This window comes from Ornithinibacillus californiensis (genome assembly GCF_001038485.1).
In the GTDB taxonomy this organism is placed as follows: Bacteria; Bacillota; Bacilli; order Bacillales; family Amphibacillaceae; genus Ornithinibacillus; species Ornithinibacillus californiensis.
Genome location: NZ_LDUE01000058.1, coordinates 57,672 through 114,439, shown reverse-complemented (window position 1 = coordinate 114,439; position 56,768 = coordinate 57,672). Strand labels below are relative to the sequence as shown.

The 56,768-nt window shown below is 37.5% G+C and carries 67 protein-coding genes, 1 pseudogene and 1 riboswitch (2 of these 69 cut by a window edge); of the genes and pseudogenes, 52 read left to right on the top strand and 16 right to left on the bottom strand.

Features of this window, described 5'->3' with window-relative positions:
• The 4 genes in view from TE34_RS14660 to TE34_RS14645 are tightly spaced (at most 38 nt apart) and all read left to right on the top strand, a layout consistent with a single transcriptional unit that may run on beyond the window.
• Positions 1–482 carry the 3' portion of an aminoglycoside phosphotransferase family protein gene (locus TE34_RS14660; RefSeq protein WP_047985556.1) on the top strand. The gene continues 352 nt to the left of window position 1, outside the view, so the window shows 482 of its 834 coding nt (coding positions 353–834); its start codon lies beyond the left edge, outside the window; the stop codon is at positions 480–482.
• Between the two features lie 20 nt (positions 483–502).
• Complete coding sequence (locus tag TE34_RS14655) at positions 503–1,285, top strand: class I SAM-dependent methyltransferase (RefSeq protein WP_047985555.1); 783 nt, start codon at positions 503–505, stop codon at positions 1,283–1,285.
• 38 nt (positions 1,286–1,323) lie between these two features.
• Positions 1,324–1,509, top strand: a complete 186-nt coding sequence (locus TE34_RS14650; protein WP_047985554.1) for a hypothetical protein — start codon at positions 1,324–1,326, stop codon at positions 1,507–1,509.
• A gap of 32 nt (positions 1,510–1,541) precedes the next feature.
• Positions 1,542–2,189, top strand: coding sequence for a uridine kinase family protein (locus TE34_RS14645; protein WP_047985553.1), 648 nt, complete (start codon positions 1,542–1,544; stop codon positions 2,187–2,189).
• A 35-nt stretch (positions 2,190–2,224) separates the two neighbouring features.
• On the opposite strand, the gene TE34_RS14640 is transcribed toward TE34_RS14645, so the two are convergent.
• Positions 2,225–2,707 carry a CBO0543 family protein gene (locus tag TE34_RS14640; RefSeq protein WP_047985552.1) on the bottom strand — a complete coding sequence of 161 codons (483 nt, stop codon included), beginning with the start codon at positions 2,705–2,707 and terminating at the stop codon, positions 2,225–2,227.
• Positions 2,708–2,866: 159 nt separating this feature from the next.
• On the opposite strand from TE34_RS14640, the gene TE34_RS14635 reads away from it, so the two are divergent.
• The 11 genes from TE34_RS14635 to TE34_RS14585 all read left to right on the top strand — a co-directional run bounded on the left by TE34_RS14635 (position 2,867) and on the right by TE34_RS14585 (position 8,665).
• Entirely contained in the window at positions 2,867–3,397 is a 531-nt protein-coding gene (locus TE34_RS14635) for an HAD-IIIA family hydrolase (RefSeq protein ID WP_047985551.1), read from the top strand.
• 133 nt (positions 3,398–3,530) lie between these two features.
• The gene (locus TE34_RS14630; RefSeq protein ID WP_053075096.1) at positions 3,531–3,971 is read left to right on the top strand and encodes a hypothetical protein; all 441 of its coding nucleotides are present in this window, start codon (positions 3,531–3,533) and stop codon (positions 3,969–3,971) included.
• A gap of 14 nt (positions 3,972–3,985) precedes the next feature.
• Positions 3,986–4,399: a hypothetical protein gene (locus tag TE34_RS14625; protein ID WP_047985550.1), complete on the top strand. Its 414-nt coding sequence runs from the start codon at positions 3,986–3,988 to the stop codon at positions 4,397–4,399.
• Positions 4,400–4,467: 68 nt separating this feature from the next.
• Positions 4,468–4,785 carry a hypothetical protein gene (locus TE34_RS14620; RefSeq protein WP_047985549.1) on the top strand — a complete coding sequence of 106 codons (318 nt, stop codon included), beginning with the start codon at positions 4,468–4,470 and terminating at the stop codon, positions 4,783–4,785.
• A 91-nt stretch (positions 4,786–4,876) separates the two neighbouring features.
• Entirely contained in the window at positions 4,877–5,428 is a 552-nt protein-coding gene (locus TE34_RS14615) for a dihydrofolate reductase family protein (RefSeq protein WP_047985548.1), read from the top strand.
• A 70-nt stretch (positions 5,429–5,498) separates the two neighbouring features.
• Positions 5,499–5,867, top strand: a complete 369-nt coding sequence (locus TE34_RS14610; protein WP_236687166.1) for a hypothetical protein — start codon at positions 5,499–5,501, stop codon at positions 5,865–5,867.
• A gap of 152 nt (positions 5,868–6,019) precedes the next feature.
• Positions 6,020–6,718, top strand: coding sequence for a hypothetical protein (locus tag TE34_RS14605; protein WP_047985547.1), 699 nt, complete (start codon positions 6,020–6,022; stop codon positions 6,716–6,718).
• 37 nt (positions 6,719–6,755) lie between these two features.
• Positions 6,756–7,121, top strand: coding sequence for a hypothetical protein (locus tag TE34_RS14600; protein ID WP_047985546.1), 366 nt, complete (start codon positions 6,756–6,758; stop codon positions 7,119–7,121).
• An 82-nt stretch (positions 7,122–7,203) separates the two neighbouring features.
• Entirely contained in the window at positions 7,204–7,605 is a 402-nt protein-coding gene (locus TE34_RS14595) for a hypothetical protein (protein ID WP_047985545.1), read from the top strand.
• 167 nt (positions 7,606–7,772) lie between these two features.
• Positions 7,773–8,390 (top strand): hypothetical protein, encoded by a 618-nt coding sequence (locus TE34_RS14590; RefSeq protein WP_047985544.1) that lies wholly within the window; start codon positions 7,773–7,775, stop codon positions 8,388–8,390.
• A 41-nt stretch (positions 8,391–8,431) separates the two neighbouring features.
• A complete protein-coding gene (locus tag TE34_RS14585; protein ID WP_047985543.1) occupies positions 8,432–8,665 on the top strand; it encodes a DUF3953 domain-containing protein in 234 nt (77 codons plus the stop codon).
• A gap of 43 nt (positions 8,666–8,708) precedes the next feature.
• Here the strand turns inward: TE34_RS14585 and TE34_RS14580 are convergent, their stop codons facing one another.
• Together TE34_RS14580 and TE34_RS14575 are read right to left on the bottom strand one after the other, a co-directional pair.
• Positions 8,709–9,626, bottom strand: a complete 918-nt coding sequence (locus tag TE34_RS14580; RefSeq protein WP_047985542.1) for a DsbA family protein — start codon at positions 9,624–9,626, stop codon at positions 8,709–8,711.
• Positions 9,623–10,198, bottom strand: coding sequence for an NADPH-dependent FMN reductase (locus tag TE34_RS14575; protein ID WP_047985541.1), 576 nt, complete (start codon positions 10,196–10,198; stop codon positions 9,623–9,625). The genes TE34_RS14580 and TE34_RS14575 overlap by 4 nt, the downstream gene beginning before the upstream one ends.
• A gap of 158 nt (positions 10,199–10,356) precedes the next feature.
• Here TE34_RS14575 and TE34_RS14570 point away from each other — a divergent pair, with 158 nt between their 5' ends.
• The 5 genes from TE34_RS14570 (at position 10,357) to TE34_RS14550 (ending at position 15,121) form a co-directional block, all read left to right on the top strand.
• Entirely contained in the window at positions 10,357–10,932 is a 576-nt protein-coding gene (locus TE34_RS14570) for a TetR/AcrR family transcriptional regulator (RefSeq protein ID WP_047985540.1), read from the top strand.
• A 180-nt stretch (positions 10,933–11,112) separates the two neighbouring features.
• Positions 11,113–11,222, top strand: a riboswitch (SAM riboswitch).
• Between the two features lie 103 nt (positions 11,223–11,325).
• Entirely contained in the window at positions 11,326–12,351 is a 1,026-nt protein-coding gene (locus TE34_RS14565; RefSeq protein ID WP_047985539.1) for a methionine ABC transporter ATP-binding protein, read from the top strand.
• The gene (locus tag TE34_RS14560; protein ID WP_047985538.1) at positions 12,341–13,003 is read left to right on the top strand and encodes a methionine ABC transporter permease; all 663 of its coding nucleotides are present in this window, start codon (positions 12,341–12,343) and stop codon (positions 13,001–13,003) included. The genes TE34_RS14565 and TE34_RS14560 overlap by 11 nt, the downstream gene beginning before the upstream one ends.
• 50 nt (positions 13,004–13,053) lie before the next feature.
• Positions 13,054–13,908: a MetQ/NlpA family ABC transporter substrate-binding protein gene (locus TE34_RS14555; RefSeq protein ID WP_047985537.1), complete on the top strand. Its 855-nt coding sequence runs from the start codon at positions 13,054–13,056 to the stop codon at positions 13,906–13,908.
• A gap of 13 nt (positions 13,909–13,921) precedes the next feature.
• Entirely contained in the window at positions 13,922–15,121 is a 1,200-nt protein-coding gene (locus TE34_RS14550; protein ID WP_157037643.1) for a M20 family metallopeptidase, read from the top strand.
• Between the two features lie 106 nt (positions 15,122–15,227).
• Here the strand turns inward: TE34_RS14550 and TE34_RS14545 are convergent, their stop codons facing one another.
• Together TE34_RS14545 and TE34_RS14540 are read right to left on the bottom strand one after the other, a co-directional pair.
• Positions 15,228–16,355: a serine hydrolase domain-containing protein gene (locus tag TE34_RS14545; protein WP_047985536.1), complete on the bottom strand. Its 1,128-nt coding sequence runs from the start codon at positions 16,353–16,355 to the stop codon at positions 15,228–15,230.
• Positions 16,356–16,376: 21 nt separating this feature from the next.
• Positions 16,377–17,642, bottom strand: coding sequence for a S41 family peptidase (locus TE34_RS14540; RefSeq protein WP_047985535.1), 1,266 nt, complete (start codon positions 17,640–17,642; stop codon positions 16,377–16,379).
• A 263-nt stretch (positions 17,643–17,905) separates the two neighbouring features.
• On the opposite strand from TE34_RS14540, the gene TE34_RS14535 reads away from it, so the two are divergent.
• Together TE34_RS14535 and TE34_RS14530 are read left to right on the top strand one after the other, a co-directional pair.
• Positions 17,906–18,109, top strand: a complete 204-nt coding sequence (locus tag TE34_RS14535; protein ID WP_047985534.1) for a hypothetical protein — start codon at positions 17,906–17,908, stop codon at positions 18,107–18,109.
• A gap of 31 nt (positions 18,110–18,140) precedes the next feature.
• Entirely contained in the window at positions 18,141–19,409 is a 1,269-nt protein-coding gene (locus tag TE34_RS14530) for a mechanosensitive ion channel family protein (protein ID WP_047985533.1), read from the top strand.
• A gap of 24 nt (positions 19,410–19,433) precedes the next feature.
• Here TE34_RS14530 and TE34_RS14525 read toward each other — a convergent pair whose 3' ends face one another.
• From TE34_RS14525 to TE34_RS14495, 7 genes are read right to left on the bottom strand one after another with little or no spacing between them, the layout of a single operon-like run.
• Positions 19,434–19,796, bottom strand: coding sequence for a Na+/H+ antiporter subunit G (locus TE34_RS14525; RefSeq protein ID WP_047985532.1), 363 nt, complete (start codon positions 19,794–19,796; stop codon positions 19,434–19,436).
• The gene (locus TE34_RS14520; RefSeq protein ID WP_047985531.1) at positions 19,780–20,058 is read right to left on the bottom strand and encodes a Na(+)/H(+) antiporter subunit F1; all 279 of its coding nucleotides are present in this window, start codon (positions 20,056–20,058) and stop codon (positions 19,780–19,782) included. Before TE34_RS14520 ends, TE34_RS14525 begins: the two co-directional genes overlap by 17 nt.
• Entirely contained in the window at positions 20,051–20,536 is a 486-nt protein-coding gene (locus TE34_RS14515; RefSeq protein WP_047985530.1) for a Na+/H+ antiporter subunit E, read from the bottom strand. Before TE34_RS14515 ends, TE34_RS14520 begins: the two co-directional genes overlap by 8 nt.
• 18 nt (positions 20,537–20,554) lie before the next feature.
• Positions 20,555–22,045 (bottom strand): Na+/H+ antiporter subunit D, encoded by a 1,491-nt coding sequence (locus TE34_RS14510; protein ID WP_047985529.1) that lies wholly within the window; start codon positions 22,043–22,045, stop codon positions 20,555–20,557.
• Entirely contained in the window at positions 22,038–22,376 is a 339-nt protein-coding gene (locus TE34_RS14505; RefSeq protein ID WP_047985528.1) for a Na(+)/H(+) antiporter subunit C, read from the bottom strand. Before TE34_RS14505 ends, TE34_RS14510 begins: the two co-directional genes overlap by 8 nt.
• On the bottom strand, positions 22,376–22,807 hold the full coding sequence (locus tag TE34_RS14500) for a Na(+)/H(+) antiporter subunit B (protein WP_047985527.1): 432 nt from the start codon (positions 22,805–22,807) through the stop codon (positions 22,376–22,378). The genes TE34_RS14505 and TE34_RS14500 overlap by 1 nt, the downstream gene beginning before the upstream one ends.
• Complete coding sequence (locus TE34_RS14495; RefSeq protein ID WP_047985526.1) at positions 22,788–25,208, bottom strand: Na+/H+ antiporter subunit A; 2,421 nt, start codon at positions 25,206–25,208, stop codon at positions 22,788–22,790. The genes TE34_RS14500 and TE34_RS14495 overlap by 20 nt, the downstream gene beginning before the upstream one ends.
• A gap of 232 nt (positions 25,209–25,440) precedes the next feature.
• On the opposite strand from TE34_RS14495, the gene TE34_RS14490 reads away from it, so the two are divergent.
• A complete protein-coding gene (locus tag TE34_RS14490; RefSeq protein WP_047985525.1) occupies positions 25,441–26,130 on the top strand; it encodes a universal stress protein in 690 nt (229 codons plus the stop codon).
• Positions 26,131–26,166: 36 nt separating this feature from the next.
• Here TE34_RS14490 and TE34_RS14485 read toward each other — a convergent pair whose 3' ends face one another.
• Entirely contained in the window at positions 26,167–26,730 is a 564-nt protein-coding gene (locus TE34_RS14485) for a tyrosine-type recombinase/integrase (protein WP_047985524.1), read from the bottom strand.
• A gap of 421 nt (positions 26,731–27,151) precedes the next feature.
• Here TE34_RS14485 and TE34_RS14480 point away from each other — a divergent pair, with 421 nt between their 5' ends.
• Positions 27,152–27,793, top strand: coding sequence for a YczE/YyaS/YitT family protein (locus TE34_RS14480; RefSeq protein ID WP_236687165.1), 642 nt, complete (start codon positions 27,152–27,154; stop codon positions 27,791–27,793).
• Between the two features lie 71 nt (positions 27,794–27,864).
• Here TE34_RS14480 and TE34_RS14475 read toward each other — a convergent pair whose 3' ends face one another.
• Positions 27,865–28,470: a TetR/AcrR family transcriptional regulator gene (locus TE34_RS14475; RefSeq protein WP_047985522.1), complete on the bottom strand. Its 606-nt coding sequence runs from the start codon at positions 28,468–28,470 to the stop codon at positions 27,865–27,867.
• A 171-nt stretch (positions 28,471–28,641) separates the two neighbouring features.
• On the opposite strand from TE34_RS14475, the gene TE34_RS14470 reads away from it, so the two are divergent.
• Complete coding sequence (locus tag TE34_RS14470) at positions 28,642–29,592, top strand: zinc-binding dehydrogenase (protein WP_047985521.1); 951 nt, start codon at positions 28,642–28,644, stop codon at positions 29,590–29,592.
• Between the two features lie 71 nt (positions 29,593–29,663).
• Here TE34_RS14470 and TE34_RS20335 read toward each other — a convergent pair whose 3' ends face one another.
• Positions 29,664–32,414, bottom strand: coding sequence for a bifunctional diguanylate cyclase/phosphodiesterase (locus TE34_RS20335; RefSeq protein WP_053075095.1), 2,751 nt, complete (start codon positions 32,412–32,414; stop codon positions 29,664–29,666).
• 139 nt (positions 32,415–32,553) lie between these two features.
• Here TE34_RS20335 and TE34_RS14460 point away from each other — a divergent pair, with 139 nt between their 5' ends.
• Positions 32,554–33,756 carry an SEC-C metal-binding domain-containing protein gene (locus tag TE34_RS14460; RefSeq protein ID WP_053075094.1) on the top strand — a complete coding sequence of 401 codons (1,203 nt, stop codon included), beginning with the start codon at positions 32,554–32,556 and terminating at the stop codon, positions 33,754–33,756.
• A 43-nt stretch (positions 33,757–33,799) separates the two neighbouring features.
• Here TE34_RS14460 and TE34_RS14455 read toward each other — a convergent pair whose 3' ends face one another.
• Complete coding sequence (locus tag TE34_RS14455; RefSeq protein ID WP_047985520.1) at positions 33,800–35,080, bottom strand: acetyl-CoA hydrolase/transferase family protein; 1,281 nt, start codon at positions 35,078–35,080, stop codon at positions 33,800–33,802.
• 276 nt (positions 35,081–35,356) lie between these two features.
• Here TE34_RS14455 and TE34_RS14450 point away from each other — a divergent pair, with 276 nt between their 5' ends.
• The 26 genes and pseudogenes from TE34_RS14450 to TE34_RS14340 form a co-directional block, all read left to right on the top strand.
• Entirely contained in the window at positions 35,357–35,734 is a 378-nt protein-coding gene (locus TE34_RS14450) for a hypothetical protein (protein WP_047985519.1), read from the top strand.
• Positions 35,735–35,777: 43 nt separating this feature from the next.
• Positions 35,778–36,656 carry a hypothetical protein gene (locus TE34_RS14445; RefSeq protein WP_047985518.1) on the top strand — a complete coding sequence of 293 codons (879 nt, stop codon included), beginning with the start codon at positions 35,778–35,780 and terminating at the stop codon, positions 36,654–36,656.
• Between the two features lie 24 nt (positions 36,657–36,680).
• Positions 36,681–36,803, top strand: a complete 123-nt coding sequence (locus TE34_RS21635; RefSeq protein WP_269083189.1) for a hypothetical protein — start codon at positions 36,681–36,683, stop codon at positions 36,801–36,803.
• 18 nt (positions 36,804–36,821) lie between these two features.
• Positions 36,822–37,199, top strand: coding sequence for a VOC family protein (locus tag TE34_RS14440; protein WP_047985517.1), 378 nt, complete (start codon positions 36,822–36,824; stop codon positions 37,197–37,199).
• Positions 37,200–37,300: 101 nt separating this feature from the next.
• On the top strand, positions 37,301–37,684 hold the full coding sequence (locus TE34_RS14435) for a gamma-glutamylcyclotransferase family protein (protein WP_047985516.1): 384 nt from the start codon (positions 37,301–37,303) through the stop codon (positions 37,682–37,684).
• Between the two features lie 196 nt (positions 37,685–37,880).
• Positions 37,881–38,156 carry a DUF485 domain-containing protein gene (locus tag TE34_RS14430; RefSeq protein WP_047985515.1) on the top strand — a complete coding sequence of 92 codons (276 nt, stop codon included), beginning with the start codon at positions 37,881–37,883 and terminating at the stop codon, positions 38,154–38,156.
• Positions 38,153–39,697, top strand: a complete 1,545-nt coding sequence (locus TE34_RS14425; RefSeq protein WP_047985514.1) for a solute symporter family protein — start codon at positions 38,153–38,155, stop codon at positions 39,695–39,697. Before TE34_RS14430 ends, TE34_RS14425 begins: the two co-directional genes overlap by 4 nt.
• The gene (locus tag TE34_RS14420; RefSeq protein WP_047985513.1) at positions 39,694–41,463 is read left to right on the top strand and encodes a LytS/YhcK type 5TM receptor domain-containing protein; all 1,770 of its coding nucleotides are present in this window, start codon (positions 39,694–39,696) and stop codon (positions 41,461–41,463) included. The genes TE34_RS14425 and TE34_RS14420 overlap by 4 nt, the downstream gene beginning before the upstream one ends.
• Positions 41,460–42,200, top strand: coding sequence for a LytR/AlgR family response regulator transcription factor (locus TE34_RS14415; RefSeq protein WP_047985512.1), 741 nt, complete (start codon positions 41,460–41,462; stop codon positions 42,198–42,200). The genes TE34_RS14420 and TE34_RS14415 overlap by 4 nt, the downstream gene beginning before the upstream one ends.
• 167 nt (positions 42,201–42,367) lie before the next feature.
• On the top strand, positions 42,368–42,715 hold the full coding sequence (locus TE34_RS14410; RefSeq protein WP_047985511.1) for a DUF485 domain-containing protein: 348 nt from the start codon (positions 42,368–42,370) through the stop codon (positions 42,713–42,715).
• A complete protein-coding gene (locus tag TE34_RS14405) occupies positions 42,715–44,247 on the top strand; it encodes a solute symporter family protein (protein ID WP_047985510.1) in 1,533 nt (510 codons plus the stop codon). Before TE34_RS14410 ends, TE34_RS14405 begins: the two co-directional genes overlap by 1 nt.
• 115 nt (positions 44,248–44,362) lie before the next feature.
• Positions 44,363–46,087 carry a sulfate adenylyltransferase gene (locus tag TE34_RS14400; RefSeq protein ID WP_047985509.1) on the top strand — a complete coding sequence of 575 codons (1,725 nt, stop codon included), beginning with the start codon at positions 44,363–44,365 and terminating at the stop codon, positions 46,085–46,087.
• A gap of 19 nt (positions 46,088–46,106) precedes the next feature.
• Entirely contained in the window at positions 46,107–46,379 is a 273-nt protein-coding gene (locus tag TE34_RS21515; RefSeq protein WP_047985508.1) for a hypothetical protein, read from the top strand.
• Positions 46,380–46,400: 21 nt separating this feature from the next.
• Positions 46,401–47,306, top strand: a pseudogene (locus tag TE34_RS14390) (ABC transporter ATP-binding protein).
• A 34-nt stretch (positions 47,307–47,340) separates the two neighbouring features.
• Positions 47,341–48,087 carry an ABC transporter permease gene (locus tag TE34_RS14385; RefSeq protein WP_047985507.1) on the top strand — a complete coding sequence of 249 codons (747 nt, stop codon included), beginning with the start codon at positions 47,341–47,343 and terminating at the stop codon, positions 48,085–48,087.
• A gap of 18 nt (positions 48,088–48,105) precedes the next feature.
• Positions 48,106–48,567 (top strand): LytTR family DNA-binding domain-containing protein, encoded by a 462-nt coding sequence (locus TE34_RS14380; protein ID WP_047985506.1) that lies wholly within the window; start codon positions 48,106–48,108, stop codon positions 48,565–48,567.
• Positions 48,557–48,967 carry a DUF3021 domain-containing protein gene (locus TE34_RS14375; protein ID WP_047985505.1) on the top strand — a complete coding sequence of 137 codons (411 nt, stop codon included), beginning with the start codon at positions 48,557–48,559 and terminating at the stop codon, positions 48,965–48,967. Before TE34_RS14380 ends, TE34_RS14375 begins: the two co-directional genes overlap by 11 nt.
• A gap of 259 nt (positions 48,968–49,226) precedes the next feature.
• The gene (gene sspO / locus TE34_RS14370) at positions 49,227–49,376 is read left to right on the top strand and encodes a small acid-soluble spore protein O (RefSeq protein WP_042149740.1); all 150 of its coding nucleotides are present in this window, start codon (positions 49,227–49,229) and stop codon (positions 49,374–49,376) included.
• 11 nt (positions 49,377–49,387) lie between these two features.
• Positions 49,388–49,606: a hypothetical protein gene (locus TE34_RS14365; RefSeq protein ID WP_047985504.1), complete on the top strand. Its 219-nt coding sequence runs from the start codon at positions 49,388–49,390 to the stop codon at positions 49,604–49,606.
• A 135-nt stretch (positions 49,607–49,741) separates the two neighbouring features.
• Positions 49,742–50,590, top strand: coding sequence for a BglG family transcription antiterminator LicT (licT, locus tag TE34_RS14360; protein WP_047985503.1), 849 nt, complete (start codon positions 49,742–49,744; stop codon positions 50,588–50,590).
• A 247-nt stretch (positions 50,591–50,837) separates the two neighbouring features.
• Positions 50,838–52,763, top strand: a complete 1,926-nt coding sequence (locus TE34_RS14355) for a beta-glucoside-specific PTS transporter subunit IIABC (RefSeq protein WP_047985502.1) — start codon at positions 50,838–50,840, stop codon at positions 52,761–52,763.
• 72 nt (positions 52,764–52,835) lie between these two features.
• Positions 52,836–54,275: a glycoside hydrolase family 1 protein gene (locus tag TE34_RS14350; protein WP_169749103.1), complete on the top strand. Its 1,440-nt coding sequence runs from the start codon at positions 52,836–52,838 to the stop codon at positions 54,273–54,275.
• A 186-nt stretch (positions 54,276–54,461) separates the two neighbouring features.
• Positions 54,462–54,533 carry an HAD hydrolase family protein gene (locus tag TE34_RS21750; RefSeq protein ID WP_157037648.1) on the top strand — a complete coding sequence of 24 codons (72 nt, stop codon included), beginning with the start codon at positions 54,462–54,464 and terminating at the stop codon, positions 54,531–54,533.
• Positions 54,514–54,636, top strand: coding sequence for an HAD hydrolase family protein (locus TE34_RS21070; protein WP_157037642.1), 123 nt, complete (start codon positions 54,514–54,516; stop codon positions 54,634–54,636). The genes TE34_RS21750 and TE34_RS21070 overlap by 20 nt, the downstream gene beginning before the upstream one ends.
• Positions 54,637–54,665: 29 nt before the next feature.
• Positions 54,666–56,102 (top strand): 6-phospho-beta-glucosidase, encoded by a 1,437-nt coding sequence (locus tag TE34_RS14345; protein WP_047985501.1) that lies wholly within the window; start codon positions 54,666–54,668, stop codon positions 56,100–56,102.
• 85 nt (positions 56,103–56,187) lie between these two features.
• A protein-coding gene (locus TE34_RS14340; RefSeq protein WP_047985500.1) for a Cof-type HAD-IIB family hydrolase crosses the window boundary here: on the top strand, positions 56,188–56,768 show its 5' portion. Its footprint extends 286 nt past the window's final position; the window shows 581 of its 867 coding nt (coding positions 1–581); the start codon lies at positions 56,188–56,190; the stop codon falls past the right edge of the window.

Below are 56,768 nucleotides of genomic sequence, written 5' to 3'. Positions count from 1 at the left end.
AAGCATTACGACCTCAAAGAGACTATTTAAAGCGACAAATAGTAAGTGTAGATTATCTAAGTGAAGAGGAAAAAGAGGAAGCTATCCGGATGTTAGATAGTTTACCTATTGAATCGAAAATTTGCCATGGAGATCCGAATCCTAACAATATATTAATTAGCAATGGGAAAGCAGTATTGATAGATTGGAATGATGCGACGAGCGGTAATCCAGAAACTGATATTGCAGAATACATCTTAATGATTCGATTTGCTGTTTTACCTCCAAGTACACCACAACACATCGTTTCCTTCTTTGATGCTACCAGAGAGAGGATAATAGAAATTTTTATGGGCGAATATACACATCTCACTGGCACGACATATGAGGACATTGAACCTTGGATTGTTCCAATAGCAGCCCGCAAGCTATCAGCAGATGCGATTAGTGAGGAAGAAAAACAATTACTAGTTAATGAGATACGATTAAGACTGAAGAGATAAATGAGCTAGGGGGATTCAACATGGATACAACCAAACAAAATAGCGACGCATGGGATAAGAAAGTGGAAGAGGGCTCTAGATATACTCAAGCAGTTAGCAGCGATACGATTGCTAAAAGTAAATCAGGTGATTGGAAAATCACAGTTACTACGGAAAAATCAGTCCCAAGGAATTGGTTTCCAAAATCAATAGAAGGATTAAAAGTTCTTTGTTTAGCTTCTGGGGGAGGACAGCAAGCACCCGTAATAGCTGCGGCTGGTGCAGATGTCACCGTTACGGATATTTCTAAGAAGCAATTAGAGCAAGATGAAATGGTTGCAAGACGTGATGGATTAACACTTAAAACGGTACTTGGTGATATGACAGACTTACGTTATTTTGAAGACGAGCAATTCGATCTGGTTATAAATCCTGTTTCCAATCTATTTGTAAAGGATGTTCAACCTGTATGGAATGAGGTATCAAGAGTACTAAAGACGAATGGTATCTTAATTGCCGGATTTACTAATCCTCTCTTATGGATTTTTGATGATAATCAGGAAAGAAAAGGAATTTTGGATGTAAAATACTCCATTCCATCATCCACATTAGATTATTTGCCAGAGGATGAAGTGAAAAAATATATCACATCTGGGCAGACAATTGAATATGCCCATACGCTAGAGGATCAAATTCAAGGACAAATAGATGAGGGGTTTGTTATTACAGGTTTCTATGAAGATGATTTTGGTGGAACTAGAATTATAGACAACTATATTAAAACGTTTATTGCAACGAGAGCTATAAAGCTAAAGATAGATTGAATTATCTTGTTAGATCGGAAGCTTAGGGGGAAGATATGATGATTTGGGGTATTGTATTCTTTATATTAAATGTAGCGCTAATCTTTTATGTTATTTATAGTTTATCCGCTATTAAATATCAGTTGAAGTTAATCTCTAAATACTTAGACATTAAAGATGACGAAGAAGTAGAGAAAATTAGTAACGAGGAAATTGAGAAGGAATTAGAGCATAATTTTAAATAAAGATTCTCAACAAATGAAAGAAGAGGAAAATGATGGATGAATTAATTCAGAAACTAGCAAATAAGATTAGCAAACATAATAACAAAATGATCATTGGAATCTCAGGGCATGGTGCTTCGGGGAAAACAACCATAGCTGAAAAGTTGAGAAAAGCTCTAGCACCGGATGAAGTTAATTATATCAACACAGACCCGTATATTATTGGTTCCTCGCTTAGGAAATACGCGAAAATAGGCTACCAGTATCATAATGAAGAGCATTTTTACAAAATGACCGCTTGCCACCCAGCTGCTCATAATATAGCAGGACTTGAGAGGGACATACAGATGATTAGGGATGGCTTTGGTTTTAAAACGATCGACACATCGTATATGCCAAGTAAGTTAATCTCCTCCCAGAACAGAGTAAGTATAGTGGAAGGGATGAGTGTTGCATTCACAAAGCCGGATTTATATGATCTAACCATTTATCTATATACCGATGGAGATACTGAGTTTTCTAGAAGATCTGTTCGAGACATTTCTGAAAGAGGTATGGATATTAATTATTTAAAGCAGTCACATGAGGAACGTCGAATTCAATATGAATTGTTCATGCATCCGTATCATCAGAAGTTTGATATCGTTATTAAAAACGATGATGAAGGTCTCATCTTGGAAAAAGAAGAAATTGAAAGGTGAAGTTACGACTTAGCATGTTAAAATAAATAATTCCATCATTCACTAGACTGATCTTTAAAAAACCACCTAAAGTAAATATGGGATAAATAGTTAGTTAACCCCATTGTTAGTAGACTCCAATACCATGTCCATTTTTTGTAACGAATTAGTTTGGTGTACTTAAGAGCAAGTGACTCGAAAACAGTTATTATTGCTGAGTGGAATAAAATATAAAGCAGTTTTATAAAATTATTCTTCTTTTCGGGATAATACAAGTTAAAGATCGTACATAATGCAGGATAAACAAAGTATTCAAAAGTAAAACTGGACTTAATGGTCTTTTTGAAAAAAAGACGCTTTGGATAGGAAATAAGCTTATTTTCTACTACAAGTAATCCAAATAGCCCCGTAATTAATTGTTTAAATGAAAAAGCTACTTGTGCTTCTCGGATTCTATTTTTAGGAACGTATTTAATCAATAGTAAAGCAGTAACGATCCATGCCGATACTTCTACTGTTTTTTCTAACTTATTACCCATGTAATTCACCTCTATAAATAGAGTGTCTTATGCTGTGGGTTTTTATGTGCGCTGACTTGTATGAAAATTAATGCCTTACAGAACAAATATACAAAGCAGCATAAATTGGTTATCCAAATCGTTTCAGGGCTTATCATACGGGATTAGAAGGGGGAGTAATTGATGAATCTACAAGCAATCTTTATAGACCGTGATGGAACAATAGGTGGTACTGGACATTTTATTCATCCTAAAGATTTCACCCCATACCCATTCAGTAAATCTGCATTACAACTATTAAAAGATCATAACATCAAAATATTTGCCTGTACCAACCAACACAGAATTAGTAGAGGCGAAGCGACAATAGATGATTTTTACAATGAATTTATGACATATGGATTTGATGATGCATTTATATGTCCGCATAGCCCAGATGATAATTGTAATTGTCATAAACCAAAACCAGGATTACTGCTAGAGGCTTCGGATAAATATAATTTGGATCTATCGAAAACAGCTTTTATTGGTGATGTTGGTTCAACGGATATGTTAGCAGCTCATGCAGTAAGTGCAATCAAAGTATTAGTACTAACTGGATGGGGACATAATTCTCTACATCAATATAGAGAAAAATGGAGAAATACAGAACCAGATTACATAGCAGTAAACTTGTTGGATGCTGTTAAATGGATATTAAAATATGCATAAAGAAGAGTTATTAAGGTGAGGTAACCTTTTTAGTTAAACTCTCAATTAAGTTTTTGGAATATTGTGTTATTATTAAAGTGAAGGTAGATATGTACGGAAAAAGGGTGACTAAATTTAACTAAGGAGTTTAATTATGAAAAGGAATATTTATATGCTTAGTCTAACAGCGGGTATAGCAATTGCTATATTAACAATCATGTTTTACTCTCAAGCTGGCAAAACGAGTAATGTTCAAGTTAGTATCGGAGATTCCAGTAAGTTTACAGAAAAGGAAATAAACGAAGCTGTAGATGCTGTAAAAAAGAAATTTAGAAGTTTTGAAGGATGTGAACTTACGGATTTATGGTATTCAGAGGCCGAATCTGATAGGTATTCCAGAGATTATTTAACATACGGTAAGGGTTCAGACGACATGAAGGATGAAAATGTAATTGTTTTATTATCTAATTTTATTGTGGATGCTTCAGGTGGCGATGGGAGTTTCAACCCAAACTCAACATATGTCGATTGGCAGTGGATATTAGTTAGAGACAGTAAATCGGACAAATGGCGTGTGGATGATTGGGGATATTGACGGGGGGAACTGAAATGAAGAGGTTCTTATATTATTTTGGTTGCACATTGGTTGTCGGTATAGTTCTGTATATTGGTGTGAAATATCAGACGCACCTACAGATAGAAGGGCAAAAAACATTTGAGCCACAGTCTTATATCGCTTTTAAGAGCGTTTTTCCAATTATTATTGGAGTAATATTAGGATTACCGAAGCTGATTTTAGTGGCTAAAGAGAAGACTGAATGGACTTTTGATTGGATAAAAGCAATGGTAATTGGGTTGCCAACATTATATGTCACCATCTTACCAATCATAGCTTTTGACACACCTTTTGGGGCGAACTTACCATTTGTATCTGAAGTGTTGACTTTGGGCCATACCATGATCGTTACTACAACTGGGATTATCTTTGGATATGTATTAATCGATAGCTTGAAGCGGCGGTGAATTGTTTATTTGTTAGTGGATGTCTATAGTTGAATCTCTTTTTACACTGCATTTTAAGGGGGAGGATAATGAATATATTAACATTTTTAATCGTAACGTCGATAACAGTTTTACTTGTTAGTACTATAATGTCTAGGATCTTTAAGGATGAAGATAAAAAGGACAAAGGTTTTGAGTTAATATATTTTAAGTTAACTTATAGAAGGAAATTAATACGTGTTTTGTGGGGGATTCCCATTGTATCTCTTCTATATCTTGTAATTTACTTACAAGGTGGTTTAAATTCAACTGAACTTAAATACATTGGTATTGCGTTTTTTCTGATTTTTGCCATAGAAATTGCCTACAATTATGTGAAATGGAAAAAGATCGAGAAAAAAGCTTAACCTTGGGAAGGTTATTGGTTAAGTAATAAATGAAATGTGCTTTACAGAAGATGAACTCTTTTTAAGAACACTAACAAAGGATTGATAATTTATGTCCAGTAATAGAAGAATTCTTTTAGATTTAGCAGTTACGTTGGATGGTTTTGTTGAAGGAAAAAATGGGGAAGTAGATTGGTGTATCATGGATTCCGATATGGGATTTACTAATTTCCTAAATCAAATCGATACCATTATTTATGGAAGAAAAAGCTATGATTTATGGGGGGAGTATACACCGGTAGGAGAGTCTGATGAAGAAAAGGATATGTGGGAATTAATTCATAGTAAAGATAAGTATGTGTTTTCTAGAACACAAAAAGGAACTAATACTAATGCTGTTTATATAAACGATAATATTCAAGAAGAAATAAATAGATTGAAGAGCAAGACTGGTAAAGACATTTGGTTATATGGAGGAGCGGATCTAATAACAACTTTTGTAAATCTGGGGCTGGTTGATGAATTTAGGTTATCAGTTCATCCAGTTGTCTTGGGAGAAGGAAGACCTTTGTTTGTTGACATTAAAAAGAGATTCGACCTTAAACTAGTTAATTCAAGAACTTTTTCTTCTGGAGTTGTTCAATTGATTTATCATAAAGATTGAGGAGAGTCGGGTTGATAATATACCTCTAAGTTACATCTTCTGTTGATCTGTGCGAAAGGATAGATTTAATTTGAGCGGTATCAGTAATAGTACCCTGAAAACACATAAATTTAGTGCCTTATTAATCTTGATTATATTATTTGTTGGAGGTTGTTCACCTGGTCATGGTGAAGGAGGGGCATTAAGCAAGAAACAAGTCTTAAAACTTTACCCGGATGCAGATCTATTCGAATTTGATGGTTATGTTTATAAGACTGGTGTCGATTGGATTGAGGATGAGGAGTTAACAAAAGACGAACAAATAGGTGTCATATCCGAGGGCATGGCAAATAAATTGCCAGTTGGTTCAAAAATTTTCTCGGTTAAGGAGAAGAAGCCTATCCTAATTGTTGAGTATAATGGTTTGGAGAAAAGATACTTAATCCAACTAGGAGAGTAATTAATTCTAGAATATAAGAGGACATGAATTAAACAAAGTGATGAATGTATCACTTTTTTTCTTTTTTGGAAATAAGTAGTTGGAATATTATGTTAGTATAAATGTATAGAGATATTGTTTATTGATGGGTTTGCTCAAAGGGGGAAGTATTTTTGTCCTTATCAAATAATAGAATTAGAAGCATAGTGTTCATATTAATCATATTACTATTAATCGCTCTCAATGTTTATCAATATCAAGATAAGCAAAAGTACATCGATTACATGTCGGATAACTTAACTTACGACTTTGGCAATATGAATAGTATTATTTTACGAACGAATTTTGTATTAAATAGGATATTATCTACTGAAGAATTAACGAAAGAAGATGCAAGCTACTTAAAAGATGCAGCTGCTCTTATTACTAGACAATTAATGGATTATCGTCAAATTGCAGTTTATGATTTAGAAAGAATAGCTTTTGACGAATTACCCAATGCTTCCGAAATTGCAGCTGCGGATATGGCAATTTTCTATGGAGATTTATATGCAGAATATCCTTCTACTAAGGAATCCGTAGCGTTAAATGAGGAGCAACTTAAGAAATTTCGAACGATTAAACAAATAGTTGAGATTTGGCATGAGGAAGTTGAAGTACACAGTGCGATTGTGAATCCAAGTAAGACTGTAGAAGAAACGGCCGAATTGTTTCTCGATGGGGAATATCCAGATATCTATGAAGAAGGAAATATAACAGAAGAGCACTGGGTCGACCATTTGGTTAATCTTTCTAACAGAACTGAAGCGCATCTTAAAGAATATTTCATAGATACAGACCATGGTTTAAGGAAATATTTGTCTGAAAGTTGATTGTCAAAGGAACTAAATAAGTACAGGAGGAATTTCAATGAAAAGGGTAGGTAAATATCTAGGCCTTACTTCTGGTGTTGTTAGTGTACTGTTATGGGTTGGTCTGTGTGTTGTGGTTCTAACCTCAACTTCTCCATCGTCTGATCTAGAGCCTATTATTAATACGTTTATATCACTGTGCCTCCCAGGGTGTATAGCAATATTAGCTTCCTTAACGTCAATGAATTTCTTAATGTTAATAGCTTTTGTGTGGTCATTGCCAATCAGTTACTATATGGCGGGAACTCCCGGTATATTTGCATTGTTTGGTGCTACCTGTGCAATGTATCTTATTAGTTTTCTTATAATGTTCTTTATGAAGCTAAGGGGTATAGCGGTTAGTAGATTTAATGGGGCACGTTAATGCGATTGAATTTGGGGAAAAGTTACTGCTTACGATTTAGGTTTTCTCTGTTAAAACTGGGACTGTATGAAGGAGGAAAATCATGAAGAAAGCGTTATTCGTTTTATTTACAATAATAGTGGTTATCCTCGCTGTTGGTTGGTTAATACCAGATAAGTACTCAGACATACGTAAAGCAGAGTATACAAAGTACGACCATTTAAAAGAAGAATTTGGAGATAAAATATTAATAAAAGACAAAGACAAGATTAACAGGTTAACCAAAGTATTAAATAAAACAAAACGAGAAAATGCCCAATACGAAAAAGCCTTTCATGAGGATATCATACTTACGCTTTACTATGAAAATGGTGAGAAAGAGGATATTTATATTTGGATTGAATTCGGTCAACGTCCTGGATTTGATCTGCTAGAAAGTGAGAAAGGTACGCTTAAGCTTACAAAGGAAAAGTATAGGAAAGAATTAGTAGAGATATTAAAGTGATAGAATGAAGAACGCTCAAATAGATTGGTGTAAATGTTAAACGAGACGATCATTATTATAGTGATCGTCTTTTCCATTTAATATTACCACCTGGAAATATGTTACTATTGGTTTAAAGATTTCTAACTACATAATGATTTAAGCTGAAGAAAGGTTGTTTTTAATGTATGAAAAAGTTAACTAAGATTCTCTATTTTTCTGTAGCTTTATTGTTTTTAGTAGGGTGTGTAGGTAATACGAATGAAGAAAATCAACACGACATCACAGAAAATCAAACAGGAAAACCGGAAGAAAGCACATCAAATAGTTCTTTAGTGGAATCGGAATCTGATGATGTGAATGACAACTCATTAGAAGAAAATAGCAATGAGGACACCAAAGCTAAAGAAACACTTTCCAATTATTCTAGTGAACAAATCGAATATGCACGGATATGGTTACAGCTTGGACCTAATCAAAAGATTGATAATCTGTATGTGACTCATATTCCAGTTGGTGAACCTGTTAATCCAAATGATGACACTAGTGCTAGCTATCCAGAGGATGTTATTCAGTTAGCAGGGTCCCGTTTAGTAGATGGATCGGTCACTTATAGTGGGAACGGAGATGGCACAATTAACGTATACAATGTACCTTTACGATGGGAGAGCAATGTCCCTCCTGATTTAGATGAGAACTACATGCGAGAGTATACAGAAGAGATTATTAATAATACGGAGCTAGTCTATGTTGACGCAGGTGATGACAAAGCAGTTATTGAATTAATCAAATTGTTAAAGCAGTAACTTGAAAGAATAATTTAATAGATTTACCGGGAGTGATTTTTTTGTTAACAGTTATTCGATTGATATTATCAGGAATAACACTTTTATTAGCGGGATACGGACTAATTACGCAAGATTTTAGTTATATCGATTTTATGATACTATTCTTGGGGCTTTCGATGTTAGCTTCTGGATTAGTAGAATTTAAAAAAGGGCAAAAGGGAAATGGTTGGTTATTTGTAGTAGTTTTCCTATTTTGTACATTTGTTTCAATCAAAGGTTTCTTCTTCCAATGAATAAATCCATACAACCCCGTAATAGGGCTGTATGGATTTAGTGTTATTTTATAAAGTATTTTTCTCCAAGCAGTTCCTTCTCTTCAAAAGTAGATGCATCTAATTCTTTCTCCACAAAAGCCTGTAGTTCATTAGGATTCACATCATACATTACTTCAATTTCCTTCGCGAAAAGAAGCTTTTCTTCTTCCAGTAATGCGGCAAGTGCCGGCTGTTGCTTCGGAGTCGGCTCTTCTCCTAATACTTGCGTCAATCCCGCAACAAAGTATTCAAATGGGCGACCACCAACAATTTTAACGCCTTTATTTTCTTCATTAACCATGATGATTGTAGGGAATCCTCTTGCACCAAGGCTTCTAGTTAATGCGAAGTCCTCATTTAACAAATCATGACCAATTTGTTCGTCAGCTTCTTTGACAATTGCTTCACCATCTAGGCCAATCCCATTCACAATCTCAACTAAGATAGATGCCTCACCAATATTCTTATTAAAAGCAAATAGGTCCTCTCTTGCACGACGAAGGTATTCAAAAGCTTTTTCCTCACCATGATGTTTTTGAATGATTTTATAGACTCTAGATGGCGGGAAAGAAGACTGAACCGGATTGTCAATCATCAATGAACCATCAATCGGCATGCGGTAATGTTCGCCAACTTCTCTCCAGTGACCAGCAACATCAGCAGGTCCATGAATACCATTAGCGGGATCTACCGGACCGCCACCCCACTTCTCTAATAAACCACCCATAACAGTTTTGAAGTTAAAGTAATGGCCATATTGCTTTGTGAAGCGGCGAAGAGTTGGTTCTAATGCCCAGCAATGGGAACAAATTGGGTCCGTCACATAATATAAGTCTATTTTTTTCGTTGGTTGGTTCAAATCAATCATCTCCATTTCTTCGTCACCTGCAACACCACATACCCCAGTTTCCATATCACAAATCAAGTTGTTGTTTGTCATACGAGCACCTCACTTGTACGGATTGTTTTTAAGGCAGTAGACCAAGAAACCACTTCATCTAGTAATTTATCAACTGTTTCTTGGTGAAACGGGGCAGGGGTGAATTTGCTCATGTTTTCAAAATCGGTGAACAAGCTCATTCCTACTTGTGTTCCAACCGTTGCTACCTTTGGTACAGATAAGATTAATCGTAAGTCATTTGCTGCTGAAACTCCTAGTGTGGAACCGTAGCTAACAATACCAGCTGCTTTGTTATTCCATTCTTGGTATAGATAATCGATTGCATTTTTAAGTCCCGATGTAATTCCTTTATTGTACTCCGCTAGAATGAAAACAAATCCGTCTAGTGAGTCGATTTTTTCTGACCAAGGTTTTGCCTCGGGTGTTTGATAATCCTTCGTAAATACAGCTGGAACAGATTCATTATAACTTGGTAATTGATAATCCTTAATATCTACTAATTCAAATTCTGCATCTGTTCTTAGGTCAGCGAGGGATTTTACCCATTCGGCTACCTGTGTGTTTACTCTTGAATCTCTTGTACTCCCTGTGATAATACCAATTCTAACCATTTAAAATTCCTCCTTGAAAAGTTTAATTTAAGCTATTTGTTTGCTTCTTAATGCTAGTGTAGTGGATAATAAAATCAATAAACACCAATAGAACGTTGGATTTGTCGTATATCCAACACATTTGAAAATCTGTTGGAAAAGTAGGAGGGAGTATGGCGATGACAGAAACAAAAACTGATCCCCGAATTCTACGCACACGAAAACTAATCATGGATTCTTTTATAGAACTTTCTAGTAAGAAAGAATTCAAAGATATTACTATCAAGGATATAACAACAGAAGCAATGATTAATCGGGCGACTTTTTATTATCATTTTGAGGATATTTATGACTTGTTAGATAAGGCGTTATCCGAGGTTTTATTCGTGAATCTGAGCTGTCAGGATTTTGCAAATAGCAAAATGAATGAAGACACATTGGTCACCATCTTTAAAGCGATCACGGATTTTCAGATGTCTTTATCCAATCGTTGCCACAGAGGATATGAGGATACAATTGCTCGAATTATTCGGGAGCAGCTAGAAGTTATTTTTTACAAAATGTTAGGTAATCAGCAACCGAATTTGGATAAAGAAGCACTTAAACTACCTGCTGCAATGCTAAGCTGGGGACTGTATGGTGCTTCAGTTGAGTGGCGGAATAATCCAACTACTTCCCCTGAGGAATTTATTAAAGTTGCCATTCCATATATCCAGGGTGGAGTTAATGAAAACAACATTAAAAATATAAATTAGTAATAATACTGGCCTTGGCAAAATAAGATGGAATTAGGTAGCGAATTAAAGGCATTCCTAAAAAGTCTATTTAGTACGATCTAACAAACATATTAAAATTTTCATAAAAAAGGATTGACACCAAGTTCAATAGGTAATATAGTATTTATCATATCTTAAAACTAAATAATTTAAATTTTCTTCTTATCCAGAGAGACCGAGGGACAGGCCCTATGAAGTCTCGGCAGCGGGTTAATTTTGATTAACACTGTGCCAATTCCTGCAAATGTTTTACATTTGAAAGATGAGAAGGAAGTCGTTTCATATATTTTGAGACCTTCCTTTTTTCTATTTGGATAAGAAAAAAGGAAGGTCTTTTTTCGTTCATTTTTTTATTAGGAGTGGAGTAACTATATGATTGAATTTCGGAATATATCCAAAACGTTTAAAATTGGCAATCGTGAAGTAAATGCGGTTAATAATGTTTCCCTATCGATCGAGCAAGGGGAGATATTTGGAATTATTGGATTCAGCGGTGCAGGAAAAAGTACTTTATTACGGCTAGTAAATTTATTGGAAAACCCGACTAGTGGAGAGATTCACGTGAAAGGAGTGAATATCGGATCCCTCTCACAGAAAGAAGTGAGAAAGCTAAGAAGTGGTATCGGGATGATTTTCCAAAACTTTAATTTATTCGGTTCACGAACGGTAGCTGGAAATATCGCTTACCCGTTAAAGTTAGCAGGTGTGCCGAAAAAGGAAATTAATGAACGAGTAAATGAGTTGTTAAGCTTTGTCGGTCTTACAGATAAGGCAAAAGATTTTCCAGAACAATTATCTGGTGGACAAAAGCAGCGGGTAGGTATTGCAAGGGCATTGGCTACCTCTCCGGATATCTTAATTTGTGACGAGGCAACCTCTGCACTAGACCCGGATACTACCGGAGAAATTCTCCGTCTTCTCAAAAAGGTAAATAAGGAACTAGGAATTACTATCCTACTTATCACGCATGAGATGCATGTCATCCAAGAGATTTGTGACAGGGTTGCCGTAATGGAGAATGGTGAAGTAATTGAGTCAGATTCGGTCTTTAATGTCTTTACCAATCCAACACACCTGACTACGCAGCGCTTTATTCAATCCGTACAGCAAGATAGACCTTCTGCTACGTTATTGGAAGAGTGGAGGAAGAAAGGTGGTAAACACTTATACCGCGTTATTTTTAAAGGGGAGATTGCTAGTGATCCGGTCCTGTCTCGCGTAACAAGGAAATTTGATGTGGATGTAAATATTGTGTATGGATCCGTCCGAGAATTACAGGAGAAATTATATGGAAATCTGCTTGTATCATTCGTAGGGCAAGAGGAGAATATTTCTTCGGTGCTTTCAGAATTGAAACAAGACGTAACTGTCGAGGAGGTGAAAGTGAATGAAGGTTGATTGGAGTACATTTTGGCCACGTATCGTAGAATCCACTGGGGAGACCATTCTTATGGTTATCATGACTCTTATTTTTGGTTCCATTCTGGGTATAACGATAGGTTTACTTCTATTTGTTACAAGAACTGGAAACATACTAGAAAACAAAATCGTGTTCACTTTGCTAAATATATTGATTAATATTATTCGCCCAATCCCGTTTATCATTTTCTTAGTGGCAATTAGTCCTCTAACAAGGGCGGTTGTTGGAACGACAATTGGAACATGGGCCGCTATTTTTCCGATGACGATCGCCGCCTCCTTTGGGATTGCTAGAGTCGTAGAGAATAACTTAGTTAGTATCGATTCTGGAGTGATTGAGGCAGCGAAGGCAATGGGGGCGAGTCCTCTCCGAATCATTTTCACTGTATTAATCCCAGAAGCACTTGGGCCACTTATTTTAGGTTTAACCTTTGTAACGGTTAGTTTAATAGATTTCTCCGCAATGGCAGGAACAGTTGGCGGAGGCGGACTAGGCCATGTTGCAATGACCTACGGGTACCAACGGTTTGATGGTAGTGTCATGCTGGTTACCGTTATTATACTTATTGTTCTCGTGCAAATCGCACAATGGATTGGAAATACATTATCAAGAAAAATAATGAGACGCTAAGAAGCGCTCTGATTAACACATAAAAAATAACACAAAGAGGAGATACAAAAATGAAAAAATGGTTTACTATTTTGCTAGTATTTATTGCAGTTGGACTATTAGCAGCCTGTGGAGACGATTCAGCATCAGGCGATGGTAACAATGTAGTTAAGATTGGGGTAACAGGAACAGATGGTGCGGTTTGGCCATTGTTAAAAGAAAAAGCAAAAGCTGAAGGAATTGAAATTGAATTAGTGGAGTTCTCTGATTATACCTTACCAAATCAAGCATTAGCTAACGGGGATATTGATCTTAATTCATTCCAGCATATCGCGTTTCTATCTCAATTCAATGAAGAGAACGATCTAGATTTAGTTCCAATAGGGGCAACGGTAATTGCACCGATGGGATTATACTCAGAGAAAATAAAAGATGTGAGCGAGATTAAAGAAGGCGATAAAATAGCTATTCCAGATGATCCTTCTAACCAGGCACGTGCACTGAAATTATTAGAATCAGCAGGATTGATTACATTAGCAGACGATTTTGGGCTATTTGGTGACCCAAGTAAGATTGTAGATAATCCATTGAACTTAGATATTTTACCGATTGTTGCACAACAAACACCACGTGTATTACCAGATGTAGCAGCATCCGTTATCAATAACGGTGTGGCTGGTCAAGCAGGATTCGATCCAGTGAAAGATCCGGTTTACCTAGAAGATGCTAACGATCCGAGTGTATTACCATACATCAATATTTTTGCAGCACGATCTGGGGATCAAGATAATGCGACCTTCCAAAAAATTGTTGAGTTATATCATGAAGAAGAGGTAGTAAAAGCAGTTGAAGCGGACACAAATGGGGGATCCATTGTTGTTGATATTGCAAAAGATGAGCTAGTAGAGCAATTTGAAGGACTATAAGGAGGAGATTAGGTTGAGTAAAACACTAACGGGTATAGAGTTAATACAGGAATCGATCGAATCAAATAAACAAGCATATATTGAAACAAGTCAGGATATACATGCTAACCCAGAAATCGGCAATCAGGAGTTTTATGCAAGCAAAAAGCATGTAGAAACGTTAACAAAGGCAGGATTTACAGTAGAAACTGCTGTTGCAGGGCATGAAACATCTTTTTATGCAGTAAAAGACAGTGGGGAGCCGGGCCCTACTATTGCCTATCTTGCAGAGTATGACGCATTACCTGGCTTAGGTCATGCCTGTGGTCATAATATAATTGGAACAACTAGCGTAGCAGCTGCCATTGCGCTTTCGGAGACACTAGCGGAAACAGGTGGCAAGGTCATCGTGTTAGGGACACCCGCGGAAGAAGGTGGTCCAAACGGTAGTGCAAAGGGAAGTTTCGTAAAGCATGGCTATTTGAAAGGTGTAGATACGGCGTTAATGATTCATCCATCAGGAAAAACAGCGGTAACTGGTGAATCACTAGCTGTTGATCCACTTGATTTTCATTTTTATGGGAAAGCTGCCCATGCATCAGGAGCTCCTGAACAAGGGATTAATGCATTGGATGCTGTGATTCAACTATTTGTAGGAATTAATGCATTACGCCAACAACTTCCTAGCGAGGTTCGTGTTCACGGAATCATTACTCATGGTGGGGATGCACCAAACATTATTCCGGACTATGCCGTTGCTAGGTTCTATATTCGTGCAGAATCCTGGAAAAAGACAGAGGAAGTTTCCACGAAAGTACGTGCGATTGCAGAAGGTGCCGCACTAGCAACCGGTGCAACGGTTAAAGTGGAGAGATTCCAAAATGAAGTAAAAGACTTTGTCCTAAACCCAGTACTCGACCAGGTTCTGAAGGAAGAATTGGAAGGTGTTGGGGAAGATGTTTGGACGGTTAGAGGAAAAGGCAAAGGTTCAACAGATGCTGGAAATATTAGCTATGAAGTTCCAACTGCTCATCCTTATATAAAAATTGGTCCGGATGATTTGATTGGGCATACGAATGAATTTAGAGAAGCAGCTAAATCCCCGGTAGGTGATGCTGCTCTTATAAAAGGAGCAAAAGCGCTGGCATCTGCAGGATATCGACTGCTAACGGATCCTGTACTTTTAAAACAAGTGAAGGAAGCGTTTGAGCAAGAGAGAAATAAGAAGCTATAGGACCATTTTAGCTAAGGGTTAAAATCTTACAAAAGCTCGTTATTGAGAGGAACAGCCTCTTTCTAATAGAAAGAAGCTGTTCCTTTTGTATGTAGCAGCTAGTTTATTAGTCTTCCATCAACTCTTTCAATCTAGCATAGGCTTCTTCGTTCGCTGGAATAGCTTTATCAGATTTGATAGCTGGGAAAATATAATAGGTTAATAACCCTTCAACATACTTGCCGGAAGCTGAGTAGACCACGACCAGATTTTCATCCGGCACAATAAATATATTTTGGTGATTTGCCCCACTCGCCTGATAAATCTCTTTATCTTTTACTTTTAATAACCAAAAGTAGTATCCATAGCCATCCCATACTTCACCAGTTTGGGGTGTGGTAGATGCCTTTACCCAATCTTTCGGAACGATTTGTTCTCCATCCCATTCACCACGATGAAGATAAAGAAAACCAAATCTAGCCATATCTCGTGGTGTCATCGAGGCAAAGGTGCCACCATGTGTGTAGCCATCATTTGTTTCATGCCATTTCATGCTAGTAACACCAATCTTGTTGAAAATCTTCTCTTGGGCGTAATCAGCTAAGCTCTGTCCCGTTGCTTTTTCAATAATTGCCCCCATTGTAAATGATGCCCCTGTATCGTAGTTAAACTTGCCAACTTTTTCTTTGATAACAGGATTGTCTAGATAAAACTTAAGTTGTTCATCACTCCGACGCCAATCCACCCATAATTCTGGGTCGTCAAACTCATTCCAATCCATGCCATTTGTCATTGTCAGTAAGTGTTCAACGGTCATATTTTCTTTAGCTTCACTCATGTTTTCGAAACTCATATCTGGAAAAAAGTCTAACACGTTGTCGTCCAAACTAAATAATCCTTCATCTATAGCAACCCCTGTAGCTGCACTTGTTAAACTTTTTGTTACAGAATAAATCTGATGGGGAAAATCTTCATCGTAAGGGAAGTTATATTTTTCTGTGATGATATGACCGTTCTTAATGATAAGTAATCCATCAAATCGATAAGGGTTAGTTTTTTCTATGTGCTCGAACATTTCAGCTAATTTTTCACTATCGACCCCTTGCTCTTCTGGAGTCGATTCTGGCCACTCTTCTGTTGGCCATACATCAGGTTTTTCTACCCGTACGGTTGCAAAATCAATCTCTGGTCTATAAGAATAGGCAATGAAAAACAGTGCGACTAGAATGATAATAATCCAATGACTTTTTTTCATAATAAACACCTCTTAATAATCTTATACTCTCTGGAGTATATTCATTGCTGTTTCCATGTCGATATCTTTTTCGATATGTTCTGGTGCCCAAGGGATGTAAATATCTGGTTTAATACCGGGTTCTTCTAGCGCACCACGGTGGTCTAATTGATCTAATCTTGAGGTAGGGTACATGAATTTAAGTTGATTATTCCATGTGATCGTGGTGAGATTTGCGTAATCATTCATTCCCATAGTAGCCCTTCCAACAACGGTAACCTTTGGAGATTGCTTACATAAATTCACAAAGATGTCTCCGGCACTCCCGCAGTATACATCTGCTAGAATAATAATGTTTTTTGGATATTCTAAACCGACTATTTCTGCCTCCATATTTTGTGATTCGAATGCAACGAATCCACTCCCACGATGTTTCTCCCACATTTGGATAAACTGCTTGATCATATTTTGAATGGTTGGGTCAGTAATCTGGTTCAAATCTTCTTTTAAACTATTTATCTGTGAAGATGCATTTCTTTCCGTACAATTAAACTTCATTTGATAATCACTATAATCTAGTATGATTGGATTGGTTGGAAATAAGTAAGGGGTTAGGTTCTGAAAAGTTGCATCGCTTCCACCATTATTTATGCGCACATCAATAATCAAGTTCACAGTTTTGCTAAGCTCTTTTTTATGTTTTTCAATAAGCTGATTTAACGGATCAGGATTAAAAAAGTCTGTTAAAGTCATGCATAAGGTGTCCTCATCTATCCTTGTTATAGAATGGTTAGCAACGTAACCTTCTTTTGGGTATTTCTTTAATTCAATAATTTGCTCCTTACCAGTCCTATCAACTACTTTAGCAAGGTTATATTTTTTGATTATATCTCGCCAAGATTCTCTTTCTGCTTTGGATTCCATTAATTCACGCTTATGTTTTTCTACCAAAGCTAAGACCGGAACATTATCTAGTTCAACAATAGCATCTCCAACCTTTAATCTACTTTCATTGCCGGTTGAAGTGACAAAAAGCTTGTCTTCATGTCTCCTCACTTTAAATCCATTATCGTATAGTTGTTGTGTCTCAGATTTTTGTACAATGAAAAACATATGTGGATCCTTGAAGTCCAATAAGTAATCCTGCACAAGCTCTGTAAAACGATTGGGTGTGAGTTCGTTTGTATTCTCCAATTGTCTAATTTTATCCTCATAGACCTTAGGATTATCCCAGCCTTGTTTATCTTTATATCCCGCATAATCACTGTGCATGATATCAACTACTTCTCGAAAAATATCACTATACATGGTTAGTCCCCTTTTTAAAATATTCTAAATTTATTTTAGTATAGATGGAAAATGATTACAAATGTATCGTGGATAGTTGGTTGTGATTTGATGAGGGAGGGCTAATTCACTTAAAGGGACAGAATTATGCCGGAAATGATGATGAGAGGGTTTCTCATGATGATTTTCAGAGGGAAGTTGGTGAAAATTGATGATGAGAGGGTTTATCATGATTATTTTTAGAGGGAAGTTAGTGAAAATTGATGATGAGAGGGGGCCTCATGATGATTTTCGGAGGAAAGTTAGTGGAAATTGATTATGACAGAGGTCCTCATGATCTTTTTACGAGGAAATCCGTTAATAATGACGATGACAAGTCTTCTCATGGTGTTATTAAAAGTAAGAAAAATAATGAAAGATTAACCATACAACTTCAAGGTAATACGAAATTCGTTAACGGTAATACTTTCACATATTATTTGTTATAATGGGAACTAACTCAAGAGACGGAGGGGACATATGGAATTTATAAGTGAATGGATCGGTGATTTAGGTTGGGATCCAACAGTAGAGAAATATTTAATTGTTGCAGCTAAGATTCTATTTATAGCATTGATCAGTATCATCGCTAATTTTATAACAAAGAAGATTGTTGTAAGAATTATTACGAAAATGCTAACCCGTAATAAATATCAATGGGATAATGTGTTTTTAGAACGAAAGGTTTTCCATAGGCTTTCACATATTGTTCCTGCAATTATTATTTACAATTTCGCAGGAACCTTTCCAGAATATGAGGAATTGATAATAAAGCTTTCAAATACATATATCATTCTTGTTATGTTACTAGTAATCAATAGTACATTACATGCGGTTAATGATATTTATCGGACCTTTGAAGTTTCCAAAACTAGACCGATTAAAGGATTTATTCAAGTAGCCAATATTATCTTCTTTGTCATTGGAGCAATCTTAATCATTGCGAATCTAATCGGTGAAAGTCCACTTGTACTGTTAGGTGGTATTGGTGCGTTATCTGCGGTATTAATGTTAGTCTTCCAGGATTCCATCTTAGGACTTGTTGCTGGCGTCCAGTTATCTACTAATGACATGGTACGAGTTGGGGATTGGATTGAGATGCCAAAGTATAATGCGGATGGTGATGTTATTGATATCACGTTAAATACCGTGATGGTCCAAAACTGGGATAAGACAGTCACGATGATTCCGACGTATGCATTAGTATCTGATTCGTTTAAGAACTGGCGAAGCATGGAAAAGTCAGGTGGAAGAAGGATTAAGCGATCACTGTATCTTGATACAACGAGTATTAAATTTTGTACTCCTGAGATGTTAGATCGTTTAAAGAAGATTCAAGTTCTATCGGATTATATAACACAGAAGGAAGCAGAAATTGAAGAATATAATAAGACACATCAAATCAATCGTGAAAATCCAGTCAATGGAAGAGCGATGACAAATGTCGGGGTATTCCGAGCGTATATCGATAACTATTTAAAACGTCATCCGGGGATTCATAAGGAGATGACGTTAATGGTAAGACAGTTAGAACCAAAGGAAAACGGATTGCCATTAGAGATTTATGCATTTACGAATAATACGGCATGGGCGGTGTATGAGTCAATTCAGTCGGACATTTTTGACCACCTATTTGCAGTAGCGCCTGAATTTGGCCTGCGAGTGTTCCAAAATCCAACTGGAAATGATCTCAGAGCCTTAAGCGAAACAACAAAGCAAGAGGTAAAACCAATAAGAGAACAAGAGTAAAGGGAGGGACAGTCCCTCTGTGAATCATTTCACAGAGGGACTGTCCCCCTTCATGTAATCTTTGAGTTCGTCTTCGGCACTATTTTCTGTTAGTGGTACTTCGGCACGATAAGCGGCGCGGCAGATGACATGGGCTGCGACTGGCGCGGTTAAGAAAACAAATAGGATTCCTAAAATAAGTCGAATGCTAAAGTATCCTTCTGAAATGACAAAGTATAATAACGTTCCGATTAGAATAAACAATACACCTACCGTAGAGCTTTTCGATGCAGCATGGGAGCGTGTATACACATCTGGTAAACGTACCAACCCAATGGCGCTAATTAAACAAATTAACGTTCCTAAGAAAATCAAGACTCCAGCAATGACCTCAGCGCTTCCGCTCAATGACGACACCCCTTTCAATAAATCGGGCAAAGGCTATGGTCCCAACAAAGGACAAGATACCGATTAATAATATTAGTTCAAAAAAAGCATGGGTATCGAGATAAACAGAAAAAATTGCTATCCCTGCAATTAAATTAATCCCTATCGAATCAAGTGCCTGTACCCGATCAGCACTGGATGGCCCTTTTATTACACGGTAAATATTTAACAAAATAGCTAGTGTCAAAATAATAAGTGATAATATCATCAAGATTTCAAACATATTTTCTCGTCACATCCTTAATTGCCCGTTCAAAGATCAACTGTGATTTTAACACCGATTCCTTTGATTCCGGGACATCCATCGCATGAACATACAGGCTTTTACCATTTGGTGTAACCTCCATCACCACTGATCCCGGTGTTAAACAAATCAGTAGGGAAAGCAAAGTGATTTCAACATCCCCCTCTAAGTCCGTATCGATACGAAATATACCTGGGGTAATATTAATCTTCGGACGGAGCACCTGCCGTATCACAAGAATGGCAGACCCTAAGAGCTCATAACTAAAAACATAGAGTAGTTTTATAGCAGCCCAAACGAAAAATACATATAGAGGCTTGTTGAAAAAACGTCGCATAAAGAACAATATTAGAATACCGACGATATAACCACTCAAAAAGCTTAAGAATCGCCACTCATCCTGGAAGAACATCCAAAGAAAAGCAATAAATATGTTAATCAATATTTGAAATGGCATGCCTGCTCCTCCTTTCGTTTATGGAATATCATTTCCTGCAAATACAGCATCAATATACGTTTGTGGATTCATGAGCGATTCCACTGCTGTTTCCACATAAGCGTTAATGAATTCCGGTCCAATACCAAGTGCGATCGTAAGAATAGTGAGTAACGCAATTGGTATCATGACCCCTTTGGTCGTACCTTTTTCCTCTTCCTCACTAAGTACGGTTTCTCCCCAAAAGGCATTCATGAAGATTTTCATTACCGAATAAAGAATAAGCAAGCTAGCTATCAATCCAATCGCACCTAGCCAATAATATCCTGCTTCAAATGTACCTTTTGTAATAAATACCTTTCCAATAAACCCGCTAAGTGGTGGAATGCCAATTAATGATAAAGCAGCGATAAAGAACATCCACCCTAAATAAGGATGGTTCCGTATTAACCCACTCATTTCTTTTAAATTGGTTGTACCAGTTAAATAAACAACGACACCACCAATTAAGAAAATAAGAGCTTTTACAATCATGTCATGGATTAAATAATAGATAGAACCGAGTGTCCCGCTATCGGTAAATGCAGCAAAACCAGCTAAAATAAATCCAGCCCCGATGATGACATTATAGGTTAGAATTTTATTTATATCCCAGTAGCCAATTGCTCCGATTCCGCCTAAAATCATTGTTATTGCTGCAAGTATGCCAATGAACAAATGTGTAATTCCAGGCTCATGATAAAACACTAACGTAAACATTCGCATGATGGCATAGATTCCAACCTTGGTTAATAGTGCGGCGAAAAGAGCAGACACTGCGGCCGGTGGCACACTATACGATCCAGGTAGCCAATAAAATAAGAACAATCCAGCCTTCATACCGAATACAAGAATAAATAAAATAGCTACGGTCGTAATAAAGCCATCCTGTCCAACTTCAGCAATTCGAACGGAAATATGTGCTAAACTCAATGTACCAGTAATGGAATACATATAAGCAATCCCAACTAAGAAGAATGCTGAGGAAAGAACGTTAATAATCACGTATTTCATTGTTTCCCGAAGTTGTACTTTTTTGCCACCCAAGGATACTAACACATAAGAAGCTAGAAGAAGTACTTCAAAGAAAACATATAAATTAAATAAGTCCCCAGTTAAGAATGAACCGTTTATCCCAGTAATCAAGAATAAGACTAACGAATAAAAATAATGATTTTCCCTGTCTTTGCCGATGATTTTAAAGGAAAACACCACACAACAAAAGGCGACAATACTAGTCGTTAAAACAAGTAGGATGGAAAACATGTCCGCTACAAGACCAATCCCAAATGGAGCTTGCCACCCGCCTAATTGCAGAGTTTGAATGCCGTTCGCTTGTATTTGGTTCATAAGGACGATAGAAATTCCAGTTACAACGGCAAGGACGACGACAGATAGCACTCGTTGCAAGTGAATTTTATTCCGTAGTAGGATGAAAAGCATTCCGGCTATTAACGGCAAGATAACTGGCCATATGAGTAAGTTATTCATGTTCATTTCCCCTTAGGTTGTTCATATCGTCGGTACCATGCTTTTTATAGGTACGGTAGCTTAGTACAAGAAGGAAGGCTGTTACAGCAAAATTAATAACGATTGCCGTTAATATTAATGCCTGTGGGATGGCATCTGTAAAATCCTTTGTTCTCTCAGAAAGCAAAGGAGGTCCACCTGTTTTCAAACCACCCATAATAATAATCATTAAATTAACTGCATGACTGATTAGGGATAACCCAAGGATAATCCGCAACATTTGATTGGATAACATGAGATAAGTCCCGATCGTAAATAAGATTCCAATGACAATTGCTATAAGTGTTTCCATTACAGACCATCCTCACTGATGCTAGTTATAATGGTGACTGCTGTGCCGATAACTGCTAGAGCTACTCCAATATCAAAAAGCACTGCTGTCGCTAGTTCCGTTTTTCCAAAGAGAGGAAGATCGAAGTAACCAAAAGTTTGCTCTAAAAAGTTATCACCATAAATCATGCCAGCTAATCCGGTTGAAACCGAAATAAGGACCCCAAGTGCAGCAAGTTTTTTATAATCAATCGGTAAATTTGTTTGTATTCGCTCGATATCAAATGATAAATAGAGCAGAACAATCCCAGCAGCAGTTGTTAAGCCACCTATAAATCCGCCACCAGGAAAATGATGTCCTGCCCAAAATAAATCAATAGAAAAAGTAAATATAATCACGGCGGTGAGTTTTGACACCGTGTGTAGGATGACATCATTTGGTTCCGGCTTCATCTGAATCACTTCCTTTATGCTGGAGCTTAACTAACGTATACACCCCGATACCAGCAATCAGTAATACTGCGATTTCTAACATGGTATCAAAGCCTCTAAAATCAACTAAGATTGCATTCACGATATTTTTTGCTCCAGCTAATTCATAAGCATTCTCGAAGAAAGTTGTAATCGGTGTAAATAATTGATGACCGGTCGCTACGAGAGTCAATACCGTCATCGTCACACCAACTGCAAGAGACACCACGAGATTGGTTACTTTGAACTTCATTTTTTCAATTTTCTTCTCGAGTTTTGGTAAGTGGTAGAAACATAGTAAAAATAATACCGTAGTTGCTGTTTCAACAACCATCTGCGTCATTGCCAAGTCTGGTGCACGGAAAATTACGAATAACATCACCATCAGATAGCCAACGGCACCAAGTGCAACAATGGCGGTAATTCTATTTTTCGTAAACAACACGGTGAAAGTTGCGGCAACCATGGCAGCTAATATACCAATATCATATACCGTCACATAAGCATTATTGGAAAAATCAAATGTAATTGCATCAAAAACAATTAAAGCAGTTCCTAGAATAAGGACGATAAATACAAAGATATACAGTAAATAATGACGGATTGAACCAGTCATGTAGCGGTTCGTAAAGGAAGCAGAACCTTGCTCTAGATTTTCAATTCCATTGCTATACAAGTAATTTAAGCTTAGCTTATCCGGATAAACTCGGAATGCGATATTCCACTTCTTAATGGCAACGAATAAAATCGAACCAAGGACAATGACCCCAATCGTCATCCAAAGCTCGGTTTGAAAACCATGCCAAGCAGTGATTTTGAATGGAACGGTCTCCATCGTCATACCTGGAATGACGGAAATTAACGCAGGTTTAAGAATGTAATTCGCTAATAGATTTGGAAAGAAGAAAATCAAAACAACAAGTGCGCCTAAGATGGCAGGTGGAATAAGCATGCCAACCGGTGCTTCATGAATTTTTTCCTTAGGAAGCTTATCTGGCTTGAATGTACCAAAAAACGGTCGGACTAATAAAATTAAGCAATAAATAAACGTAAATACACTCGCAACCCATGCAATAATCGGGAATAGAATAGTTAACTCTTCTAAAGTAAAGAAAGAAATTTCCGATGCACTAAGCATGCCAGTAAAGAACATTTCTTTACTTAAGAATCCATTAAAAGGTGGTAATCCAGCCATTGACAAGCTTCCAATTAATGCTATGGTGAATGTTAGTGGCATGATAGACATTAAACCACCTAATCTACGAATATCACGAGTACCCGTTTCATGGTCAATAATTCCGACGACCATGAATAAGGCACCTTTGAAGGTAGAATGGTTAAACAGATGGAACAACGCCGCAAAGATTGCAAAAGCATAGATTTCCTGTGCATCACCAATATCAAAATATAACGCCGCAGAACCTACTCCAAGTAAGCTCATGATTAGCCCCAGTTGGCTAATCGTTGAGAATGCTAACAATGCTTTTAAGTCGGTTTGCCTTACTGCACGTACCGATCCATAAATTAATGTGATTACCCCAATTCCACCAACCATCCAAAACCAAGCAGCGTTTCCGCCAAAGATTGGAGTCATTCGTGCTACTAGATATATTCCAGCTTTTACCATCGTAGCTGAATGTAAGTAAGCACTAATTGGTGTTGGAGCTTCCATCGCATCTGGTAACCAAATACTAAAAGGATATTGTGCGGACTTCGTAAACGCTCCGATTAGAATAAGTACCATTGCTGGAATGAAGAGAGAGCTCTCCGTAATAAGCGTAACATTCGCGAACATTTCTCGTAGGCTGTATGTGTCGGTGATCATCGTTAGTAGAATTAAGCCTGCTAGCATGGCCAGCCCACCGAACACGGTAATAATCATCGCTTTTAAAGCACCAGCACGAGACTTTTTCCGTTCGTACCAATAAGCAATCAGTAGAAAGGATGATACACTTGTTAGCTCCCAAAGCGTATATAATACAAAAACATTGTCAGAGACGACCAACCCAAGCATGGCTCCCATAAATAAGAGAAGATAAACATAGAAATTATGTAGCTCTTCCCGTTTTTTATCCATATAAAAGATGGAATAGAAGACAACTAGTGTACCAATTCCACTAATGATCAATCCAAATAACAGTGCTAGCCCATCTACATAAATATCAAAGTTAATTCCTAAAGACGGAATCCATGGCATAGAAAGTAATATGGTATCCCCAGTTGAAATGTTAGGAATCTGTAAAGCGAGATGAATCAGAATAACTAGTGGAATAACAACGACAAACCATCCTGTATGGATTTTTGCATTAAATTTCTTATATATATAAGGAATTATGATTGCTGCAAAGAAAGGCAGTAGAATAATAAAATGTAACAAACTCAAAAGCGTTCACTCCGATTGAAAAAAGACTGTTTTCTTAAAATTACTGAATTAATAATTGCCATTGACTGTATGGAAGACAAAGTGATATAGTCATACATAGTTTAATGAGTAACAAGGTTTTTATTTATAGATTAGTAAAATAATAATTGTCTCTTTAAGGTAACAAGTTGAAGAAAAACGAACATACTGTTTGTAACGTTAGTTTTTCTAATATTATTTTGAGGTGAATAAAATGGAAAAAACAAATGGGCGTATAGATGAAAGCATTCTAGTATGTGTACACTATGGCCCAAATGGCGAGCGCCTCATCAAACGCGGTTGTAAAATTGCCAACATGCTAGGCTGTCCATTGTATATTCTTACGGTTGATACGAAGCCATTTGATGAAATGGATGCAGAGAAAAGCTTTTATTTAGAAAGATGGAAGCAGCTAGCAGAAGAGAATAATGTAACTGATTTTATTATAAAAGATAGAGAAAAACGACCAGTAGCCAAAGTAATTACAGACGTTGCTAGAGAAAAGCATGTGACGCAAATTGTCCTAGGCCAAACAGCACAAAGCCGATGGGAACAAATTACAAAAGGCTCTCTAATCAATACATTACTGCATGATATACCATTTGTAGACTTGCATATTATTTCAGTAACACGCTATATTCGTAACGAAAATGGCCAGTTCCAGAGAGGTTGCAGAGCATACCTTTCTAAAGAAGATGAGCATTTCCGTTTAACATTTAAGCATTCAAACACCGTTGACTATGAAGGTATCTTCTTTAAAGAACAAGGAACAGACTTTGATAACGGAATCTTTAAATTTATGAAAGACCGTGAAATGTTTAAAGTACGAGTGACCGAAGGAATTGTTAAGGAATTAAAAAAAGTTGATATGAACGTCGACTATGAACATGAAAGTAAGTCGTAAGGAAGACTCTCCAGGTGAACTTGGAGAGTTTTTTATTTATAAATTAACATCTACTTTAACTGCGCTTTTTTCTTCCTCCGTAATACCGATGTATTTTAATGTCTCCGATCTCGAGTTGTGATGGAACATATGCATTAAAATGGAAATGGCAACACCTTTCCGGTATGCATGATAGCCAAACGTCTTTCGCAGTGTATGTGTACCAACATTTCCTTCTATCCCAGCTTCTTTTGCTGCAACATTAATAATCCGATAGGCTTGCTGGCGCGTAATCGGTTTGTCATTTCTAGTGGATTTAAAAAGATAATCAGTCTGTTTTAAATCACTACTTCGAATGTATCTTTCTAAAGCGATACGAACACGACTATTTAAATAATGTTTTTGAACATTACCCGTTTTTTCATCTTGAATGGTGAGATATTCCCTTGGTCCATCGCCATCCCAAACATCTTCTACTTTAAGAAGTAGTAAGTTTTGTGATTGGATACCAGTATTAATCCCAATGACAAAAAGGACATAATCCCGTAATGACGACTTTTCCAATATATCTTTCATGGCATTTATTTTTGAAATATCCTTTATAGGAACAACATATTCCATTGGTTTACTCCCTGTTTATGTTACATAACTATATAGTATCATAGGTTATGTAACATGAGCAATTATGAACTCTGTCGGTGTTGGTTGGTTTTGTTTCTTATTGTTTAATTAAAAGGGATAGTTTATGTAGGCTCGTTACTGTAGTTGTTAACATCATTTCAGGATGGATTTTCGGTTGAAGTGATTTTAAGAAGGGCTCTTAGCATCATTTTTGTTTAATAGATTGAGAGAAGTGAAGTTAAGGAGAGTTCTTAACATCATTTTGGCATGGAAATCCTAGCAGAAATGAAGCTAAGGCAAACTATTACCATCTTTTTGAAAACATCGTTCGTTCGAAATGATGGTAAGAACAAATTTCGAAAGACTTTTAATATTAGAAAAAACATACTATGATAAAGGTACAGAAAGAAGGGGAAACATGATGCAGTTGTTACGTTGGGTTACTTATATGATAGGGCTTGTTATTTTTAGCTATGGAATTACCATAGCGTTGAAAATGCAATATCTAGGGGTCCATCCGTGGGATGTTTTAAATGTTGCTCTATATGAAAAGGTAGGTCTATCCATTGGTTCTTGGGCTATTATCATTTCTATTCTACTAATATTTGTTACTTTAATTCTGGATAAAAGCTATGTGAAGTTAGGAACCTTTATTAATGCGATTCTAGTAGGTGCATTTGTGGATTTATTTTTATGGATTGATTTTTTACCGCAAGCCAGTCAAACATGGACGGACTACATCGTGATTATTATAGGAATTGTTACGATGGGATTTGGTGGTGGATTGTATAATTCCGCCCAGATTGGTGCAGGGCCGAGAGACGGTTTTATGTTAGCCATTGCGGAAAAGTTAAGTAAGTCAGTTGGACTAATTCGGATTATTGTAGAGTCGCTAATGTTATTGATTGGCCTAGTACTTGGAGGACCGGTATTCATTTTTACCTTTATTTTTACGTTTATCCAAAGTCCGGTATTTGCGTTCACGTTTAATAGGTTCAAGTCGGTATTTAACCTAATAGAACGGAAGCTACAGGAAAAACAATATTCCAAATTAAGTGCATAAAATAGAGGGCAGATACGTGAACTGTTTATCGGGAAAGTTCACTCCTGTCCTCTTATTATTTTCGTGTACATTTAACCAAAATACCCATTATTTTTAACATGAAAGACTTTGGTTGCGGTTGTCATAAAATTCAAGGTTTGCTCGGACATGTAGTCGGGTGAATCTGGAAAGTCTTCTTCAATCCAACGAATGATAAGTCCTGCAATACCATGTGCGCGAAAAATGTATAACCATTTTGTATCGATGTATGAATCTCCCTCTATTTCATAATCATATTCCCGGTTAAACATTTCCTCAATTGCTTTTGCTATTTGGAAGCGGAAGTCTACTCGTATATGATCACTTAATAGTAGTTTATACAGACTAGCATTCTCCTTAAAATAACTAAACAATGTAATATCTTCTAATTTCATTTCTTTCATATTTACTGTTTCGAAAGTTTTATAGGGAGTACGAATTTGTTCGACCATCTCGGATAACACATCGGTGATTACTTCTTCTAAAAGGTGCTCTTTTGTCTCGAAATTCGCATAGAAAGTACCACGATTATAATTGGCTTCACGTACAATTTCTGATATGGTAATTTGTTCAAAGGGCTTCTGATGTAATAGTTTTAAGAAAGTTTCTTTGATATCTGATTTTGAACGTTGTACTCGTTTGTCAGGATAATCTACCATAAGGCTCACCTCTCTATAAGTATCTCTAAAACATTAAATTTCCGCAAATTTAATGAACAAAAGAACTCATTTTGTTCATTTCTGAACAGTACGTTATTTTTGTTGATTGAAGAAAACGTTTTTACAACTTATCCTAAAGGTGGATTAAATTATTAGGGGGTATGGTTTATTATGAAAGGTTGGGAATTTACAGGTACTAACGAACCACTTCGTTTAATAGAAAAGGCCGATCCAGTAGCAACTCCTGGAACGGTAATAATTGATGTTAAGGCTGCTGGATTATGTCATTCAGACGTTGCCACGTTACGTGATCCAGGTTGGATGAATATTTTAGCAAAAGTACCAATCGTCTTAGGACATGAAATCGCTGGTGTTATTACGGAAGTAGGCGATGGAGTAACAGACTTCAAGGTCGGTGACCGTGTTGGAGTATGTCCTGTAGGGAAAGATGGATTAGGACCTGGTAATGGTCGTGATGGCGGATATGCTAATAAAGTTTTAGTTCCTGCTGTTGATTTAGTTCCAATGCCAGAAAATATTACGTTCGCTCAAGCAGCAGCTGGGACAGATGCTGGGATGACTTCATATCATGCGATGTTCCAAAAAGGTGGGGCAAAAGCTGGCATGAAGGTTGGCGTTATCGGTATTGGTGGACTAGGTCAAATGGCTGCACGTGCTGCAGTTGTAGCTGGTTGTGAGGTTTATGCTGCGGATGTTAGTCCTGCTGCCCGTGAACTAGCAAAAGAAATTGGTTGTAAAGTTGTTGTAGAAGACGTATCGGAATTAGCAGAGTATGCACCAGAATTGATTGTTGACTACGCAGGATTCGGTACGACAACAGCTGGAGCAATTGATGCTGTTGCGGTTGGTGGTACAGTTGTTCTAGTTGGTATGGGTAGACTGGAAACGACTATTAACACTAGCAATCTAATTCTAAAATCTGTTCAACTAAAAGGTAGCGTAGGTGGAACTGTAGAAGATATCGCTGCAATTTATGAGCTAATGTCTCAAGGTCATTTAGATCCAACTATTTCTTATATTACATTTGATGAGATAGCAGAAGGTTTAGAACGACTAGAACGACATGAAGTAACAGGTAGACTAGTAGCAAACCTAGAATAGTTTTACTAGCAAAGGGGGGACTGTCCCTCTGTGAATATATTCACAGAGGGACAGTCCCCTTATAAGTCCCCTTATAGTTCTTCTGGTGGAAGCGGCCGGCTGAAGTAGTAGCCTTGGCCGATGATGTTGTAATTCTTCAGTAACTCCACTTGCTCCTTAGTTTCGATTCCTTCTACTACGATACGCTCACTAGTAATCGATTCGATTACTGCTTTAAGGATTTGCCTTTTTCGGACATTTTGTATCGCATCATCGATTAGTGATTTATCAATTTTCAATGTGTCATAATCTAGGGTAGCAATGAGATGTAACGAAGAGTAGCCTGCACCGAAATCATCAATGGCAAATTTAATACCTAATTCCCTAAGTTCCTGTACTAACTGGGAATAATCGTCCAAATTCATCATGACACTTTCCGTAATTTCAATTTCTAGGTATTCAGGGTCAATATTTTCTTCCTTAACAATTTGTAATACTTTATCCCGAAAGCGTGGGTCGGAGAACTGTCTTGCTGAAATGTTTATTGAGATGGGGACATGTAAATATTTATGTTCCTTCCATTGATTTATCCGCCTACAAGCTTCTCGGAGAACCCACTCTCCAATGGGGACAATAAGTCCTGTCCTTTCTGCGATTGGAATGAATTCATCAGGGCGTACATTGCCAAAAGATGGATTCCACCTGAGCAATGCTTCTAATCCAACCAGTTGGTTTGAATGGATGTCAACTTGGGGTTGGTAAACAAGCGTTAGCTCGTTGTTCTGTATTGCCTTTCGTAAGGCATTTTCTAACTGCAATCTTCTTTCAATCTTCTCATTTAATCGTTCATTAAAGAATTGATAGTTGTTTTTGCCTTTTTCCTTAGCTAAATACATCGCTAAATCTGCTTGACTTAATAAAGCCTCTGCATCAATAGAAGATCCTGACTCTATGCTAATTCCAATTGATAACGTCACGAGCAATTCGTGTCCGGATATAGTGATGGGGCAATTTAGTGCACGGAGCATATTTTCAGTAATACGAATAGTTTCTTCTTTCGTTACGTCCTCTAATAGAATGCAAAATTCATCACCACCTACACGCGCAATATAGCTATTTTCTTTTTTGAAATCATTTAGCTTCTGCGAGACCTTTTGGAGAAATAAATCGCCAATATGGTGTCCTAACGAATCATTGATATCTTTAAAATCATCGAAGTCAATTGCTAGTACAGCTACAGAGTGTTGTTCTTCCCGACTTTTAGAGATGACCTTTTCTAGTTGCTGATAAAACCATCTACGGTTAGCTAGTCCTGTTAATTGATCCGTATAGGCAAGCTGCTGGATTCTGTGGAAGGCTTCTTTTTCTTTCGTCTTATCTTTAGCAATTCCAAAAACACCTGTAACCTTGTTGTCTACTATAATTGGAATAGTGCTAATACTCGCTGGAATTCTTCTTCCATCCTTTGCAAGGGCAACTAACTCATATTCTTGAGGTTTCCCTTTTAAGGCTTCCTCAAATTTCTCTGTAGCTAGGTCTGCGTAATCTGGGTCTATTAAATCGTGAAAGACCATCTGAAGGAGATCGTCTTTCGAATATCCTAGAATATCCCAGATAGCAGCATTTACTTCCTGAAATTTACCAGTATGATCAAACGAAAAAACAGGGTCTGGGTTGTACTCGAAAAGGGAAGTGAAGCGCTGTTCTTTCTCTGATAGTTCTCTTTTTACTTTATTTTGCTCCGTTAAATCTCGCAGAATTAATTGAAAAGCAGGTTTGTTTTCATAAATGATGGGCATTATTGTAGTTTCTGCATCAATGGTTGTCCCATCTAAGGCAATTAGTTTAATATCTTTAAATCCTAATGGTTTACCTGCCTTTACTTGATGAAGGCGTACCTTCGTAATTTCGATAAAATCTGGATGAACAAAGTCCATGATTGGTTTACCAATAATTTCACTTTTTTTCGAAGCATGAATGATTTTTAAGCTTACTGTGTTTATAAATAATATATGTTTACCATCATGGACGATTAGTGGAACAGGAGAGTTTTCTACTAGATTCTGATATCGATTTTCACTTTCTATCAGTTGTTTGACATATTTTCTTTCCTTTTTCAAAACGTGACCATCAAAGATTGCAGTAATTAGTGTGATAATGATAATTAATAGGGAACTTATGGTTAATATAATTCCTAATGTAAATGTATCAATCCCTGTGAGGTTGAAAGGGTCATGTTCGTGTGGGATAAATTCGACTGCTCTCATCCCACAATGGTGCATAATTGATATGGTTAACCCTAGTAGTAGCGCACTAATTCCCGTTCGACTAACCGACTGGTCCGGTTTGTCTCTCATTTTTACAAACATGTTAATAGAGAGAATCGAAAATAAAATCGCAAATACGATAGAAAGATAAAAATATACGGAACTATAATTCATTTGAAATGGTTCAATCATTGAATATAAGGCAGTAAGGTGTAACGAAATTATTCCTATACCGATTGCTACCCCACTTAAAAACGTTTTGATCTTTGACAGAGGATGGATATATAAAATTAAGAATGCTAATAGTGATGAAATAAATGCAAATAAATAAGACGTGATTAGGAGAATCCCATCGTAAGTCATCGGATCGGCAACATGATGAGCAATCATACCAATAAAGTGCATAGAAAATATCCCGGTTGCCATAATTAGTGCACCCGCAATAATCCAGATTACTTTACGTGTGCGTAGTTCATCAAAAATCCGTTCTACTAAGACTAACGTCGTGTAGGAAGAAATGATAACAATTAAAATCGAAATGGTATGAAGTAAAGGACTAGTTGACGTGTGAATCAAAGTGTTTACACTCCTACAAGATAAGTTATTAATTAGTATTTGCAAACTTAGTTGTATTAATCGTTTTAGAGGGGGACTGTCCCTCAATATGTTAAAATATCCTTAAGGAGAAAGACATACTTTGTATAGGAGTAATTATATGACAAGTAAACTAAGTCGAAATGATGCAAATAAGTTGCTTCATGCTTTAAAAGAGATGAAAAATGATGTACTTGAACGAGAAGAAAAATTAGAAAAAAGATACTGGAGCGAAATAACGTTACCGATTACGATTAAAGAGGGACTAAGTAGATATACAAAGGATGAGTTACACGACATTAGAAAAAGCTTAGGAATCGAAAAGGCTAGTGCGTTAAAAAAGGCTGAATTAATCGACTTAATAGAAGATATTATTCCTAAAGCACTGAGAGAGTTCTGCGTTAGACTAGATGAGGAACGTTTTCGATTGTTGGTCAAAATGGCTCGGAGTGGCGGATATATTTCGGCGCCAAAGTTATTTAAACATCAAGCACAGTATCTGCGTGAAAGTGGTTTTGTTTATATGGGGACGTTTAATGGACAAAAAGTCCTTACCATTCCTGTTGAAATTATTGAATCTGTACAGGCTTTGGCCAAAGATAAGGAGCTTAATAAAGTACTTCAACGGAACACCGAATGGATCAACCTAACAAACGGCCTCTTATATTATTATGGAACGCTTACTAGCTTTCAGTTAATAGACCTTCTTGAGAAATATTTAGATGAGCCGGTAGAAGTAAGGGAATTTTTTGATGTTATATTTAATGCGAATAAATACAAAAAGGAACATTTTGTTGATTCAGAAGGCTTTTCTAACTTTGAAGTAGAAGAACCTAGTGTCATAAAGAAAGAACATAAGAGCCGTAGTAGTTTGGAATATTATCCTTTTACAAAAAAACAGATACTAGCAGCTTCAGAACACGATTTCGTAGACAAAAATAAACATCATGTTCGCTTTGTGAACTTTTTGATGGAGTATTATGAAGTGGATAAGGAAGATGCGGAAGCAATTACTTCTGATTGTGCTTTAGCCGCTAAATCTGGTGATACTCTAAATGATATTATGGAATTTCTTGAGAGTTTTCTAGAGTTTGACAGTTTGGAAACAGTAGAAGCAATTACGAGCCATCTTGTTCCACTTTTGAATCATACAAGGCAATGGTTTTTAAAAGGCTGGTCACCTAATGAGTTAAGCGCAATGAGAGATGATACTCCGGGTAGACGAGGCAATCTAGCTGCAGTTGAAAAGGTGATTAAGATTGGTAGAAACGATCCCTGTATATGCGGTAGTGGGAAAAAATATAAGAAATGCTGTGGAAAATAAAAAGGCGTACAATCCCTATAGAAGGTGGGATTGTACGCCTTTTTTAGATGAGAAAGCCTAATTTCTTCGCTTCAAATTCTAACTCCTCACGAAACTTCGGATGAGCAATATCAATTAAAGCTTTTGTTCGATCAAAAATAGATTTCCCTCTCATATGGGCGATCCCATACTCAGTAACGATATAGTCCACATCATTTTTAGAAGTTGTCACAACAGATCCTGGTGCTAGAATTGGTTTGATTCGAGAAATCGTATCATTTTTGGCGGTAGAGTAGAGGCAAATAAACCCTTTTCCGTTCTTTGCAAATCTCACGCCAGTTCCAAAATCAACTTGTCCACCTGTGGAACTATAATATTTCCCTGCAACCGTTTCTGATGCACATTGGCCATAGAAATCCACTTCTGTTGTGGAATTGATTGCCACCATATTGTCCTCTTGGGCGATGTTTCGAGGATCATTCACTTGATCGACGGATAACATCTTCAACTGCTTATTACCATCTATGAAGTCATATAACTTTTTAGATCCTAAGGCAAAAGTAGCAATGATTTTCTCAGGATGTGTTTTTTTCTTGGTACCTGTAACGACACCTTGTTGAACTAAGTCAATAACGCCATCTGTCAGCATTTCCGTGTGAATACCAATTTCACGATGATTACTTAGTAAACTTACTACCGCATTTGGTATCCCGCCAATTCCAACCTGAAGCGTCGAGCCATTATCAATGCGTTCTGCAACATATTCGGCGATTTTTTGATCGATATCGCGGACAGGTATCGTTGGTAGTTCATGAAGCGGTTGATCCTCTTGGATAAAACCTTCAATCTGTGATAGGTGTATTTTGTTAGTTCCATTTGTTTTTGGAACATGTTTATTTACTTGAATGACAAAAGGAGCTTTACCAATAAAATGAACGACATAGTCAGCCTCTGTCCCTAGAGAAAAATATCCTTCCTCATCCATTGGCGATGCTTGGCAAACGATGATTGGTTTTTGACAGATGCTATCGAGTAATTGTGGCATTTGATGAAAGTGGTTTGGTATTAGGTCACATTTTCCATTTGCAAATGCCTTACGGGAGTGAGCCCCCATAAAATACGATACATAACGGATAGAAGGAAAATCACCTTGAATATAGCGGCGACTTTTCATCTCCAACATTTGGTGAATCTTAACTTCGGAGAAAGCGTTGGGGTGTTCATCGATCATATTTAAAATGGTGTCAGGTTCACCATTAGCCATGCCGACAATAATATCTTTATAGTTTGATAGAATAGATAGAATTTCAGATGGGGATTTTTCCTTTGTGTTGTTGTTAATCATAGCTGAACCAACCTTTCTAAATCATGATGACTAATTGTAAAATTACAAGTCAATCTTTATTGATAGTATAACATGATTTGTAAACGTTTACCCTGTTAACTTCTGGGACAGAGGGACAGGTTCTTTGTCCCAGTGCAATGATAGATTTTGGGACGGTAAACCTGTCCCTCGTCCCGATGATTAATTTTTTTGGTTATTCATATAATTGGGCTAATATATATGGTAAGATAAAGGCGAAATAAAGGACCTTAAATTTGAAGCGTTGGGGGAGTTAGGATGAATATCTTAGTTCGAATAGCTGAGGTTGTGCTTGGGGCAATTTTTCTTGGGGCAGGATTAAATGGATATGCGGTGTTGTTTGGGTTTGAACCTTTTGCACCAACAAGTCCGGATGCTATGGAGTTTCTCGGTGATGGTTATCTGTTAGCACTTGAAAAAGGGGTAGAGATTGTAGCTGGAATTTTACTAATTATTCGTCGGTTCGTTCCATTAGTTCTCGTTGTATTGGCTGGCATTATCGTAAATATTTTAGCTTTTCATCTGTTTGTTGACCCTGAGTTACTTGTATTAGCTATATTCGTAACCGTGCTAGAAGGATTCCTAGCATGGCATTACCGCGCAAGCTTCCAAGGCTTACTAAAAAGTAGACCTTAGGGGGGACTGTCCCTCATTATGTAAACTAGAAAGGAGGTAGGGGATGGATAGGGAGAAAGCGTATTTTTATTTTAGTATCTTTGTTGGCGGTGCTTTGATAGTTTGTCTGTTTTTGATTATGACGGTATCGTCAAAGTTAACCTATATGGAAGGAAGAATGCAAGAACTAATTAGCATGCAACATGATATGCGGAGTATTGTTAGTGATCAAAATAGTACGGTCCAAAACGCCTTAACGGAATTTTATGAGCAACAAAGCTGGCTTGGTAGAATGGAGATGGATGTTAAACCGATCGATTCTCAAAATATTGAAGCGATTTTCGAATGGCAAGTAAAGGAACTTCAAAGCGATTCGGAAGTGATTTTCAATTACACGATAGGTGAAAATGAGGATTATACAGCTATTCCAGCTGAAGAATTTCAGCAAGGCCTTTATCAAGTCGTCATTCCATTCGAACTGGATATGAAACCGTACTGGAGTGTCGCGGTGCTTGATGGTGATAATATGGGAGAAGTGGAGATCGATGAATATAATCCTAAGGAAGATTTTAGATACTATGTCTCTGTGCAAAACAGTGATGGGTCTATTAAAAACGGGGATATAGAGATAGCCTACTTAGAGGAATATGGGCCACAACAATATGGCAACATAGACACGAATATCGACTTGGTTGATGGTGAAGTGCATGTTGTGCTGTATCACCATATGGGAAAAGACATGGACAATCTTGTGGAAGAAGCCTATCTACTTAAATATGAAAATAACAATCTAGTTGATGAGGTTCAGTTTAAGTTACAAGATGAAGATGAGGGATACCGATTCTATGTCTTAAACAATATGGAGCCATACGAAGACATGCGGCTAGTAGCTAGAGTGGTTTACTCGGATGGTCAGACATTTGAAAACGAAATATATAAATAGGAGGTTCCCTTAGGTGGATCTCCTATGGCAGGTGAAGAACTTGATTATGAACCAACAGAAAATGGCCCAATGTACGGCACAAGTTTTCACGATTTAGATGGGCACCACTGGGAACTATTCTTTATGGATGAAAGTGCATACCAATAATGGATTAGAGGTGTTAGAATGATTCAAGCAATCGGTCAAATTATGTTGTACGTTTCGAATCAAGAGGAAGCAGCAAACTTTTGGACAGAGAATCTTGGCTTTGTTGTAAAAAGTAGGGAAGATAACGGCAAGATGCAGTGGATTGAAATTGCTCCTTCAAATGAATCTGAAACGAGTTTTGTGCTCCATAATAAGGAACTAATTGCAAAAATGGAACCAGAACTAAATCTTGGTACTCCTTCTTTAATGCTGTTTACAAAAGATCTTGATCAACTGTATCGCAAGTTAACTGAAAAAAATATAACAGTTGGAGAAGTAGTCGAAATGCCTGCTGGTCGAGTGTTTAACTTTGCGGATTATGAAGATAACTACTTTGCTGTCATGGAACTCTCGTAGTCTATACTTCGAAATAAAAGTCATCACAAAATAACTATTTGTGCTGGCTTTTTTTGATGCTATGATAATAGAAAATTAAGAAATAGAACGGGGAAATGTCTATGATTAGAGTCTTTGTATATGGCACTTTAAGAAAAGGTGAAAGAAATGCTCATCTATTAAATAATGCAACTTGCATAAGTGAGTCATGTTGGACACAGGGTGGGTTGTACGATACAGGCAACGGATATCCGGCAATCAAGCAGTCAACAAGTTCAATTGTGTATGGTGAGGTTTATGAGGTCTCTAATCAAGAATTAATCGAATTAGATTACTTAGAAGGCTACACAGAAGGGAGGGAAAATAATTTGTATGACCGGGTGGATCAAGAGATTATTACCGAGAATGGTAGAATTAAAGCTTTTGTGTATGTTGCTGCTCGTGAGAATTTGCTAAAGACTCGAATAGCGAGTGGGGATTGGCTGAAATATTTGGTTGAGAGGTAAAGTCTATTGTAGTTACCCATCAGCAACTTCTAGCAAGCCCTAACCCCCTTTGTCGCCTCAAAACAAAAGCCTACTTCAAGCAACATCTTCCCATCAGACCAAATACCTAAAGTAATCAAATACCTTTACAACCCTACTTAATTTGGTTATTTTGGAATTATACAAATTTACAGATTTTTTCTATAGGGGGATGGGAATGGAAGAACGCATTATGGATTTAATCCGTGAGAAAAAAAGGGTGGTTGCTCCTGCTTTAGTTCTCGTGTTTATTTTTTACTTCATGCTGCCTCTATCACTTCTATTCTTCCCTGATGTTATGAATCAGACAAGCATTATTCCAGGATTAACATGGGCCTGGCTATATGGTTTCCTGCAAATTCCGATGACGTTATTGATGGCGTGGGTCTACCATTTGAAGGCAAAACAATTTGACCGGAAGATTGAGGAAATCAAGCGGGAGGAGTTGTCGTGAATCTTACATACTTCTTGTTTTTTATCTGTATTATTGTTTGTACGTTAATCATCACCTATTGGGCGGCAAAGCGGAGTAATACGGCGAATCGATTCTACACCGCAGCTGGTAGTTTGACTGGATTTCAAAATGGGATGGCGATTGCTGGCGACTTTATTAGTGCCGCATCCTTCCTTGGCATCGTTGGTATGATTGCCATTAGTGGGTTTGATGGGTTTTTATATTCCATTGGATTTCTCGTTTCGTATATTGTCGTGTTGTTTTTAGTTGCAGAACCAGTCCATCGTCTTGGGAAATATTCACTAGGTGACGTGATTTGCTCACGGTTTCCTAGTAATCAAATGCGATTGATTATGGCGATTGGTGCATTTATAATTTCTATCCTTTATATGATTCCACAACTTGTCGCATCAGGTTTTCTGTTGCGATTATTATTAGATATTGATTATTCGATTTCGGTATTAATTATCGGTGGATTGATGACCATTTATGTTGTTTTCGGTGGTATGGTGGCAACGTCTTGGGTGCAGATTGTAAAAACCGTCGTGCTGATGTCTGGAACTTTTCTGTTATCATTAATCGTTTTTTCGAATTTCCAGTGGGATATTTCTTCCCTGGTTGACCGTGTGAAGGAAGGAACACCTTTGGGGGAAGACTTTTTCCTGCCAGGTCATCAGTTTGATAATCCAATTGAATTTTTTTCCCTTCAGCTTGCTTTAGTACTAGGAACAGCAGGTTTACCGCATATATTAATTCGTTTATTCACCGTACGAAATACATTAGAGGTCCGCCGTTCATTAATTAGCTCGACATGGATTATTGGCATCTTTTATTTAATGACGCTTGTGCTTGGCCTAGGAACCGTTGCACTACTTGGTTATGAAACGTTGATTGCTGTAGATCCTACAGGAAATCTAGCCGCACCTCTTCTAGCGAGAGCGGTAGGGGGAGACTTCTTATTAGCGTTTGTTTCCGCCATCGCGTTTACGACGATTGTTGCAGTTGTAGCCGGGCTAGTAATTTCAGCTACGACGGCCTTTTCACATGATATATTCCATCACATTTTAAAAAAAGGAAAATCAACGGAGAAAGAACAGCTAAAGGCAGCGCGTTGGACTGCTCTGGGAATTGGCTTGATATCCACCTTATTTGCCCTACAACTAGAGGCAATTAACGTGACGTTTCTCGTCTCATTGACGTTTGTTGTAGCAGCAGCGAGTAATTTTCCTGTATTAATTTTAACGATTTATTGGAAACGATTTACCCAAATCGGTGCAATTACTGGGATGGTTAGTGGACTTTTAGCATCGTTGTTATTGGTGATACTTGGTCCACACATCATGAATGTCGATGGAGGCTGGATTGTACGTGATTCAGTTATCAGCCTATACAATCCAGGCATTATTGCCATTCCAATCGGATTTCTTGGCGCTTACCTAGGAACCATCTTTTCCACTAAGAGGAAACAATCGACTGAAGAATTTAGGCAGTTCTATATCCAATCACAAACAGGAATTACTTCAAGGAGAGAGAGCTCATGAAGGATTTAACAATTATTTTATTTGAGCGGTTGGGCCTGTTACTAGTCATCGCGTTTGTGTTAACTCGAACTCCTGGATTTAAATCATTACTGTATCGTGAGTTTAGTTTGAAAATGTCACTCGTGCATGCGCTTGTGTTTGGAATCTTCGGCATTGCTAGTACGGTAACTGGGATTATGATTTCGGAGCAAGGGGAGATTATCCACGCTTTTGTCATTTTTCCTGTGGCTGATGGGCAATTGATTGTTAGTTTGAGTCTTGTGGCGATTGTGATTGCTGGTTTACTTGGTGGGCCGATTGTGGGGCTAGGGGCAGGACTAATAGCTGGAATTCATTTGATGTTTTTAGGTGGGGTTGGATGGTTAGCAAATGGCATGGTCAATCCGCTAACAGGATTGCTAGCCGGAATGACCGCAAGATTCTTCTCCAATGAGCGGGTTATCTCCCCCTTGAAGGCGTTGTTTATTGGTGTATTTCCACCAGTTTTACAAATGCAACTCCTTCTAATCATTTATACTACTGGTGACAACATGGTGGATATTGTAGACCGAATTGGATTGCCACTCGTATTATCGAACAGTATTGCCATTGCGATTTTTACAACGATGATTCGAGTCGTAATGAAGGAGCAGGAAAATGAAGCTGCGATTGCGACGAAGCAGGCACTAACCATTGCGGAGGAAGCACTACCTTTCTTGAAGAAGGATTCGAATAAAGATGTTGCCAATGGCTTAGCAAACCTATTGTATGAACGCTTAGAGCTTGCGGCTGTATCGGTTACGAATAAGCAGGAGGTGTTGGCTCACAAAGGCTTGGGGGATAAACATCATCTGATTGGAGAGTCAATCAAAACGCCACTTGCCTTTAAAGCGATAGAAACAAAGAAAATGCAAGTAACTTACTTGAAAACGGATATTTCCTGTGAGGAGGAGAAGTGTCCGCTAGAGGCGGCTATTATTATACCGATAACAGAAGCAGAGGAAGTGACCAACCTCATTACTTTCTACTTTCGAAAGTCACAGCATATTACACCGGTAGAATTAATGCTTGCAGAAGGGTTAGGCCAGTTTATCTCCAATCAGCTAACTGTACTCACGACCGAAAAACTGAAAGCCCATATTCGGGATGCAGAATTACGAAATCTACAAGCACAAATTAACCCTCATTTTTTATTTAACACACTTCAATTAATTGCATCCTTATTTCGGGAAGATCCAACTACCGCGCGCCATATTACGCTGCAACTAGCAAATTATATGCGATTTAATCTACGGCTTGTATCGAAATCCTTAGTAGAGTTGGAAAAAGAGTGTGAACATGTCCAGGCGTATACTTCGATTATTCAAGAACGATTCCGAGGACGGTTGCAAATTGATTTTATGATGCCAGATGATGTGTCAGGTATTTTTATTCCACCGTCCACGATACAGCCATTAGTCGAAAATGCGGTACAGCATGGCCTAAAGAATGTGACCGATCAGGCAAAGGTTGAGATAAAAATGGTAAAGGCGGATGGAGAGCTTTCTGTTACAGTTCGGGATAATGGCAGTGGATTTCCCAAGCATATATTGCCTCTTGTAAGTCATACACCATTAGTAGATAACCAAAATGGTGGCACAGGAATTTATAATGTAAATCAGCGTCTCGTTCATTTAATTGGTGAGTCTGCAAGATTACATATACGTAATTTATCTAGTGGTGGTAGTGAAGTGAGATTTTCAATTCCGATTGCAAATCAATTAGAAGAAGGGCAGGTGAGTGGATGAATATTCGCGCGATGATTGCAGAGGATGAATTAATGGCAAGAAAGGAATTGCTGTATTTATTGAAGGATGAAAAAGATATCATACTGACACCACATGCCGAGACGGGGGAGCAATTAATTCAGCTATACTCAGAGCATAAGCCAGATGTCATTTTTCTAGATGTAGAGATGCCCGGGTTTACAGGGGTGGAGGTGGCAAAGTATATTTCTGAACAAGATGATGACAACAGACCGTTGTTCATTTTTACAACGGCTTATGATGAATATGCATTAGATGCATTTGAAATTGATGCGGTAGATTACCTATTGAAGCCTTATGATGAAGTGCGATTTAAGAAGGCGATGATGCGTATTCGTAAGATTGTTGTTAGTAAGGAAAATACGCAAGAAAAGAAGCCTGCAACTACATCTAAGCTACTAGTCGATGATGGAGAGCGGATAGTGGTATTATCGCCTAACTCCATATTTTATGCTGTACCAAATAATCGTTTGCTGGAAATCCACACCGAAGACAAGGTTATAATGAGCCGGATGACACTACAGGAATTAGAAGACAAACTTTCTGGACAGATGTTTTTTCGAGCACATCGAAGTTATCTCGTTAATTTAAATCATGTCCTAGAGATCACCCCTTGGTTTAATGGAACTAGTAACTTGACGATGAAGGATAAACATAAAACAGTCATACCGGTTAGTAGGTCAGCCAGTAAGACGATTTTGAAGACGTTTCAAGTATAGAGTTTAATCAATTTGTTATCTAACCATTCACCACCCTATCAAAACCATTCACACACAATATCCAACCGTTTGCGCTTAATCAACATGATGAATGTCCAAAATAATTATAATATTTAGTAAGCGCTTACAAAAATGGTTAGAAAAATTATAAAAGGGGTGGATGGTTTATGGCTCAACCAAAGCTTGTGGATGAACAGAAGGAATCCAATGTAAATTACGAGAAAGTTGTAGAGAGTTCACAGTTTAAACAATTGATGGAGAATAAGCGAAAGTTTATTGTACCAATGACAATTTTCTTCTTAGTATTTTACTTCTTGTTGCCAATCTCAACTTCCTATGGAACATTCTTAAATGTACCGGTGATTGGTGATATAACTTGGGCATGGATATTTGCTGTTGCGCAGTTTGTGATGACCTGGGTGATTTGTTCGATCTATGTGAAGAAGGCTAACTCCTTTGATAAAGAGGCTGCAGATATTGTGGAGAATCAGCTTGAAAAAGGAGGAAAATCCTAATGGATCCAATAGTTGTTATTCTATTTTTAGCAATTGTAGCTCTTACCCTAGTTATTACGTATTACGCAGCAAAACGTACCAAGTCAGCGGGTGATTTTTATACGGCTGGAGGCGGATTGACTGGTTGGCAAAACGGTCTGGCGATTGCTGGTGACTATTTATCTGCTGCCTCATTCCTTGGGATTGCAGGAGCAATTGCATTAAATGGTTTTGATGGATTTTTCTATAGTATTGGGTTTTTAATTGCTTACCTAGTGGTATTGCTTTTAGTCGCAGAACCACTTCGTAACCTTGGAAAATACACACTAGCAGATATGATTAACTCGCGATTCAATGCGAAGAAAGTAAGGGGGGCAGCTGCACTTAGTACGATTACGATCGTTCTATTCTACATGATTGCACAACTCGTTGGTGCAGGAGCACTTATTCAACTTCTATTTGATATTCCTTATTGGATTGCCGTGTTAATAGTTGGAGTCATGATGACAGTTTATGTGTTGTTTGGTGGCATGATTGCTACGAGTTGGGTACAAATCACGAAGGCTGTTCTCCTCATGGCTGGTATGGTTATTATCTCGTTCATTGTCCTTATGAAGTTTAACTTTAATATTGGAGCGATGTTTACCGAGGTTAAGTCGGCAACAAGCCATGGAGCAGATTATTTAAATCCTGGAATAAAGTATGATGATCCTTTAGGTACCATTTCGCTAATGCTTGCATTGGTTCTAGGAACAGCTGGATTACCACATATCCTCATGCGTTTCTTCACCGTTAAAGACGCTAAAACGGCGAGAAGTTCTGTAATCACAGCTACCTGGACAATTGGTATTTTCTATATCTTAACATTGTTCCTAGGCTTTGGTGCAGCAATCTACGTTGGTGAAAGTGGCATTCTAGCTGCAAATCCTGGTGGGAATATGGCAGCACCACTTCTAGCTGAGGCGATAGGTGGAAACATCTTATTTGCCTTCATTTCAGCGGTTGCATTTGCCACCATTCTAGCGGTAGTAGCGGGGCTTGTGCTTTCAGGGGCATCGGCATTCGCACATGATATCTATGGTCAAATAATTAAAAAAGGAAAAATCACCGAACAAGAACAGGTAAAAGCAGCACGTTATGCAGCATTAGGAGTTTCTGTATTGTCTATCGTTCTTTCCTTAGGTGCACAATACTTAAATGTGGCCTTCTTAGTATCACTAGCATTTTGTATTGCTGCTAGTGCCAACTTACCGGTAATTCTCTACACGGTTTACTGGAAACGATTTAATACATCGGGTGCACTCTGGGCTGTCATGGCAGGTCTTGGTTCTGCTTTAGTTCTAGTATCAATGAGCCCAAGTGTATTCTCACCTGTTGAAGGAGCAGCACTATTTGTCGGGAATCCAATCTTCCCATTAGATAACCCAGCACTAGTCAGCGTGCCATTAGGTTTCCTAGGTGGATATTTAGGAACCGTATTCTCAAAAGAATATGACTTCAAGCGTTATGCGGAAGTTAAAGTACGAGCGAATACCGGATACCGCGAGTCTTAATGGGACAAAGGGACAGGAAACCTGTCCCCGAATCCCGTTGTTTTTCCAATTCAAGTTATGATAGGTAATTTTTATAAATATAATTAAGTAATAGGGAAAATGAGGAGGAGAGATCATGAGTCAAGATACGGTAATTTTAACGGAAGAAAAACTAGCTAGCTATCCGCAGCAACCACATGGTGGAAAATTGGTGGATAGAGTTCTTAGGGGAAAAGAGCGCGAAGAAGAATTGGAACGAGCCAAGCAGCTTCCAATGATTATGGTCGACTTAGAAGCTGTTATTACACTGGAGATGATTGCGACAGGTGTACTTTCCCCAAATGAAGGGTTCATGAATGAAGCGGATTATAAGTCCGTTCTAACAGAGGGCCGTTTAGCAAATGGCGTCGTATGGCCGGTACCTTTAAGCTTTGCACCAATTGGTGACCGTAATAAGCAGATCATTGCAGGTCTTGCGGTTGGGGATGAAATCGCACTTGCCGATGAAACAAAAGAGCCCGTTGCTATTCTAAAGCTAGAAGATATTTTCTACTACGACCGTGAATTCCGAGCGCAGCATGTTTTCGGGACAGCCGATCGGAACCACCCAGGTGTCGATGCGATTTATCGTCGTATGGGTGACACGGCATTAGCGGGTCCGATAACTTTAGTCCGCCGCGTGCATTGGGGCCCATTTGAAAGCATCCGCATGGAACCAAAAGACACGTGGAAACTTTTCTATGAAGATAAAAAGTTTAATTCGGTCGGCGGTTTTATAACGGGAGCGAACCCGTTACACCGTGGCCATGAGTATATTCATCGCAATGCGTTAGAAGAAATGGATGGTCTATTCGTTCAACCACTAGTAGAGATGGCAAAGCGTGAATACACGAGACATGAGTTCCGCATGCTTTCCTACCGTGCCGTGTTGGAGGAGTATTATCCAAAAGAACGAACGATGCTAGCACCACTACGGGTTACGTATATCTTTGCCGGCCCTCGTGAAGCGGTGTTGCATGCATTAATCATGAAAAACTACGGATGTACCCATGCATTGATTGGCCGTGACCATGCTGGAATCGGGGACTATTATGACAAATATGCCAGTCACTCGATTTTTGATCAGTTCACCCCAGATGAACTAGGCATTGATGTGCGCTTATTCCATGAGGTTTTCTACTGCACACGCTGTGATAACCCAGCCACAGAACAAACTTGCCCACATGATGCTCGTTACCGTATTAACATTTCTGGAACAGGAATTCGTGAGCTACTACGTTATGGTGTGTTACCGCCAAAAGAAATTGTTCGCCCTGAGTCAGCACGTATTGCGATGCAAGGTGTTCAGCCAAAAGGCATTGATGAAAATGGCTTAGCAATTAATCCAGTAGGAAAAACCATTAAGAGTATTTTCCCATATTATCTAAAAAATACTCGTCTCGGTGGACCAGAACGAAGGAAAGCTCTGGAACCAGAACAACTAACCATTGAGGACTTAGAAACAGTAATTGCAGATGTCCGTGAAAACGCCGATAGAGTTTATAAAGATATATTCAGCGAGTTCAGTTATGTAACCGATGGTCTACGAAATGTTCAACCGGATTGGGTAGCAGAAGCACGCGAATCCATCCGTCGCCAACAAGAAATGGTCGTGGAGAATCTGGAAGAAAAGGTGGATAAAGCACTAGACAAAGCATCCGATGAGTTTATGTACCAAGATAAATCCGAGGCAGAGCGTGAACTAGATGTAGCAAAACGCATATTGGATGACATTCCAGCAGCATTACGAAAAGAAGAACTGGATTATCGTACGTGGAATCCACTGCCGTATAAACGTTATCGTGGAGTGGATGAGGAATAGTCTTCAGGAGCAACCGTGTGTGGCGGTTGCTTCTTTTTTTGAGGCGAAAAGTGGAAATGCTAAAGTTTGGGTCCGTTTCGCTAAAGGTTATGGTGATTTCGCTAAAGTTACTAGTATATCCGCTAAAGTTTCTCCAATCTACGCTAAAGATTATGTCAACCACCCACCAATCGGAAGTAGACATCCCTTCCCGAAGAAAACCCCACACAAAAAAGCCCACCCTATGCATCCTAAACAACATTTTCGTATTCTTAAGCATAAAAACCAACACGTTATACCAATTTCTCAGTAAATATAGAACTTCCTTGCGATAATGGTGAAAAATGAAAAGGAAGGTGTTACGATGCTTTCGATTCAGCATGTGAAGAAACAGTATAACCGAACGCAGGCTTTGAAAGGCGTGTCTCTCCACATACCAATAGGAATCTGTTTTGGTCTAGTAGGCCCAAATGGTGCTGGTAAGACAACATTAATGAAGATTCTTGCTAATGTAATTCAGGATTTTGAAGGGAACATTCAATACGAAAAGGTTAATCAAAAATATGGTTATGTACCACAGGAAATTTGTGTGGAGTTAACTTTAACAGCACTAGATAATCTATATTTTTTTGGAAAGCTCTATGGTTTAAAAGGAAAAGCGTAAAAAATTCGTGCACAAGTGGTGTTAAACGATATTGGATTAGCTGACTATGGCAAGGAAAAAGTACTCACCTTTTCGGGCGGAATGAAGAGGCGGTTAAATATCGGTTGTGCACTTATGCATCATCCTCAAATTATTATTTTGGATGAACCAACAGTCGGAATAGACCCACAATCAAGAAGATATATTTTTCAGATGATAGAGAAGTTGAAAGAACAGGGATGTACGATTATTTATGCAAGCCACTATATGGAGGAAGTAGAACTGTTATGTGATGAGGTTGCCATGATGGATCATGGGATAGTAGTGGAGCAAGGAAAGATAAAAGAACTGCTACAAAAATATTCCATCCCGTCTGTTTTTGTTCATGGTGAGAATTGTTTACCGCAGGACATCGACGGCAAGGTAGAACAGGAAAAAGGTGGTTATTTAGTACATACAAAGGACCCATTAACTATCATGGAAAAAATATTAAGCTATTCAAAAGCAAATCAAAGTCAGTTGAATCGATTAGAACTTGTCAAGCCTCGTTTAGAGGACGTCTTTTTTAGCTTAACAGGGAGTCAGCTAAGGGACTGAATTATGTTAAAATAATGAAAAGGGAGAATTTAATATGAACGGAATTATTTCATTGGAAACAAAAAAGTATCTTCAGGATAAAGGTTTACTTTTTTGGATGATCATCCTACCCATTGCCTTTACAGTAATTTTTATTAGTGTCTTTACTTCTGGAGTAGATTCTGATACGAGGGAACAAGTAATCACTTCCATTATTCCCGGCTATACCGTTATGTGTGTGTTCTTCATCATGATTAACATGGTGGATACCATTTTGAAGGATAAAAATTATGGCATGACCGCTAGAATTGCAAGTACACCACTCTCCCCATACAAATATTTAGTTGGGAAGTGGGTTCCCAATCTATTGGTAGTGATGATTCAAATCGGGATACTATTTTCATTTGGAAAAATCGTCTACGGTGTTTCTTGGAAGCAGCCGTTAATACTGTTCATGCTAACTATATTAATCGCCTTTACAGTAACAGGGATTGGGCTAGCTCTTGCTTTTCTTGTTAACACAATTAATATGGGAATCGCTATTACTCAAGTTATTGCGATGGGCGGCGCAGTGCTTAGCGGACTGTGGGTGCCTATTAGTATGATGCCGGACTTCATCCAAAACATAGCTAAATTTCTTCCTCAATATTGGGCGCATCAGGGCTATCAAAATGCGATGGCAGGGGTCTTAGAAAGTACGCTTCTTTTACATGTTTCGCTGGTCCTATTAGGTTATGGATTCATTGGATTTTTAATAGCAATATTTCGTTATCCGAGATTCTTAAAGCGGGCAAGGGGGTAGCGAGTTAGGGGGAAGCTTATGAAGTTGAACATTGATATTGATGAGAAACATGGAGAGACTTCTATCACGATTCAAGCTGCAGAATGGACGGAGGAATTAGAGGAGATTGTAAAAGTAATCAAAAAGAAGAACCAGAAACGTTTATTTGGCATGGATGAAGATCAAACCGTGTTGTTAAATCCTAGTGAGATTGATTATATTTATGCCGAAAATAGAAAAACCTATGCTGCACTAAGAAATCGTCGCCTAGAGTTGAGAATGAAGCTTTATGAAGTAGAAGAAATGTTAATCCCTCACCATTTCATGCGCTTCTCCAAGTCTGTGATAGGAAATCTGAATCTAATTGAGCGATTCGACTTATCCTTTAATGGGAACCTTTGCGTTTATTTTCAATCAGGAAATAAAGAGTATGTCACCAGAGAATACGTTAACGCGATTAAGGATAAATTGCTGATGGGAGGGAAAGTAAATGTTCGCTGAATTTATTAGAAGAATAACAATCGGTATCGCTGCTGGTGGTTTTCTAACATTTATTGCACTAACCATACTCATGATAAATAATATCGAATCAACCGTTTCAGAGATATGGCTTCATATGCTCGGTTCCATGTCATTTGGTGTATATTATGGCTTTGCTTCGTTTATTTTTGAAAAGCCTAGGTGGACCCCTTTAATGAAAACAGTTGTACATTTGAGTCTATCCATTATTGTATATTATATCATTGCGCTTTCAGTTGGTTGGTTACCTTTTACGTTCTTTGCGATAGCGATTAGTTTTATTATTTTCCTTTCCATTTATTTTATTTTTTGGACTGGGTATTATATCTATTACAAGAGATTGGAAGCAGATTTGAATGAACATTTGCAAAAGAAGGAATAGCAACTGCGCAAGTTTGGCGCGGTTGTTTTTTTCCTGTTTTTGGAGATGGGTAGATTGAAATGCTAAAGATAGTGGTAATTTCGCTAAAGTTTACTACCATATCGCTAAAGATGACAGCTATTTCGCTAAAGTATCTCCAATCCTCGCTAAAGATTATGTCAACCCACACCATAAACCCAGCCCATTTCAAAAAAAAGGCAAGCAAACCATATCATATTTACCCCCACAATGTAGAAACTACAAATGGGGAGGTGTTCTAATGGGAAAGAAAAAGCTAAGTAGTGGTGGTTTTAGTGACGAGCAGGCTGTGAGAAAGAAGCTTTCCAAGCAATTTGATCATGAGTTTGCTAATGAACCACTAACACCGAATGAAAAGTATAATAATAAAAAAACGAAAAAGCGTCAGTAAGGGGAGATTAAATGCCACGTCGAAATACGGGTACCGAGACAACTCCACACTTTGATGGAAAACGTGAAAGTATTATTAATGATTCCTTTGGAACACAGATCGGCATGACAACCCAACTCGGGATGACTGCCAATGTTAATCGCAGTGCATATTCTTCCCTTGATCAAATTAGAGATGAGAAGATGAGACGTTTTGAAGAAATGTTTCGTGGTAAGCAGTTTGATGAGTAGATTAGAAAGTGCTTGGTTTGTCATAAACCGAGCACTTTTTTTCATGGGCTCAACCATTTCATTTGCTTTGCCTATAATTGATATTGTATGGTAAATATCAATTATAGGCAAAGCGTTTAAGGAGTAATTCATCCGATGAAAATAAAAAAAGTATTGAATAATAATGTCGTTATTACGGAAAATGAGCAAAATGAAGAAATGGTCGTAATGGGGAAAGGCCTTGCTTTTCAGAAAAAGGTTGGCCAATCAGTTGATGAATCGAAAATCGAAAAAACCTTTAGACTGCAAAATACAGGTATCACTGAAAAGCTTGATCTATTATTAAAAGATACATCAGAAAAATACTTGACGATTGCATCCGAAATCTTAGAATATGCTAAAGCGAAACTACCTTACAAGTTAGACGAGTATCTGTACGTTGCACTAACAGATCACATTAGTTTTGCAATTAAGAGATATAATCAAGGAATTCAACTAAGAAATACACTTCTTTATGAAATAAGAAAATATTATAAACAAGAATTTGAAATTGGGCTAAAAGCGATTGAATTCATTAAGGAAGAAACGGGGATTAGGCTAGACGAAGATGAGGCTGCATCTATTGCATTACATTTAGTTAATAGCCAGATTACTGGAGAAAACATGGATGTTGCCATCAAAATAACCAATATGGTAAACAACATTTTAAATATTGTAAAATACCATTTTCAAGTGGAAATTGATGAAAATACCATTAATTATGAACGTTTCTTAACCCATTTACGCTATTTTGCAATCCGATTTATCCGGAAAGAGAAGATGGAAGATACCGTAGATAATTTTTTACATGAACACATAAGTAATAAGTATGACAAAGCATACGAATGTACGAAGAAAATCGCCATCTATCTGCAAAAAGAATTCGATTGGTATTTACCAAAGGATGAAGAAGTCTATTTAACTGTGCACATTCACCGAGTAACTTTTAGACAAGAAAATGGATAATTTATGAAAACGTTTTATAAAGATGTTGACTTAGTATAAAAGTCATGATAAATTGTAATTGTTAATTGATTAACGACAACTAAATTACTTATTAGGAATGTTACCTATTTTGGGCATAACCTGAGCTGATTTGAATGACACTATTTCTGTGTACATTTTCAAATTAGTTCAGGTTTTTTATTTGGAGAAAGGTAAGTGAACATTCCAAAGTTTTAAAATATAAATAAGGAAGAGAAGGTGGCCGATTATGAAGTATGAACAATTGGCAAAAGACATTATTGCTAATGTCGGTGGAGAAGAAAACGTTAACAGCGTTACACACTGTGTAACTAGACTTCGTTTTCGATTAAAAGACGAATCAAAAGCTAACAAAGAAGCATTAATGGAGCATGATGGTGTCGTAACTGTTATGCAAAGCGCTGGACAATACCAAGTAGTTATTGGAAATCACGTACCTGATGTATATCAAGCAGTCGTACAAGAAGGTGGCTTCCAAGCGAAAAAACCAGTGGAAGCGGAAGAAGGAAAGGAGAAAAAAGGTGTTTTCTCAAGCTTTGTGGATATAGTTTCTAATATTTTCATTCCTATCCTTCCATTATTAATGGCAACAGGTATTATCAAAGGTTTTAATTCTTTATTCTTAGCATTAGGTTGGTTAGAGAACACAGATGGAACGTATTTACTACTTAATGCAATTGGCGATGGTTTCTTTGTATTCCTACCAATATTCCTAGGTTATACTTCTATGAAAAAGTTCGGTGGAACACCATTCCTAGGTATGGCAATTGCAGCAGCACTCGTTCACCCGAGCCTAACTGGCATTAAAGCTGGCGAAACAATTATGACGCTATTCAGTGGAACCGTATTTGAATCTGCTGTTCAAATTACCTTCTTAGGTATACCAGTTGTATTAATGAGCTATGCATCTAGCGTTGTACCTATTATTTTAGCAACTTATGTGGGATCTAAAGTCGAAAGAGGATTTACTAAGATTGTTCCAGGAATTATCAAATCATTCTTCGTACCATTCTTAACATTATTAGTAATTGTGCCATTAACATTTATCGTTATTGGTCCAGTTGCTACTTGGTTAGCACAATCAATAGGACAAGGTGTAGTTTGGGTTTATGAAGCAGCTCCTCTTCTTGCTGGATTAGTTGTCGGTGCATTTTGGCAAGTATTTGTTATCTTTGGAGTTCATTGGGGAATTATCCCAATTTACTACAACAACTTAGCAGTTATGGGTTATGACACATTAATTGCAATGACATTTGCAGCTTCATTTGCACAAAGTGGTGCAGTATTAGGTGTACTATTATTAACTAAAAACAAAAAATTAAAATCTTTAAGTATACCTGCATTTATTTCTGGAATCTTCGGAGTTACTGAACCAGCAATTTATGGGGTAACATTACCATTGAAAAAACCATTTATTATGAGCTGTATTGCTTCTGGAGTTGGTGGAGCAATTATCGCAGTAACTGGTGCTGCACTTTATTCTGCAGGTCCATTAGGTGTATTTAAAATTCCTACATTTATCCATCCAGAAGAGGGTATTACCTTTGGCTTCTGGGGAATGATTATTTCAATCGTTGTAGCGTTTATACTAGGTTTCGTTCTTACTCTATTCTTTGGTGGAGTTAACAAAAAAGAAAAAGCTACAAATGTAGAAAACAACAACACAGTTAAAAATGAAGAAGTAAAAAGTGAAGTAACAAATAATGAAGAAATTGCAAGCCCAATCGCTGGAAATGTTATTGCTCTATCTGACGTTCCAGATGAGGTATTTGCTTCTGGAGCAATGGGTAAAGGAGTTGGAATCGATCCAACAACAGGAAGAGTAGTTTCTCCTGTAAATGGTACAGTAACAACTTTATTTAAAACAAAACATGCAATTGGTATTACATCGGATAACGGTACAGAGGTTCTAATCCATGTTGGAATGGACACTGTACAGTTAGAAGGAAAACATTTTACAGCACACATTAAACAAGGTGATAAAGTAAATGTTGGTGATTTATTAGTAGAATTTGATATTGAAAAAATTAAAGAGGCAGGATACCAAGTTGTGACCCCTGTCATTATTACAAACAGCGCTGATTTTAAAGAAGTAGAAGTCACAGAAGCTAAAGCAATTGATGAAAAAGACTTCTTAATCAAAACTGTTAGATAAATAATTCCAACGAGAAATATGGTATCCAACCAAATGATGCCATATTTCTCTTTTTTATAGGAGGTAACTAGGATGATTAATAAAGCGAAATTTCCAGAAGGTTTTTTATGGGGTGGTGCAACTGCAGCAAACCAACTAGAAGGTGGGTATAACGAAGGTGGAAGAGGATTAAATATTGCCGATGTTTTACCTGGAGGGAAAATTAGAAAGACAGTAAGACAGAACCCTAATTTTGATTACACGATAGATAAAGAAACGTACACGTATCCCAATCATGAAGCGATAGACTTTTACCATCGTTACAAGGAAGACATTGCATTGTTTGCTGAAATGGGATTTAAAACCTATCGAATGAGTATTATGTGGAGCAGAATATTTCCTAACGGTGATGAACTGGAACCAAATGAAGAAGGCCTACAATTTTATGATAATGTGTTCGATGAATTATTGAAATACAACATTGAACCAGTAGTCACTCTTTCTCATTATGAAATGCCTCTCCATTTAGTTAAAGAATATGGTGGCTGGAGAAGTCGTGAAGTTGTTACTTTCTTTGAGCGATATGCGAAAACAGTGTTTCACCGTTTTAAAGATAAAGTGAAGTATTGGTTAACATTTAATGAAATTAACAGTGGTTTGAAAATCCCTTTGTATGGGCTTGGATTCCATATTCAAAAGGAAGAAGATAAATATCAACCAACATTCCAAGCATTCCATCATCAATTCCTTGCTAGTGCTATAGCTGTAAAACTTGGACATGAAATGATCCCAGGTTCCAAAATAGGTTGTATGTTACTCTATGCTCCAGTATATGCATATGATTCTAACCCGGAAAATGTCATGTATGCACTTGAAGAAAAACGACTCTTTAATTACTTCTGTGGAGATGTTCAAGTACGTGGTAAGTATCCTCGGTTTATTAACCAATACTTTAAAAAGAATCAGATTGAATTAGAGATACATGACGGGGATTTGGAATTATTAAAAGAAGGAAAAGTTGATTTTATATCATTAAGTTACTATATGTCTCGTACAGAGAAGAAAGAAAAATCACCAGAAGAACATGGTGCAGGTAATATGATTAGTGGAATAAAGAACCCATTTCTTCAAGCGAGTGATTGGGGTTGGGAAATAGATCCAACTGGATTCCGTATTTCATTAAATGAATTATATGAACGCTACGAAGTACCGTTATTTGTAGTTGAGAATGGTCTTGGAGCTTACGATACAGTCGAGGAAGATGGTTCTATTCAGGATGACTACCGGATCGACTATTTAAGGGAACATATTCAGGCGATGAAAGATGCCATTGAAGATGGAGTTGAAATGATGGGATACACATCCTGGGGCTGTATTGACTTAGTCAGTGCATCTACAGGTGAGATGTCCAAAAGGTATGGTTTTATCTATGTAGATAAACATGATGATGGAAGCGGAACACTAGAACGGAAGAAAAAGAAAAGTTTCTATTGGTATCAAAACGTTATTCAAACAAATGGTGAGTATTTATAATATCGTAACAAATTGAGAAAAGATGGAACGAACGAGACACGGAGAGAATAGAAAAGTTCCTAGAAACTATGTTGAAATTGCTTTAAGTTACGATGAATCTAGATATAATGCAGCTGGATGCTAGCAAGAGAATGGCAATAACAGTAATGCTAGAAAGTATTAGATTCCACTAGAGAATACCGAGCAATTGGGGATGATAGGAATGATATTTCCATGTTCTGGATGACAGGATTATCGATTGCGATGGAAAAATGCTAGTGAAGAAATAAAAAAACATAGTGATATCGAAACCTTATCTAATGATGAACACGGTGTTGCGCATGCAATTCATATATCCGTGTTGAATAACATGTCTAGCTAACATAATTTTACGTATTGGAGGTTAATCAAATGATAAAAACAACTAGTTTTCCTGAGGGTTTTTTATGGGGAGGAGCAATCGCTGCAAACCAAGCAGAAGGAGCTTTTTTAGAGGATGGTAAAGGACTAACTACCGTTGACTTATTACCAACAGGAGAGAAACGCTTTTCGATTATGAAAGGAAAACTGCCCTCTTTCTCACCTCTAGAAGGAGAATACTATCCAACTCATGAAGCAATTGACTTTTATCATCGTTATAAAGAAGATATTGCACTTTTTGCTGAAATGGGATTTAAAACATTACGTCTTTCGATTTCTTGGGCTCGTATTTTTCCAAGTGGGGATGATGCTGAACCGAATGAAGCTGGGTTGCAATTTTATGATGACCTATTCGATGAATTGAAGAGATACAATATTGAACCACTAGTTACCCTTGCTCACTTCGATGTTCCAGTACATTTAGTCAAAGAATATGGTAGCTGGAAAAATCGCAAACTCGTAAGCTTATTCGAAAAGTATGCTAGAACTGTCTTCACTCGTTATAAGGATAAAGTAAAATACTGGTTAACGTTTAATGAAATCAATATGCTTTTACATTTACCATATGTTGGTGCAGGTTTAGTCTTTGAAGAGGGAGAAAATGAGCAACAAGTCAAATACAAAGCTGCTCACCATCAACTTGTTGCGAGTGCACTAGCTGTAAAAGCGGGGCATGAAATTATTCCAGGAGCAATGATTGGGTGTATGTTAGCGGCCGGGATGTTCTATCCGTATACAAGTAATCCAGACGATGTCTGGGATGCAATGAATAAGGACAGAGACTCCTTTTTCTTTATCGATGTACAAGCTAGAGGGGAATACCCAGGATTTGCAAAACGATTCTTCCAGGAAAATGGTATCGAATTAGAAATGGAAGATGATGATGAAGAAATACTAAGAGAAAATACAGTAGATTACATTGGTTTTAGTTATTATTCTAGCCGAACAACTAGTACCGATTCAGAAATTCAACAAAAACAAACGAGTGGTAACGTATTTGGATCTGTTAAAAATCCTTATCTAGAAACATCTGAATGGGGATGGACGATTGACCCGAAAGGATTGCGAATCACTGCAAACCAACTCTGGGATCGTTATCAAAAGCCTTTATTTGTTGTTGAGAATGGCCTAGGCGCGGTGGACATACCAGATGAAAATGGCAAGATCCAAGATGATTATCGTATTTCTTATTTAAGTGAACATCTGAAGGTACTAAAAGAAGCTATTTATGATGGCGTGGATATACTTGGATACACAAGCTGGGGACCAATTGATATTGTGAGTGCATCTACTGGTGAAATGAAGAAACGCTATGGTTATATCTATGTAGACCGAGATAATGAAGGAAAAGGAAAATTGAACCGGACGAAGAAGAAAAGCTTTGAATGGTATAAAAATGTAATAAAGACAAATGGAGAAGATTTATAAATCTTTTTTAGAACGCAAACGAGGTTAGTTCCTTGTCTCAATTGGGACGAGGAACTTATCCTTTTTTAGGAAAGTGGGGAAGTAAATGAAACTAATTGCACTCGATTTAGATGGTACTACTTTCAACTCTAAACACGAAATAAGCCGAGAGAATCTAGAGGCAATACAAGAAGCTCAAGAGCAAGGGCATAAGGTAATGGTATTATCTGGTAGGGCGTTAGATGAGATCAAACCCGATTTAGAAAAGTATGAATTACGTTGTCCTATTGGTGCCAATAATGGTGCCTCCTTGTATATAAGGAATCAAGTGGTACATATGATTCCGATGCAAGCTGATCAAATTAATAAAATTGCATTGGAACTGGATAAGGAATTTATTCCGTATAGAGTCACTACCAATAAGGGGGTCTTTACTCCAAAGGATTATATTCAGCGATTAGAAAAAGTACTTACAGCTGAAGACGCCAAAGAAAAGCTAGAAATGTATAAAGCATTTTCTCAACGATATGGACATCAATTAATTAATCAAATCGATGACATTTTAAATGATCAATCTATTTCTATACAAAAGTATTTTGTGTACACACTAGACCCTATACAAAAAACGAGATTCGAGTCGTTTTTAAATTCTATTGATGACCTCTATATTGCTTCTACTCCTTTATT

Coding starts and splice junctions, on each gene's coding strand:
- TE34_RS14540 (WP_047985535.1), bottom strand. CDS start 17,642: ATGTATAGTGATATTTTTCGAGAAGTAGTTGATATCATGCACAGTGAT.
- TE34_RS14515 (WP_047985530.1), bottom strand. CDS start 20,536: ATGCCATTTCAAATATTGATTAACATATTTATTGCTTTTCTTTGGATG.
- TE34_RS14430 (WP_047985515.1), top strand. CDS start 37,881: ATGGAAGAACGCATTATGGATTTAATCCGTGAGAAAAAAAGGGTGGTT.
- TE34_RS14505 (WP_047985528.1), bottom strand. CDS start 22,376: ATGGAAACACTTATAGCAATTGTCATTGGAATCTTATTTACGATCGGG.
- TE34_RS14650 (WP_047985554.1), top strand. CDS start 1,324: ATGATTTGGGGTATTGTATTCTTTATATTAAATGTAGCGCTAATCTTT.
- TE34_RS14560 (WP_047985538.1), top strand. CDS start 12,341: ATGAAGGTTGATTGGAGTACATTTTGGCCACGTATCGTAGAATCCACT.
- TE34_RS14630 (WP_053075096.1), top strand. CDS start 3,531: ATGAAAAGGAATATTTATATGCTTAGTCTAACAGCGGGTATAGCAATT.
- TE34_RS14530 (WP_047985533.1), top strand. CDS start 18,141: ATGGAATTTATAAGTGAATGGATCGGTGATTTAGGTTGGGATCCAACA.
- TE34_RS14485 (WP_047985524.1), bottom strand. CDS start 26,730: ATGGAATATGTTGTTCCTATAAAGGATATTTCAAAAATAAATGCCATG.
- TE34_RS14405 (WP_047985510.1), top strand. CDS start 42,715: ATGGATCCAATAGTTGTTATTCTATTTTTAGCAATTGTAGCTCTTACC.
- TE34_RS14640 (WP_047985552.1), bottom strand. CDS start 2,707: ATGGGTAATAAGTTAGAAAAAACAGTAGAAGTATCGGCATGGATCGTT.
- sspO (WP_042149740.1), top strand. CDS start 49,227: ATGGGAAAGAAAAAGCTAAGTAGTGGTGGTTTTAGTGACGAGCAGGCT.
- TE34_RS14440 (WP_047985517.1), top strand. CDS start 36,822: ATGATTCAAGCAATCGGTCAAATTATGTTGTACGTTTCGAATCAAGAG.
- TE34_RS14450 (WP_047985519.1), top strand. CDS start 35,357: ATGAATATCTTAGTTCGAATAGCTGAGGTTGTGCTTGGGGCAATTTTT.
- TE34_RS14415 (WP_047985512.1), top strand. CDS start 41,460: ATGAATATTCGCGCGATGATTGCAGAGGATGAATTAATGGCAAGAAAG.
- TE34_RS14420 (WP_047985513.1), top strand. CDS start 39,694: ATGAAGGATTTAACAATTATTTTATTTGAGCGGTTGGGCCTGTTACTA.
- TE34_RS14400 (WP_047985509.1), top strand. CDS start 44,363: ATGAGTCAAGATACGGTAATTTTAACGGAAGAAAAACTAGCTAGCTAT.
- licT (WP_047985503.1), top strand. CDS start 49,742: ATGAAAATAAAAAAAGTATTGAATAATAATGTCGTTATTACGGAAAAT.
- TE34_RS14445 (WP_047985518.1), top strand. CDS start 35,778: ATGGATAGGGAGAAAGCGTATTTTTATTTTAGTATCTTTGTTGGCGGT.
- TE34_RS14565 (WP_047985539.1), top strand. CDS start 11,326: ATGATTGAATTTCGGAATATATCCAAAACGTTTAAAATTGGCAATCGT.
- TE34_RS14655 (WP_047985555.1), top strand. CDS start 503: ATGGATACAACCAAACAAAATAGCGACGCATGGGATAAGAAAGTGGAA.
- TE34_RS14620 (WP_047985549.1), top strand. CDS start 4,468: ATGAATATATTAACATTTTTAATCGTAACGTCGATAACAGTTTTACTT.
- TE34_RS14480 (WP_236687165.1), top strand. CDS start 27,152: ATGCAGTTGTTACGTTGGGTTACTTATATGATAGGGCTTGTTATTTTT.
- TE34_RS14590 (WP_047985544.1), top strand. CDS start 7,773: ATGAAAAAGTTAACTAAGATTCTCTATTTTTCTGTAGCTTTATTGTTT.
- TE34_RS14435 (WP_047985516.1), top strand. CDS start 37,301: ATGATTAGAGTCTTTGTATATGGCACTTTAAGAAAAGGTGAAAGAAAT.
- TE34_RS14500 (WP_047985527.1), bottom strand. CDS start 22,807: ATGAAGCCGGAACCAAATGATGTCATCCTACACACGGTGTCAAAACTC.
- TE34_RS14555 (WP_047985537.1), top strand. CDS start 13,054: ATGAAAAAATGGTTTACTATTTTGCTAGTATTTATTGCAGTTGGACTA.
- TE34_RS14595 (WP_047985545.1), top strand. CDS start 7,204: ATGAAGAAAGCGTTATTCGTTTTATTTACAATAATAGTGGTTATCCTC.
- TE34_RS14510 (WP_047985529.1), bottom strand. CDS start 22,045: ATGAATAACTTACTCATATGGCCAGTTATCTTGCCGTTAATAGCCGGA.
- TE34_RS14345 (WP_047985501.1), top strand. CDS start 54,666: ATGATAAAAACAACTAGTTTTCCTGAGGGTTTTTTATGGGGAGGAGCA.
- TE34_RS14645 (WP_047985553.1), top strand. CDS start 1,542: ATGGATGAATTAATTCAGAAACTAGCAAATAAGATTAGCAAACATAAT.
- TE34_RS14580 (WP_047985542.1), bottom strand. CDS start 9,626: ATGACAAACAACAACTTGATTTGTGATATGGAAACTGGGGTATGTGGT.
- TE34_RS14520 (WP_047985531.1), bottom strand. CDS start 20,058: ATGTTTGAAATCTTGATGATATTATCACTTATTATTTTGACACTAGCT.
- TE34_RS14615 (WP_047985548.1), top strand. CDS start 4,877: ATGTCCAGTAATAGAAGAATTCTTTTAGATTTAGCAGTTACGTTGGAT.
- TE34_RS14600 (WP_047985546.1), top strand. CDS start 6,756: ATGAAAAGGGTAGGTAAATATCTAGGCCTTACTTCTGGTGTTGTTAGT.
- TE34_RS21635 (WP_269083189.1), top strand. CDS start 36,681: ATGGCAGGTGAAGAACTTGATTATGAACCAACAGAAAATGGCCCAATG.
- TE34_RS14460 (WP_053075094.1), top strand. CDS start 32,554: ATGACAAGTAAACTAAGTCGAAATGATGCAAATAAGTTGCTTCATGCT.
- TE34_RS14365 (WP_047985504.1), top strand. CDS start 49,388: ATGCCACGTCGAAATACGGGTACCGAGACAACTCCACACTTTGATGGA.
- TE34_RS14545 (WP_047985536.1), bottom strand. CDS start 16,355: ATGAAAAAAAGTCATTGGATTATTATCATTCTAGTCGCACTGTTTTTC.
- TE34_RS14475 (WP_047985522.1), bottom strand. CDS start 28,470: ATGGTAGATTATCCTGACAAACGAGTACAACGTTCAAAATCAGATATC.
- TE34_RS14355 (WP_047985502.1), top strand. CDS start 50,838: ATGAAGTATGAACAATTGGCAAAAGACATTATTGCTAATGTCGGTGGA.
- TE34_RS14535 (WP_047985534.1), top strand. CDS start 17,906: ATGATTTTCGGAGGAAAGTTAGTGGAAATTGATTATGACAGAGGTCCT.
- TE34_RS14575 (WP_047985541.1), bottom strand. CDS start 10,198: ATGGTTAGAATTGGTATTATCACAGGGAGTACAAGAGATTCAAGAGTA.
- TE34_RS14625 (WP_047985550.1), top strand. CDS start 3,986: ATGAAGAGGTTCTTATATTATTTTGGTTGCACATTGGTTGTCGGTATA.
- TE34_RS14470 (WP_047985521.1), top strand. CDS start 28,642: ATGAAAGGTTGGGAATTTACAGGTACTAACGAACCACTTCGTTTAATA.
- TE34_RS14350 (WP_169749103.1), top strand. CDS start 52,836: ATGATTAATAAAGCGAAATTTCCAGAAGGTTTTTTATGGGGTGGTGCA.
- TE34_RS14380 (WP_047985506.1), top strand. CDS start 48,106: ATGAAGTTGAACATTGATATTGATGAGAAACATGGAGAGACTTCTATC.
- TE34_RS14410 (WP_047985511.1), top strand. CDS start 42,368: ATGGCTCAACCAAAGCTTGTGGATGAACAGAAGGAATCCAATGTAAAT.
- TE34_RS14570 (WP_047985540.1), top strand. CDS start 10,357: ATGACAGAAACAAAAACTGATCCCCGAATTCTACGCACACGAAAACTA.
- TE34_RS14385 (WP_047985507.1), top strand. CDS start 47,341: ATGAACGGAATTATTTCATTGGAAACAAAAAAGTATCTTCAGGATAAA.
- TE34_RS14375 (WP_047985505.1), top strand. CDS start 48,557: ATGTTCGCTGAATTTATTAGAAGAATAACAATCGGTATCGCTGCTGGT.
- TE34_RS14455 (WP_047985520.1), bottom strand. CDS start 35,080: ATGATTAACAACAACACAAAGGAAAAATCCCCATCTGAAATTCTATCT.
- TE34_RS14490 (WP_047985525.1), top strand. CDS start 25,441: ATGGAAAAAACAAATGGGCGTATAGATGAAAGCATTCTAGTATGTGTA.